The following is a 54953-nucleotide window of genomic DNA, read 5'->3' on the forward strand; positions in this document are numbered from 1 at the left end:
ACCAATCGCCTGTTGGTAAGGCCCAGCCCAAAGGTGTTCGCGGAAAGGCGGATTACACCGCTGAATATAACGGTGCGACCTGGGCGTTTTCGAGCGCTGCAAACCGTGACAAGTTTCTGGAAAACCCCGCCTACTATGCGCCTCAGTATGACGGCCACTGCGCCTATGGCGTTTCGCGCGGCGGTAAGGTTCCAGCGAACCCCAACCTGTGGCGCATCGTGGACGACAAGCTGTATCTGAACATCACAGACGTTGTTGTTGGCTTCTTCGAAGAAGACATCCCGGGCAACATCAATCTGGCCGAAGGCAACTGGCCGGGCATCGAGCCTGCAAAAGCATCGACCGCAGTGATCCCAAAGTTTACCTCGAAAGGTCCGATCACCAACTAATTCCGGACCTTTAAGACAAAACCCGGCTGTACTTAGCCGGGTTTTTTTATGCTAAGCCGTCAGCTGGCCAATTCGAAATCGTTCTGCAGCTCTTGATCGGCCTCGAAACGGATGCGGACACTTTTGGCACCGGGGAATTTCTTGGCCATGATGGCCTCTGGCACAATCACCTCACCCGCGCCGGCATTTTTTGACTGAAAGCTGAGAACTTCGGTTTCGGTTTTGCGTACGCCCGCCAAAATCGACGTTGGCAACGCGACCCGATTGGCCCCTTCGCATACCGGGGACGAAACGAAATAGGTCAGGTTGCGACCGAAACATCCAATAGCTGTCGGGATATGATCCGAATCCACCTCTGGGCTGGCAGAACTGTCTGACTGCGGCGTCTGTGCCAGATCAGGTGTATGTCCAAGGGCGCGGTCCAACAGGGCACGGCAGGCTTCAATATCAGTGTCTTTCAGCTTGATGACACGTTTGCGCAGCTTTGGGCGTTTGGGTTTGCCGGGCATGGCACCTTTGACGGTCAACCCTTCCTGACGCAGCAGGTCATATGCGTCCTTTGCGCGAACAAAGCTGTCGCAGTCATTGTCGGCGCGGTCGGGGTGGGCGTTGAAGGCAATCTCGCGCCAAGCATTTCTGATATCATCCGAATTTGCGCTTTGATCCAGACCAAGCGCGGTCAGAGCGTCCACGCGCGCCTTGATTTTATCAAGAGGTTCCATACCCAAATCACTCACTAAACAACAACTGATCCCAGTGTCTGAATGGGTGGAATTTTGTCAAATAAGGCAGTTTTTTGACCAAAAAAAGAAAACAATCGCCGATTTGGTCCGGCGATTGTCTTGTTGTTTGGGCTTTGCACGGGGGGGGCGGTAGTCAAACCGACCTTTTGATCAGGCGACGTTCTGCAACTCGGTTTTCGGTGTAATCCCAAGCGCAAAGCAAACGTCCCGTGTCAACTCGGGCCGATTCAGTGTGTAAAAGTGCAGCTTGTCCACACCGCCTTCGATCAAGTCAGAGCAGAGTTCGGTGCAAAGCGCAGTTGCCAACAGATCTTCGCGATCATCCCGCACCGCTTTTTCGAACGCCTGTTCAACCCAAGTTGGAATACGCGTGCCGCAGCGTTTGGCGAAGTTACGCGCACCCTTCCAGTTCTCGATCGGCAAGATACCGGGGACGATGGGCTTATCTATCCCGGCTTTCGCGCAGGCATCGCGGAAACGGAAGAACGTCTCGGCCTCGAAAAAGAACTGGGTCAAGGCTTCATCTGCACCGGCATCCAGTTTGGCCTTCAGCCAGTCGACATCCGTGCGTGCGCACTGTGCCTCGGGATGGATGTCCGGGTATGCGCCGACCCGAATGTTGAATTTCCCGGTCTCAGCCAGTGCGGAAATCAATTCAACTGAACTTGTGAAACCATCGGGATGAGGAACAAAACGGTCCTGACCCTTGGGTGGGTCACCGCGCAGGGCCACGATGTCACGAACGCCAGCCTTCGCGAACGTATCTGCGATTTCCAGTGTTTCAGCGCGTGTCGCATCAACGCATGTCAGATGGGCGGCGACCGGCAAACCGGATGACTTATGCAGCGTGGCCACTGCGTCGCGTGTCAGCTCTCGGGTCGTGCCACCGGCACCGTAGGTAACCGACACAAAACGGGGGTCCAGCGGAGCAAGCGTTTGGACCGTATCCCACAAGCGGAACGAGGCCTCTAGCGTTTGTGGGGGAAAGAACTCAAATGAAATCTCTGGCTTGGTCATAACGGCCTCAACTGTGCTTTACCTGACCCTTGTGCCAGTTTGCTGTATGTGAGACAAACTCATATTCCTCAAGAACAACATGAGCGACATTGGAATGCATATTGAATTCAGACATCTGCGCACCATCAAGGCAATCCATGAATGTGGCGGGTTGGCGCGGGCGGCGGACCAGTTGAACATCACTCAATCCGCGCTGAGTCATCAGATCAAGGGATTGGAAGATCAGGCCGGGGTCGAACTGTTCCTGCGACGCTCAAAACCGATGAAACTTTCGGCTGCCGGGTTGCGCCTTTTGCGACTGGCTGAACAGATCCTGCCGCAGGTAGAGGCGACGCAACACGAATTCACCTCGCTGCGCGAGGGCCGCACGGGCCGGATGCACATCGCAATCGAGTGCCACGCCTGTTTTGAATGGTTGTTCCCCGTACTTGAGGCGTTCCGCAAGTCGTGGGGCGATGTGGATGTCGATATCCGTCCCGGTCTGGCCTTCGACGCATTGCCTGCGCTGCAAAAGGAAGAGGTTGATCTGGTGGTTTCCTCTGACCCCGAAGACTTGCCCGGTGTCGAATTCATAGAGCTTTTCGATTACGACGCTGTGTTCGTTGCTGCATCAGCCCATCCTTTGGCCCAAAAGGAGTTCATTGAGGCAGAAGATTTCCGTGGTCAGACCCTGATAACCTACCCGGTCGAGCGCACCCGTCTGGACGTGTTCAGCCAGCTGCTGATCCCAGCAAGGGTTGAACCTGCAGCCATAAGGCAGGTGGAGCTGACGGCCGTGATCTTGTTGCTTGTCGCGTCGAACAGAGGAATATCCGTCCTTCCGGATTGGGTCGTACGTGAGGTCAAATACAACTCGGACTATGTAACCCGCCCGTTGACCAAGGACGGAATTACGCGTCGTCTTTACGCTGCAGTACGCACTGAGGACCTTGAAAAACCCTATGTGCAAGAGTTGATCCAACTGGCAGGGACCGAGGCGCGCAAGCTTCAGGCGCAATAGGCGCAAAACGCGGGTCTGCTATGCGCATCAAGCCTCTTGGCAAGGGCGCATTGCATCAGTATACGCGCGGTTTGACCGGACAGGAGCCTTTAGACAATGGTTGGCAGTGCAAACCTCAACATCATGATCAAAGCCGCGCGCAAGGCGGGGCGTTCTTTGGTCAAGGATTTTCGTGAAGTCGAGAACCTTCAGGTGTCGATGAAGGGCGCGGGCGACTTTGTCTCGAAGGCGGATATCGCGGCCGAGGCGATCCTGAAAGAAGAGCTGCTGGGTGCACGCCCGACCTACGGTTGGCTGGCCGAAGAGGGCGGCACAATCGCGGGCGAAGATCCGACGCGCCGTTGGATCGTTGACCCGTTGGACGGCACGACCAATTTCTTGCATGGCCTGCCGCATTGGGCGATTTCGATTGCGCTGGAACACAAGGGCAAGATCGTTGCCGGTGTGATCTATGATGCCGCCAAGGACGAGATGTTCTTTGCCGAAAAAGGTGAAGGCGCGTGGATGAACGACACTCGTATTCGTGTGTCTGGCCGTCACCGCATGATCGAGTCGATCTTTGCCACCGGTCTTCCATTCGGTGGCCGCTCTGACCTGCCTGCAACTCTGCAAGACCTTGCGCGGATTATGCCGGTTTGTGCGGGTGTGCGCCGCTGGGGCTCTGCCGCGCTGGATCTGGCCTATGTGGCAGCCGGACGCTACGAGGGGTATTGGGAGCGCCGGTTGAATGCATGGGACGTGGCCGCAGGCATCATTATCGTGAAAGAAGCGGGTGGTTTGGTTCAGGCGTTGAACCCCGAAGGCAGTATCCTGGAAGACGGTGAAGTCATCTGCTCGAACGAGCCGATTTTTGATCAGTTCTCCAAAGTGATCCGGGGCTGACTCAAGCTCGAATACACTGACCAAGCGCGCCCCAGATTGAGGCGCGCTTTTTCTTTTTAAAGAGACACGCGCTGCGCAAGCCCGGCTTTTTCCGCCAACCGTGCCGCGACCGAAGCAACGGCGAGGTCCTGCAGGCCCACTCCGGTTCCGTCGAACAATGTGATCTGATCTTCGGATGTGCGTCCCGGATGAGTTTTGTTTATGACCGCGCCGATAGGGTGGATGTCATCTTGTGACAAAGCACCTGAGCTTACGGCATGCTGCGCTTCACCGATTGTCACCGATTGTGCGACCTCATCGGTAAATACCGTGGCCGCAGCAACCAGTGCAGGATCCACTTCCTGTTTGCCCTTGGTGTCGGTGCCCATGCAAGCCAGATGCGTACCCGGTTTGATCCAATCCTTCTGCAGCAATGCCTCATGGGCTGAGGTGATCGTGACAATTACGTCCGATTGGGCGCACAGTTCTTTCGGACTGACGGCCTGGAATGGCAATCCGATCTCTTCAGCAACAGCGGCAAGGCGGGGCAGCTTGTCCGGGCTGGGGTTCCAAGCCACAACTTTTTCAAAGGCGCGTTGTTCTGCTGCGGCCCGCAGTTGAAACGTCGATTGATGCCCGGCTCCGACCAGACCCAGAACCTTGGCATCTTTGCGGGCCAGATGGGCAATCGACACAGCCGAAGAGGCTGCGGTGCGTACGGCAGTCAAGTAATTTCCGGCGACCAGGGCCTTCAGGCGCCCGGTGTCTGGGTCAAAAAGGAAAACGGTCGACTGGTGATTGGTCAGACCTAGTTTCACGTTCCCCGGCCAGTAGCCGCCGGACTTGACGCCCAGAACCTGACCATCGCGGTCAAAACCAGACTTGAAACCATAGAGCGCGTCTGCGTGCCCCAGCGCCTCGCGTACGACGGGGAAGTTTCGCGCACCTCCGGTGGCCATTGCCGCGAATACGGCTTGCACGGCGTCGAAAGCCTGCTTGCGGTCAACCAATTTTTCGCACAGATCTTCGTTCACGACCAGCAGGCTGTCGTCTGTCGTCATCGCATCCCCCATCGTTTAGAACGCCTTTCCACGGGCTGACACGGGCCATAGTGTTTCGACCTTGCCGCCGCGCACACCCACATACCAGTCGTGGACGTTGCAGGTGGGATCACAGTGCCCGGGCACCAAACGCAGTTTGTCGTTGATCTTCAATACGCCATTCGGGTCGTCAATCACGCCGTGCTCGTCCGTGCATTTCAGGTATTCGATATCCTGGCGCCCAAAGACAACAGGCAGACCGCTATCGACAGATTGTACCTTGAGCCCGGCGTCGCAGATGGCTTTGTCGGCCTTGGTATGACTCATGATACTGGCCAGGATAAAAAGCGCGTTTTCCCATTCGCCCTGATCGATGCGCTGACCATCTTTATCCAGAATGCGCCCATAGTCAGCATCCATGAAAGCGTAAGAGCCGCACTGTAACTCGTTATAGACGCGGGAATTACTTTCAAAGTAGTAGGACCCTGTGCCACCACCCGAAACCAGCTCGCACGTGATCCCCTCGGCCTTTAGTCCTGCGACAGCGTCCTTGACCATAGCGATTGCGTTATCCAGTTTGTCCTTACGCGCGGTATAAGTGTCGAGATGCTGCATAGCGCCTTGATACGCTTGAAGGCCCGTGAATTTAAGGTTCGTAGCGGCCTGAACAGCCTTGGCTATGTCGATGACAGCTTCGGTCGTTGAAACGCCGCATCGTCCGGCGCCGCAGTCGATTTCGACCAGAACCTCCAGTTCGGTTCCGTGTCGCACCGCGGCTTCTGAAAGGTCGGCGACGTTGCCCACATCATCCACGCAGACAATTGTTCGCGCGCCCAGTTTCGGCAGCCGGGCCAAACGGTCGATTTTCAAAGGATCGCGCACCTGATTAGACACGAGGATGTCTTTGATGCCACCGCGGGCAAATACCTCGGCCTCGGACACCTTTTGGCAACAGACGCCGACAGCGCCGCCCAGTCTTTCCTGCAATTTGGCGACATCTACAGATTTATGCATTTTGCCATGCACGCGGTGACGCATCCCATGCTCTTTTGCGTAAGCCCCCATCTTTTTTATGTTCCGCTCCAGCGCATCCAGATCAAGGATCAGGCATGGCGTCTGAATGTCTGCTTCGTTCATTCCGATCGAGGCTGGAATGTCAAAGCCGACCTCGAGACTATCGAGATTCACAGGTTTGTTCATGTCACTCTCCCTTATTCCGTTAGCCAAGGCAGGCGATTCAAATCGACATTGCCCCCTGTGATGATCACCCCAATACGTCTGCCTTGAAACACCTCAGGGTTCTTCAGAATGGTCGCCAGAGGCACCGCCGAAGAGGGCTCGATCACCATGCGCAGGTGCTTCCATGTCAGTTTCATAGCGGCGACGATTTCCTCCTCGGAAGCGGTAAAAATGTCCGTCACGTTTCTGGAAACAAAGTGCCATGTGTTTTCCTTCAAGGGTACCAGTAACCCGTCGGCGATCGTTTTTGGCGCATCGTCAGCAACAATATGACCCGCTTTGAAAGACCGGTACGCATCATCGGCTTGCGCGGGCTCGGCTGCATAAATCGCTGTCTCGGGGGCCAGGTTCGATACGGTCAGGCATGTGCCCGATATCATGCCGCCTCCACCGATTGGCGCGATGACCGCATCCACGCCTCCGGTTTGTTCCAGCAATTCAGCCGAGCAGGTGGCCTGTCCGGCAATGACACGTGGATCGTTATATGGATGGATGAATTCGCCGCCAGTTTGCGCTTGAACCTTAGCAAAGGTTGCTTCGCGTGATGAGGTCGAAGGATCACATTCGGTAATCGTGCCGCCATACCTGCGTACCGCATCCTTTTTGGCTTTGGGCGCTGAGTGCGGCATAACCACGTTGCAAGGAATACCCCGGCGACCTGCGGCATAAGACAGGGACAGCGCGTGGTTGCCACTGGAATGAGTGCACACACCCTTGGCCGCCTTTCTATCATCCAGCCCGAAAACGGCGTTACATGCACCGCGTACTTTGAACGCCCCGGCTTCCTGTAAATTTTCACACTTAAAGAACAGCTGTGCACCGCATAGGGCGTTGAGGTGGTCGGACGTCAATACAGGCGTGCGCCGAATATGAGGTTTGATCCGCGCATGAGCCGCGTGCAGTTCCTGAACCGACAAGTCTGCTGCGGGTATGTGATCAAGCATGGTCATACTCCTCAGGCGGCCGCCTGATCGCGACCGGGCGCGCCTGTGCGATAGAAGTTCTGGGCGGCGGCCACACCACGGCCCAGATCAATGGGATAGTTCAGATCGACCATCGCCATCTCGATAGCGCTGAGGCCGGACAAGACCATCACATCCGTAAGGCTACCAAGGTGACCGATCCGAAATGCCTTGCCGTTCAATTGGCCCAAGCCAGTGCCGAAAGATACGCCATAGGCATTGAAGGCGTGGTCGGTGAGGGTATTGCTGTCATATCCGTCGGGGACATAGATCGCACTGACTGTATCCGAATAAAGATCCGGACCATCCGCAACCAGCTTCAGCCCCCATGCATTGACCGCGCGCCGAACGCCTTCGGCCAGACGATGATGGCGGGCATAGACGTTCTCCAACCCTTCCTCGAACAGCATCTTCAGGCTTTCGCGCATGCCGTAGATCAGCTGTAGCGGCGGCGTGTAGGGGAAACCGCCCGACGCGTTGGCGGCCATCATGTCCTTGAAGTCAAAATAGGTGCGGGGCAATTTTGCCGACGCAGCAGCGTCCAACGCTTTTGAACTGACGCACAAGATGGCCATGCCCGTGGCCAGCATGAAGCCTTTTTGCGAACCCGATACCGCAACATCGACGCCCCATCGATCAAATTCAAAAGGAATGGATGCAAGGGAGCTGACGCAATCCACAAACAACATCGCCGGGTGGTTTGCCCCATCTATAGCATCCCTTACGGCACCGATATCCGATCGTACCCCGGTCGCCGTTTCGTTATGCGTCACCAGAACCGCTCGAATGTCATATCGTTTGTCTGCGGACAAAACGGCCTGAAACTGTTCAGCAGGTGCGCCGCTGCCCCATCGGCAATCGATCACCTGAACCTCAAGCCCATGCCTTTCGCAAAGGTCGATCCATCGGTGACTGAATACCCCGTATCGCGCGACCAGAACCTTATCGCCGGGGCTGAGCGTGTTGGTGATCGCAGCCTCCCACCCTCCGGTGCCGCTGGCGGGGAAGGTAATGACCTGGCCAGTTTTGCTGCCAAAAACCTTTTTGGTGTCTTCCAGAACAGGTGCAAATTTGTCGACGAAATCAGGCGCACGGTGGTCTTGGGTCTGGACCTGCATCGCCAACCGCAGACGGTCGGGGATGTTGGTGGGACCGGGAATGAAAACCGGGTTTTGGCTGGACATTGCTTGTTCCTCCGCTTTGGAGGTCAGCTTCAAGGATTGTAGGCTATTGTGCAATTTTCTTGAAAAATATTTTCATTTTGATGAGAAAATATGTAACCAATTAACTTCGAATGGTTTTTCGTTTTTCAGTTTTGAGCGTCGGAAAATCGACCGAAAAAAACATCAGGAGTTTGAAAGGTCGCGGAGATGGAAAAGCAAAAAAGGCCGCGGGGCAGGCCAAAGTCGCTGTTCAAGGAAAGCTCGGCCGGCACGATGCAGTCGCTGGACAGGGCGTTGGGCGTTTTGACCACTGTCGCGCAACTCGAGAGGGCGGCGCTTAGCGACCTCGCGCGCGAGGTCGGAGTGCCAACAGCAACGACGCATCGCATTCTGATGACATTACAGAAGCACGGGTTTGTCGGTTTTGATGACGACCGCCAGGAATGGATGATCGGGGTCGAGGCCTATCGGACGGGCGCATCGTTCCTGCGCCGAAACAGTGCGATAGAAATCGGGCGTCCAATCCTTAGACGGCTGATGCAGGACAGTGGCGAAACGGCAAATCTGGCGGTTCCGGATGGTGCGGAAGTGGTCTTTGTGGGTCAGGTGGAAACGGCCAACCCGATCAGGGCTTTCTTTCCGCCCGGGGCGCGGACACCGATGTATGCGTCTGGCACAGGCAAAGCCATACTCGCTGCCATGTCTGAGGGTGCTTTGGCCAAGGCTTTGGGGAATTCGGAACCGACCGTGTTTACAAAACACACCCAAGTGCCGGGCAAAGGGTTGGAGGACGATCTTGAGCAGACCCGCGCGCGGGGGTGGTCGCATGATTGCGAAGAACGATACGAGGGGATGTCCTGCATCGGCGCTGCAATCTTTGACGATCGCGCAGAGCCTTGCGCGGGAGTATCGGTTTCAGGCCCTACCGTTCGATTTGACGCGGCGCGCTTGGAGGCGTTGGGGGCTTTGGTGCAGGTCGCTGCAGAAGACGTAACGCGGCTGAGCGGAGGTGAATTACCGCCGGGGTATCCGCGGAATGCGGGATTGTGAAAACTTATAGTGATGTTCCGGGTGCGGGGGGTGGCCGTCTGTTCGGTTCCAGTATCGAATACCGCCGCGTCTAATCCATAAGGGGATAGACAGCACCAGACCGACCAAAAAGCCTCCGGTATGGGCCCAATATGCGACCCCACCCTCGTCGGGATTGCTGGACAAGCTGCCTAGGAACTGCATCCCCAACCAAACGCCTAGCATGATAAACGCCGGTATCGTGAAGATGCGAAAATAGACCACGATGATTAGTAGGATATCCACGCGCGCTTTGGGGAACATCAACAGATAACCGCCCATGACGCCCGCGATTGCACCAGACGCGCCGATTGTTGGCACAAGCGAGGCTGGTGCTGTTACGACGTGGATCAAGCCTGCGCCGAGCCCAGACAAGATGTAGAAAAGCAGGAACCCGACGTGGCCCATCTCATCTTCCATATTGTCGCCAAAAATCCATAGAAACAGCATATTCCCCACCAGATGCATCCACCCTCCGTGCAGGAACATCGATGTAAAAAGCGTATCGTATGAAAACCCTTCGGTAATGCGCGCGGGGATGACCGCGTAGTTGGAATACAACTGACTGATAATGCGTTCATTGCCCATGTCGCCGACATAGCTCAGAAAGATCACGATATTGGCTGCCATCAATAGATAGACGACAAAAGGTGTGCGCCCCGAAGGGTTATGATCTCGGATCGGAAACATGGGGGGACGCTGGTCTTTTCCAGCCGAAGGGTCAAGCCACGACCTTACTGAATTCTTTGAAAATGTTTGATCAATGGGTCTGTCGCCTCAATTCATCTGGCGAAATTCAAGCAAGGAAAGCCAGCCGCAGACCGTGTTTATCACGTGTTTTATGGGGCTGCTGCCCCAAGGCTTTGGATGCTTATTGACAGGTCGCCGAGGGCAAATCCGATCCGCTGGATGTCTAGGTGCTCAAGAAGAACTGACCTCGGGTGGGTTGACGAAGCACAGTCTGATGTCACCATTGGACGATGAAACAGATCGTCTTCTCTGCCATTCTTCTTGCCTTTTCCACAACCGTACAGGCCGAAGAATGCCCTGCCGCGCCAGATCACAGTGCCGACGTAAGCGGCGTGATCGAACGGATTCAGCAAGCGGCAAACGAACAGGCCGCGCGTGAGTTGTCCAACCAATTATGGGAACTCTGGACCGATGCACCCGATGACAGCGCGCAGGCCGTGTTGGATCGCGGGATGACGCGTCGTAGCCAGTGGGATCTTTTGGGCGCGATCGAAGATTTCAACAAGCTGATCGAGTACTGCCCGTCTTACGCCGAAGGGTATAACCAGCGCGCCTTTGCCTATTACCTGCAACAGGATTTTAAGGCGGCCTTGCCTGATCTGGAAAAGGCGATTGAGCTGTCGCCGAACCACGTTGCCGCAATCAGTGGGCGCGCGCTTACCTTGCTGGGGCTGAAACGTGTCCAAGAGGCGCGCGAGACGTTGCGCGAGGCATTGGAGCTGAACCCTTGGTTGTCGGAACGACACCTGTTGGCTCCGGGCGGGCCCTTGGCACCAGTGGGCGAGGATATCTGAATAGAAAAACGCCCCCGAAACAGCTGTTCCGAGGGCGTTTCATTTGTGTTGTTAGCCAACGAGGCCGTTATCAGCGCGCTTGATTGCAATCACGGCCGATCGCGGCGTGCCGCCATCCGGCCAGTTGCTGCCGGGATGCTGAATGCCGACAAACATGGTGCGCAGGTCTGTGGACCACGCCAAACCGGTAACCTCACAGCCATTCGGGCCAGTCATGAAACGAACGATCTCACCGGTGACGGGATCGCCAACCAGCATCTGGTTGTTACCGTTGCCGGCGAAGTCTTCTTCGTTTCCATCGTCACCATCGGTCTGGATCCAAACCAAGCCGGTTGAATCGATCACCATGCCGTCGGGCGAGTTGAACAGGTTGCCCTCGTTCACGTTTGCCGAGCCTGCGCGGGCGTCCGAATGAACAGTCGGGTTGCCCGCCATCACGTACAGGTCCCAATCGAAACCTTCGGCTGCGTGGTCGTCATTGGCAGGGCGCCAGCGCACGATCTGGCCATACTTATTGGCCTCACGCGGGTTGGGTGCGTTGACCGACGTATCGTCACCACCTGCATTGGGCTTAACACCGCGGTTCTTGTTGTTGGTCAGGCAGCAATACGCTTCGACAGCGACAGGGCTTGAGGCCACCCATTCCGGACGGTCCATCGTGGTGCCGCCAGCCTTTGATGCAGCCATACGCGTGAAAATACGGATTTCCGCATCTTCCATGCCCGTTGTTTCCGGCGTCAGCGGCAGCCACTCGCCGGTCGCGTCATCGTTGAACTTGGCCACAAACAATGTGCCGTCATTCAGCAGGCTCTCGGTCTCGCCACCCGGTTGGTAGGTTCCGTTCGAGACGAACTTGTACAGATACTCGCCCCGCTCATCATCGCCCATGTAAACGACGACACGACCGTCCGCTGCCAGTGTGACTTCGGCATTTTCGTGCTTGAAGCGACCCAGACCGGTGTGCTTGACAGGGGTGCTGTCAGGTTTGGTCGGGTCAATCTCAACGATCCAGCCCGCACGGTGCGGCTCGTTGGGGTTTTTCGATGTGTCGAAACGCGGATCGAACAGCTCATACCCGTTCCAGCTTTCGGCTTTGACGCCGTAGCGTGCGAACCCGTCTGCGACGGCCTGTTCGTAGGTTGCGTTTTCGTCAGACGATCCGAAATAGCCGTTGAAGTTTTCTTCGCAGGTCAGATACGTGCCCCAAGGCGTTTTACCAGCGCCACAGTTGTTCATGGTACCCAGCGAAGACGTACCGGTTGGGTCAGCGGCGGTTTTCAGCAGGTCATGGCCTGCAGCCGGACCCACGATTTTCATCGGTGTGTTGTGGTGGATGCGGCGGTTGAACGGGCTGTCCTTAACTACGGACCAGCCGTCGGGGCCTTCGGTGATTTCCATGACCGTGACACCTTGAATGTTTTGAAACTTCAAGACGTCACCGGCGCTGGCGGGAACACCTTCCTGCGACGCGGGCAGGTTGATCTTGCGGTTCGGATACTCATGGTTGATCGCGATCAGCTCGTGGCCCTGGAACGAGAATGTTTCCATGCCATCGGTGTTCTCACCAAAGATACGGTCGGATTTATCGACAGGACCACCGTCTGCGACGTCATAACCGTCGGCGTCCGAGAACAGCGGATCACCCCAGCGCATCATGACCTTCCACTCGTACCCTTCAGGCACATGTACGGTGCCATCGGTCTGAGCCGGGATCGGCTTGAAGGCAAAGCGCGACGCTTCAGCGGCTTGCGCCGAGGTCGAGTTCAGCAGGCCTGCGCCCATCACTGCAGCACCGGAACCAAAGGCGAGCACACCGCTCAGGAAGCCACGGCGGGAAAGAGCGCTTTCAACCACGCGGTCAAAGTCGTTTTCTTCGGGACGCGGGAAATGCAGCTCGTCCCAGTCGTCAGCGGAAAGTGTGGTGTTGTCGACGTCTTTCATGGATGGCTCCTGGCTATGAAAAGAAAGTTGATGAACGCGATGTAGGGAGTCTTTGTGACAGGTATTTAACAGCGCCATTAAAGTCGCTGATTGTTCTTTGGAGAATAGATTAATTTTTGATGCACCAAATTGCGCTTAACCCTGCTTATGCAGGGCAGTCGGGGTCTTTGTGCCCTGAAAGCGGTCTGATCACATCGTTGTGAAGACGTTAACGCAGCCGCTGCCCATCAGCGTTGAACCTATACGCCTTTTCGGGCGCAAACCCAAGGCGCAGGTCCTGTCCTTCGGCTATCGCATGTTGCCCAAACAGCCGCGCCGTCACCGAGTGATCCTGCACCGTTGCAATAACGTTGGTATCTCCGCCCAGCTTCTCGACATGGCTGACACGCGCGGCCAGCGGTCCGTCATCCGACAGAAACAGGTCTTCTGGTCGAATGCCAATTGTGTTCGCTCCCTGATCAAGAAGGCTTTCGGGCAAGAAGTTCATCGACGGCGCACCCAGAAACCCCGCAACAAACTGGTTGGTGGGGTTGTTATACAGCTCCATCGGGGTGCCGATCTGCTCCACCCGCCCGTCGCGCAGCACGACGATCTTGTCGGCCAGCGTCATCGCCTCGGTCTGGTCATGGGTTACATAGATCATCGAGGCATCGAGCGCCCTGTGCAGGTTTGCGATCTCAAGTCGCGTGTTCATCCGCAGTGCCGCATCAAGGTTCGAAAGCGGCTCGTCAAACAGGAAAAGCTTCGGCTCTCGCACGATGGCACGCCCGATGGCAACACGCTGGCGCTGACCGCCGGACAGCTCGGACGGGTAGCGGTCCAGATACTCCTCAAGGTTCAGCATCCGGCTGGCAGTGGCGACGCGCTCCTCGATCACCGTTTTGGATTGCTTTTCCTGTTTCAGCGCCAGCGTCATATTCCCGCGCACGTTCAGATGGGGGTAGAGCGCATAGCTTTGAAACACCATCGCGATGCCGCGTTTGGACGGCGGCACCAGATTGACCTGCTGACCGTCGATATTGATCTCGCCCGAGGACGCATCCTCTAACCCCGCGATCACGCGCAGCAGGGTGGACTTGCCACAGCCCGAGGGGCCGACGAAGACGACAAATTCGCCTTCCTCCACCTCAAGCGTGATGTCTTTCAGGACATGCACCTCGCCAAAGGACTTGTTCACATTGGTCAGGGTCAGAGCGGTCATGATGCGGGTTCCTGCAGGGAAACGGGCTGGCCGGTGCGGATGCTTTCATCGGCGGCCAGACAAATGGCAAGGGATTGGACGGCGTCATTCATGTGGCGCGTCAGGTCGATGTCCTCTGCGATGGCGCGCAGCATGTAGGCTTGCTCGGCGTCGCACAGTTCCTGATGGCCGGGCTCATCGGGCATCTCGACGGTACGGTCGCCGCCTGGCGTGTGGATCAGCAAACCGCCGACCTTGGTGTGGCCGTCAATATCCGCCGACGCGCCCTTGTTGCCATCGGTGATCGAGACCGAGCCATTGGGCGAGACTATGTCTTTCACAAAAAACGCGGTTTCGGACATCATCGGGCCCCATCCGGCCTCATACCAGCCGACCGAGCCGTCCTCGAAAATGACCTGAAACTGGCCGTAATTGTACATGTCCTTGGCGATTTCGTCGGACAGGCGCAGGCCCATGCCATGCACGCGGACGGGCTGCGCATCGGTGATCTGGCACATGACGTCCACATAGTGCACGCCGCAATCTACGATCGGAGACGTGGTCTGCATCAGCGCCTTATGCGTCTCCCACTCCGCGCCCGAGGATTGCTGGTTCAGGTTCAGGCGGAACACGTATGGCCCGCCCAGATCGCGTGCCTCGGCGATCAGGCGCATCCACGAGGGGTGGTGGCGCAAGATATAGCCCACGACCAGCTTGCGGTTCAGGCGGGTGGCGGTTTCAACGACACGTCGCGCGTCAGCCACGTTGGTGGCCAGCGGTTTTTCGACAAACACATGCGCGCCAGCCTCCATGGCCGCGCAGGCGAAATCGGCGTGGCTGTCGGAATAGGTGGCGACGACCACCAGATCGGGTTTGGTTTCAGCCAGTGCGATCTGGAAATCCGAATAGGCGGGATATTGGCCCAGCTCGGGGTGATCCACACGACCGGACCGGTTCACCAGCCCCACAATCTGCGCGTCGGGGTGGTGGTGATGGGCCAGCGCGTGGCTGAGGCCCATATTACCAAGGCCAGCGATCAGAACTTTTGTCATTTGACAGCTCCGGATGTAATGCCGCGGATCAGCTGGCGTGAGAAGATGACATACAGCACCAGCACCGGCAGGATTGCCATCGACAGCGCCGACAGAACCGCGTTCCAGTCGGTGACGAATTGCCCGATAAAGACCTGACTGCCCAGCGTGAGCGTCTTGGTTTCCTCAGCCGGGGCGAGGATCAGCGGGAACCACAGATCATTCCATATCGGGATCATGTTGAACACCGCCACGGTTGCCATAGCGGGCCGGACCAGAGGCAGCACCAGCCGGAAAAAGATCGTGTATTCCGACAGCCCGTCGATGCGGCCCGCGTTTTTCAGATCGTCACTGACCTGCCGCATGAACTCAGACAGGATGAACACCGCCAGCGGCAGCCCTTGCGCGGTGTAGACCAGTATCAGCGCCCAAAGCGTGTTCACCAGCCCGGTGGCCACCATCATCTCAAGGATCGCCACTGTGCCGATGCGGATCGGGATCATGATCCCCAGCGCCAGATACAGCCCCATCAGCAGGTTGCCCTTGAACTGATATTCCGACAGCGCATAGGCCGCCATGGCCCCGAACAGCAGGATAAAGAACAGCGACGCCACCGTGACGATCATCGAATTCTGGAAATAAAGGAAGAAATCCCCCTGCTTCATCACCGTCTCATATCCGATCATAGAAAAACTGTCGGCATTCGGCAGCGCCAGCGGTTCGCGAAAGATCGCGCGGCGGGATTTGAAGCTGTTGATCAGGATCACAAAAACCGGGAACAGGGCGATCAGCGTGTAAAGGATCAGCGCCCCGTGCATTGCGGCGGTATTCAGCGGGTTATGGCGTGCTTTGTTCATCGCTGGACTCTCACATCTGATACCGACGCATCCGGGTCTGGATGCCGAAGAGGTAAATACAAACGCCCACAAGGATGATCGCGAACATGGCCCCCGCGATGGCCGAACCCATATGCGGATCACCCAGTTGCAGCTGGAAGCCAAAGAAGGTGCGATACATGAACGTCCCCAGGATATCGGTCGAGAAATCCGGCCCTGCCAGCGCGCCTTGGGCGGCATAGATCAGGTCGAATGCGTTGAAGTTGCCCACGAAGGTCAGGATCGAGATGATTCCGATTGAGGGCAGGATCAGCGGCAGCTTGATCTTCCAAAAGGCCGAGGCGCCGGTGATGCCGTCAATCTCTCCGGCCTCAAGAATTTCCTCGGGGATGGTCAGCAAGGCGGCATAGATCAGCATCATCGGGATGCCGACGAATTGCCAGACCGAAATCAGCGCCAGCGTGGTGAGCGCGTATTCCTCTTTGCCCAGCCACGGCGCGAACAGGGATTTCAGACCCACGGCGTCCAGCATCGACGGCGCGATGCCCCAGATGGGTGACAGGATCAGCTTCCATGCAAAACCAACGATCACAAAGCTGAGGATCGTTGGGATGAATATCGCTGACCGATACAGGGCCGAGAACCGAAGGCGCGGGTGGCTAAGCAGCGCCGCCAACGCGATCCCGATGGGGTTCTGCACCAGCATGTGGATCAGGAAGAACCAGAAATTGTTGCCCAAAGCGTTCCAGAACTGCTCAGACCAGATGGGGTCGAAAAACAGGGTTTGAAAGTTCTGCAAGCCCACGAACACACGGCTTTGGTCCACCTCGGAATAGAGCGCCAGCCGCAGCGTGTTGAACAGCGGGAAGATCATCACTGCCGTATAGACCAGCACAGCGGGGGCCAGAAACACGACGATATGCCAGCGGAAGCGGGGGCGGTTCATGGGTCAGCTTTCAAAGGGGTGTCGGGTGTACCCGGGCGGGCGTTTCCGCCCGGGTAGGGATCAGCTTACTGATGTGGAGCGTACCAGGAGGCGAGGCCCTCTTGCAGTTCGGCGCCCAATTCTTCAGGCGATTTGGCACCCTTGATGGCCGCAACGGATGCGCCCCAGGTTTCATTCTCCAGGTTCGGGGTGCCGCGCGACAGGATTTGATAGGTCGAGCGGATGGTCGATTCACACTCATCACGCCAGCCTACGATTTCCTTGGCCAGCGGGTCCTGCAGTTCAACAGGCGTGCTGGACAGCGGGAAGAAGCCGGGCAGGGCGTTGCCGAAGATTTCCGCAAACTCGGGGCTTGCGACCCAGGCCAGGAACGTCTCAGCCGCTTCGGGGTTCTCGGTGGCGGCATTCATGCCGATGCCGATATCAGTGTGGTCCGAGATATAACAAGTGTCGCCCGCATTCTGGACTGGCGGCTTGAATGCACCCATCTCGAAGTCCGCCTGCGCGTTGAAGCCTGAGATTTCCCATGATCCGGCTGGATAAACGGCAGCGCGACCCAGCGTGAAGATGTTCTGGCTGTCGGGATAGGTTTGAGCCTCGTACCCGTCGCCCATATACTCGCCCCAACGGGCAAGCGTGGCGTAGGGCGCGGTCCATGCCTCATCGGTCAGCTTCTGCTCGCCTTTGATCAGGGCCTGACGACCTTCTTCACCTTTCCAGTAGTTCGGACCGATGTTGTTGTAGCCCATTGTGGCGGCTTCCCACTGGTCGTTAGTGCCCATGGCCAATGGGATATAGGTGCCGTCTTCTTTGATCTTGTCGAGTGCAGCAAAGAACTCGGCTTCGGTAGTGGGTACTTCGATGCCCAACTCGTTGAACGCATCTTTGTTATAGATGAATCCGTGGATGACCGAGGCCATAGGAACGCAGAAGCTGACCGCGCCATCGTCGGTTTGCCAAGCTGATTTTGCGACGTCCGAGAAATTGCTCATGGCTTCTACGCCGGACAAATCGGTCAGGTGTCCGGCCTCATACAGTGCCAGAGATGCGTCGAAAGGACGGCATGTGATCAGATCTCCGGCAGAGCCTGCATCCAGCTTCGAGTTCAGGACAGCGTTGTATTCAGCCGGGGCGGACGGGGTGAACTGAACTTTGATACCGGGGTTGGCGGCCTCGAAAGCTGGAATGATCTTGTCCTGCCACAGGGTCAGGTCATCGTTGCGCCAGCTTTCGATGGTCAATGTAACGTCCTCGGCATAGGCAGCTGATGCCATCAGGGTCGTGCCCAGTAATGCCAGTTTCAGACTCTTGTTTGTCATTCTTGTTTCTCCCAGTTGGTTAGCAGTTATTTTTCTTGCGCCAAGGCGGCGTCCAGTCGTCCATCGGTTGCCTGCAGGCGCGCGGTGGCATTGGTGAGCGAAAGGCCCTGCGTCGCTATCAGAACTGCGGGTTTTACTTCGCCATTCGCTTCGTTCAGTGCGTTTTGCGCTGTGTGTTCATCCACGTCGGCGATGCGCGCAACGATGCCGGCGGCCCGGGCGCGCAGCTTGTCATTATCGGCGCGCACATTGACCATCATTCCACCGTGCACGTGGCCCAACTCCAGCGCCATCAGTGTGGATAGCATGTTTAGCGCGATCTTTTGCGCCGTTCCTGCACCCATCCGGGTTGAACCCGAAATCAGCTCGGGCGGGGTAGGGAGCAGTATTGCAATGTCGGCCCCGCGCAACAACGGGCTGCCTTCGTTGTTGGCGATCGCGATCACAGTTGCACCGCGGGTCTTTGCGATCTCTAGCGCGGCCATCGTGTAAGGCGTTGAGCCGCTGGCTGAGACTGCGATCACGGTGTCTTTGCTCGTCAACGAACCCAGGCTGTCTTGTAATCCGGCATCCGCGTCCTCTGCGTCGCCCGGCATCTCAACGCCAGTTGGCATGCCCCCCGCCATGTGAATGCGGATCTGCTGTGGGGATATGGAAAACGTGCCGCCCAGCTCAAGTGCATCTGCGGCCGCCATCAGCCCCGAGGACCCGGCGGCGACATAATGCAATACGCCGTCCGCCTGTAGGGTCTGAGCCATGGCCATTGCGCCCTGCGCAATTTTGTCGAGGGCTGTGTTCACCGCTTGCGCGGCGGCAATCTGGCCTGCGGCAAGCGCCTGCGCCGAGCGAACCATATCGCTTCGTTTCAGATGGCAGGCATCTTCATGCAGTTGTTCAGTCGACGGCAGCGTCAAGAGAATCCCCCATTAGTTCCCCTTACAATACCTATGTAATACCACTTGTCTACGGTTTTCTTTGATATCAATATTTTTGAGAGTTTTTTCAACTTTATTAGCCAGATTGGGCGATATTGGTATGTTTTAGACTTCCCAGAAGTAAAAAGGTATTATAATGGTATTGTCATGACTGAGTCTCGAGACAGTGCCATTTTAGCCGTGGATGGTGGGGGAACGCGATGCCGGGTGGCCTGCGAGGTCGGCGGTATTTTGTATTCCGCAGAGACTGGCGCGGCCAATGTCTCAACCGACTTTGAGGGTGGTGTGCGTCACATAAGGGCCGGTATAGCCAAGGTGGCGGAAACGCTGAACAAGACTGTCGAAGAACTGGTTCAATATCCCGCCTTTGTCGGTTTGGCGGGTTTGACAGATGAGACCTTGGCATCGCGTCTGCGTTCAGCTTTGGGGCTTGCTAAGGCGCGGATTGAGGATGACCGGCCTGCCGCATTGCGCGGTGCCCTCGGTGATAGCGATGGCATTGTTGCGCATTGTGGCACGGGGTCCTTTCTGGCGATGCAGGTTAACGGTGTGATGCGCTTTGCCGGTGGATGGGGGCCCGTTTTGGGTGACGAGGCCTCAGCCCAGTGGGTTGGGCGTCTGGCGATGGCTGAAACTCTGAATGCTGCCGACAAAATTCATGCGCATACAGAACTGACGCGGGACATTCTGGAACGTTTCGGGGGGACAGCTGGCATTGTCGACTTTGCAGGCAAAGCAACGCCTAGTCAGTTTGGTGCCATCGCCCCCAACGTCACAGCGGCTGCAGATGCAGGGGATGTGGTTGCGATCAAAATTCTACGCGCGGGCGCGGATCACATTGCCGAAATGTCAAAGCTATTGGGTTGGCGGGTTGGTCAGTCCTTATGTCTGACGGGCGGGATTGCTCCTTGCTATGCCACGTACCTGCCAGCGGAAATGCAATCCTCCGTGCACCCCCCGCTGGGCGAACCAATGAGCGGAGCGTTGGCCTTGGCGAAGGAGGTTCGTGATGAGTATCGCTGATTTCCTGCGCGCAGACCTCTGGCTTTTGCCAGAAAACGGGCCTCGATACGTACAACTGCGTCGCAGGTTGCAAGAAGGTATTGATACAGGCGTGCTGGCGCCAAACTCCTCACTGCCATCCGAGCGTGAACTGGTTGAGATTACGGACCTGTCCCGTGTCACCGTGCGTAAAGCGATTCAGGAACTGGTGCAGGAAGGGGTCATTGAGCAACGACAGGGTTCCGGCTCTTTCATCCGCGAGCGGATACCGCGTGTTGAGCAATCTCTGACGCATCTGACCTCTTTTACCGAGGACATGTCGACCCGTGGAATGCAGACTACGTCAAAATGGCTGGAGCGGGGCGTCTTTGCCCCGACAGAGCAGGAGGTTTCCTCGCTGAACCTTGGCGAGGGAGAGCAGATCGCCCGAATCTATCGCTTGCGCGAGGCCAATGGTCGTCCGTTGGCCTTGGAAAAGGCGGCGTTGCCGCTTGATATTCTACCCAACCCGATCGAAGTGACGACCTCGTTATACGAGGTGTTGGATGCGTTGGGTCACCGCCCGGTAAGAGCGGTTCAAAAGATATCAGCCCTTAACCTAGCGGCACGTGAAGCGCAGCTTTTGGGGGTGCCCGAAGGTGCCGCAGGGCTGAATATCGAACGTATTTCATTTCTCAAAACCGGGCGGGTCGCTGAATTGACCCGCTCTCTCTATCGCGGTGACGCCTATGACTTTGTCGCCGAACTGCGCTTGTAATCGGAAGGATCCGAACCCGATGCCCGAACACTCATCCAAGATGCGTCAGGAAGTTATGGAAATACCTGACGCGGTCGAAAGGCTGCTGAGCGAAGGCACTGCCAATGTTCAGCATGCGGCAGGGCTGGTTCGGGATGCCGATCCGCGGTTCCTGATCTCGGTGGCGCGGGGATCTTCGGACCATGCGTGCACTTATCTGAAATACGCAAGTGAGCTTTTGTTAGGATTGCCGGTCGCATCTGTCGGGCCTTCGGTCAGCTCGATTTACGGTGCAGAATTGAACGCCAAGGGCGCTGTTTGTGTCTCAGTCTCTCAGTCCGGGCAAAGCCCGGATATTGTTGGATTGACACGGTCCCTGCGAGCCTCGGGCGCAATTACTTTGGCAATCACCAACAATGGCAACTCTCGGCTGGCCGATGTTGCCAATGCAGTGCTGCCTTTGCATGCGGGGCCGGAACTGAGCGTTGCAGCAACCAAAACCTTTGTGACTTCTTTGGTGGCAGGGCTTTGGTTATTGGCCGAGGTGAAAGGGGACACCGATTTGATCAACGCGATCCAAGCGCTACCGGGGCAATTGGAACAAGCCGCTTTGTGCGATTGGTCCTCTGCCGCATCTGCCATTACTGACCGGTCGCTTTTCACACTGGGGCGCGGGCCGTCCTTTGCGATATCGGGTGAGGCTGCTTTAAAAATCAAGGAAACCTGCCAAATTCACGCGGAAAGCTATTCCGCGGCCGAGGTTCTGCACGGGCCGGTTTCCATCGTCGACGAAGGCTTTCCAACGATTGTCTTTGCAGCAGCAGACGCGGCCGAGCAATCAACCGCGCAGTCGGCCGACGCCTTGGCGGATAAAGGCGCAGTGGTCTTCGCGACAACAGACAAAGTCGCACGCGCCGAGCCTCTGCCGGTGGTGCGGACAGGGCATTGGATCACCGACCCCATCACGACGATCACTTCGTTTTACAGTATGGTCGAGTCCGTTGCCGGCCTGCGGGGGATTGATCCCGACACGCCACGCCACCTCAAGAAAGTGACCGAGACGGTATGACAACGCTGAATCTGACCTTTCGGAACGGCCCCATCTTTGATGGCACACGGTTGATCCATGATCATGCACTGGTCTTTGTAGGCGGGCAGGTGGGGCAGATCTTGCCGGAATCAGAGGCTCCTTCGACGGGCGATATCGTTGATCTTAAAGGCGATATCCTTAGCCCTGCTTATGTGGACTTGCAGGTCAACGGCGGCGACGGGGTGATGTTCAATGATGATCCGTCCGTCGAAACCATTCGGCGAATAGTGGGGGCGCATCGCCGATTGGGCGTCGGGGCCTTGCTGCCGACACTTATTACGGACACTGCCGAAAAAACGACTGCCGCTATTGCAGCGGCCATTCAAGCGGTGCGTGAGGGTGTTCAGGGTGTCGCGGGGCTTCATCTTGAGGGGCCGCACCTGTCTGTTGCGCGTAAAGGGGCGCATGACGCAAACCTGATCCGCCCAATGACCGACGCGGACCTTTCGATATTGGTTAAAGCCGCCCAGCAACTGCCATGCCTGAAGGTTACGATCGCGCCGGAATCTGTGTCCGAGGCGCAGGTCAAGCAACTGTCCGACGCGGGCGTATTGATTTCGCTGGGTCATACAGACGCCGATTTTGCTACCTGCCAACGCTATGCAGCTGCTGGCGCACGGTGCGCGACGCATTTGTTCAACGCCATGAGCCAATTGGGCAATCGAGAACCTGGCCTGGTTGGTGCGGCCCTTGCAAACGGTGGGCTATCCGCCGGTTTGATCGCCGACGGTATCCACGTGCATCCTGCAGCTATGCGAGCCGCCTTTGCAGCCAAGTCAGGACCGTCGAAGATTTTTCTTGTTAGTGATGCAATGGCCGTGGCCGGTACAGACCTGACCGAATTCGAACTGGAGGGCCGACGGATTACGCGCACTGACGGCCGGTTGACGCTAGAAGATGGTACTCTGGCCGGTGCGGATCTTGACCTGACAACGGCTATGGGTGTTCTGACACAGCAGGTCGGTGTTTCACTGCAGGATGCTTTGACTGCCGCAACAACCTATCCTGCAAAACTTATCGGTTATCCAATGCCTGCGGCCTTAAAAATTGACAATATCATCCGCATTTCGGCAGCGTTTGAAGGCTGCACTTGGCTGACCAATTCCGCGCAATAGAGGCCACCTTTCTGGCGCATGAAAAACCAGAGAGAAAATTCGCGAGGAAATTGAAAGCCTGCACCGAACGACGCTTGACGGCGTCTGGTGCATCGCTTAAACCGACCTCCGCTGAGCGGGCGTCGTATACTGGCTATTACCTCAGCCTTCCAAGCTGATGAAGCGGGTTCGATTCCCGCCGCCCGCTCCAAGTCAGCCCAAAAATATGCGCCAAAAGGCCCGTCAGGGGCGTTTGATTTTGCAGTGTCGCTTGACCCTGCCTGTCACTAGCTGCAAGAAGCTGTGACTTAGGTATTCAGACGATGCAAAGGCCATCCATGGCAGACACCGCCCCAGCCCGTCCAACAGGAAAGCCCGCGCCCGGTGCCGCCGAAGAACGCGCAAGGTCGCGGAAGATTGGTGTTCTGTCGTCACTTTGGCCGTTCATGAAACCCTATCGGCTGCTGATGATCGGGGCGACGTTGGCCCTGATACTGACAGCCAGCATGACATTGACCTTGCCGCTGGCAGTGCGTCGCGTTGTTGATAATTTTCGGATCGAAGACGGAGAACTGCTGGATTGGTACTTTTTGGCAGCGCTGGGCATTGCTGCGGTTTTGGCTGTGGGTACGGGCATCCGATATGCGCTTGTGACTCGTTTGGGCGAACGGGTTGTCGCTGACATCCGCAAAGCCGTGTTCGACCGTGTTATCGGCATGAGCCCGGAATTCTATGAACGCATCATGACCGGTGAAGTCCTTAGCCGGATCACCACGGATACGACCCTGATCCAGTCGGTTCTGGGCTCGTCGGTTTCTATCGCGCTGCGAAATATGCTGATGTTCCTGGGCGGTCTGGTCCTGATGTTGCTAACCTCGGCCAAGTTGACGGCAATGGTCCTGTTGCTGATCCCGTTGGTCGTTGTCCCCATTCTGGTGCTTGGGCGGCGTCTGCGCGCAATCAGCCGCGAGAATCAGGATTGGATCGCTGCGTCCTCCGGTAACGCGGGTGAGGCGCTGGGCGCTGTGCAAACCGTTCAGGCGTTCACGCATGAACATGCCAGCCGTCACCAATTCGGCGAGATGACCGAAACATCTTACGTTGTCTCGTTGCGCCGGATTCAGACGCGGGCTGTTCTGACAGTCATCGTTATTTTTCTGGTGTTCTCGGGGATCGTTGGTGTTCTTTGGATGGGTGCCAATGACGTCCGAAACGGGGTAATGACCGAAGGCGTCCTGATCCAGTTTGTTATTTATTCGATCATCATGGCAGGTTCGGTCGCGGCCCTTTCTGAAATCTGGAGCGAACTTCAACGCGCAGCGGGCGCAACGGAACGCTTGGTCGAGCTTCTGAACGCGGAAGATACGGTCAACGATCCCACCGCGGCAAAGGCGCTGTCTGCGCCTGTGCGCGGTGAAATCCGGTTTGACGAGGTCACGTTTCATTATCCGTCGCGTCCGGATATTGTAGCTTTGGATCAGCTGTCCTTGACGGTCAGCCCGGGGGAAACGGTTGCTTTCGTAGGGCCGTCGGGGGCTGGGAAAACGACCGTCATTCAAATGATCCAGCGGTTCTATGATCCTGATGCGGGGCACGTCAGTCTGGACGGCATTGATCTGCGCGACCTTGATCGCGCCTCGTTCCGCCAGCACATGGCGCTGGTCCCGCAGGACCCGACAATTTTTGCAGCTTCTGCGCGGGAAAACATCCGTTTTGGCCGACTGGACGCGACAGACGCCGAAGTCGAAGCCGCCGCTCAGGCTGCCGCTGCGCATGATTTCATCTCGGCGCTGCCGGATCGGTATGACAGCTTTGTGGGGGAGCGTGGGGTCATGCTGTCGGGTGGCCAAAAGCAACGCATTGCCATTGCGCGGGCCATCTTGCGCGACGCTCCGGTTTTGTTGCTGGACGAGGCGACCTCGGCCCTGGATGCAGAAAGCGAGCGGGCAGTGCAGGGTGCCGTAGACCAGATGCGTGCTGGCCGCACGACCCTGATTGTTGCGCATCGACTAGCCACCGTGAAAAAGGCTGACCGGATCGTCGTCATGGATGCCGGACGTATTGTAGCGCAGGGCACCCATGACGATCTTGTATCGCAAGACGGGTTGTATGCCCGTCTGGCGCGTCTGCAGTTCACCGATGGTGTGGCCGCCGAATAGCTTGACGTATGGGCAAGCGATTTCGCGCCGCTGCGTAATCCTACAAAATTGCTGCATTCTTGGCTAAGCCGTCGCTTGCACATGCGCGGTTTTGCTTTCATCCTGCATTGGAGGGACAAAAATAACCCGTGCATGACACGGGAGCCGATCAGGGAGGAGCCACATGGCGTTTGTGGGATTGGAAGACAAGGCGAGAATGGAGCAGGAGATGTCGTGGGAAGACCGGGATGTCCCGGTCACGTTCCACCAGTTGCTGTCGCGTACAGCAGGCAAATTTCCAAACAGTAATGCGATCAGCTTTCAGATTTTTTCAGGTCCGACGGACAAAGCCGAAACGCTGACCTGGTCCCAGCTTTTGGGCAAGGTAAATCAGGCCGCGAACCTGTTTCGGTCCTTGGGTGTGGGGGAAAAGGATGTGGTCGCCTATATCCTGCCCAACTGCAATGAGACGCTGATCACAATGATGGGCGGCGCGGTGGCCGGTATCGTCAACCCGATCAACCCGCTGCTGGAGCCAGAGCAGATCTCGGCCATCCTGCGTGAAACCGGCGCAAAGGTTGTGGTGACGCTGAAATCCTTCCCGAAAACGGATGTCGCGCAAAAGGTCGAAGAAGCGGTTCGCCACGCACCCAAGGTCAACACGATCCTTGAAATTGACCTTAACAACTATCTCACACCGCCGAAGTCCTGGCTTGTACCTTTGCTGCGCCCCAAGATGGGCAACAAAGAGTATTTGGCGCATGCGGACTATAAGAACTTCAACGCAGAACTGGCAAAACAGCCCACTACGCTGACGTTCGAAGACTCAAAGGAAGACCGCGTTGCGTGCTATTTCCACACGGGTGGCACGACAGGGATGCCCAAGGTGGCACAGCACAAGTATTCGGGCCTGATATACAACGGCTGGCTGGGTGACACTCTGCTGTTCTCGGAAGAGGATGTCGTGATGTGCCCGTTGCCGATGTTCCATGTGTTCGCAGTGCATGTGATCATGATGGCTGCGGTGTCTTCGGGGGCGCATGTGGTGTTCCCCACACCGCAAGGCTATCGCGGTGACGGTGTGTTCGACAATTTCTGGAAGCTGATCGAACGGTGGAAAGTGACCTTTATCATCACCGTTCCCACGGCCATTGCCGCCAAAATGCAGCGCCCGGTGGATGCAGATATCTCAAGCGTGAAAACGGCCTTTTCAGGTTCGGCCCCGTTGCCGGTTGAATTGTTCCGCCGGTTTGAAGAGGCAACCGGCGTAACGATCGTTGAGGGGTACGGGCTGACCGAGGCCACCTGCCTTGTGTCTTGTAACCCCGTGGACGGCGAAAAGAAGATCGGCTCGATCGGAATTCCATTTCCGTATACGGATGTGAAAATCCTGCAGGCCGGGCCCGATGGCCCCACGGAATGCGCGACCGATGAGATTGGCGAGATTTGTATCTCGAACCCCGGCGTCTATGCAGGCAATACGTATACCGAGGCCGACAAGAACGTGGATCTCTATCACTATGACAAATACCTGCGCACGGGCGACTTAGGGCGGTTTGATGAGGACGGGTATCTGTGGATCACTGGTCGCGCCAAGGATCTGATTATCCGTGGCGGTCACAACATCGATCCGGCCGAAATCGAAGAGGCGTTGCTGGGCCATGATGCCGTCGCTTTCGCGGGGGCAATCGGGCAACCCGACGCTTATGCAGGCGAGGTACCTTGTGCCTTTGTTGAGCTGGTCGACGGCGCGTCAGTGACCGAGAAGGAGCTGATGGAATATTGCGACGTGCATGTGCACGAGCGCGCGGCGCAGCCCAAACACATGACGATTCTGGACGAACTGCCCAAGACTGCGGTCGGCAAGGTCTTTAAGCCGGAACTGCGCAAACAGGCAATTACGCGCGTTTACAATGGCGCTTTGGAAAAGGCTGGCGTGGATGCGCGCGTTGTCTCGGTCATGGATGACAAAAAGCGCGGTCTCGTCGCGCAGCTTGACGCGAACGGCGCATCCGAGGACGATGTTGCCAAAGTGCTGGGATCATTTACCCGGCCGTGGGAGTGGGCTGCCTGACCTGGAGGGAACATGGATTATGAGCGTCTGATTGATGAAGAAACCTGGGCGTTCATAAGACGTACGGCGGAAAGCTATCCCGATGATGCGGTCGAGATGTCGATCGAGGATCAGCGTCGTGTTTACGATGCGATGTGTGACGATTTTCGCCAACCGCGCCCCGAAGGTGTTGAAACCGAAGACAGGCAGGCCGACGGCGTGCCTGTCCGCATTTACAACGCCGGCGTGCCGACCCGAACCGTTGTCTATTTCCACGGAGGCGGCTTTGTCGTTGGTGGTCTCGAAAGCCACGATGACGTCTGTGCTGAGATCTGCGCGCAAACCGGGTATCGGGTTGTTGCTGTCGATTACCGTTTGTGCCCTGAACACGTCTTTCCGGTCCAGTTTCAAGACGCTTGGGCGGCAACCAACTGGATCGCGGCTGAGTTTGGAGATCCGCTCGTTCTGGCCGGAGACAGTGCAGGGGGCAACTTGGCGGCGGCCGTTTCGCATTATGCACGTGGTCGCCTGAAGCAGATTCTTGGGCAAGTGCTTGTTTACCCGGGCTTGGGCGGTGACCGGACCCAAGGTTCGTATGTCGAGCACGCCCATGCGCCGCTGCTGACGTTGGAAGACATCGTGTTCTATGAACAAGTTCGGTGCGGAGGTTCTGCACCTGAGCGTGATCCAACATATGCCCCGCTGGATGATACAGATTTCGCAGACCTGCCGCCCACCGTGGTTGTTACGGCGGATTGCGATCCTCTGCGGGATGACGGGCCGGTTTATTGCGCTCGGATCACCGAGGCGGGGGGCAAGGCGTATTGCATCAACGAACCGGGGTTGGTGCACGGCTACCTGCGGGCGCGAAGCTCGGTCAAACGCGCCGCAGACAGTTTTGAGCGCATCGTTGTGGCGATCGAAGCACTGGGCCAGCAAATCTGGCCGTACGACTAAGTCACGACAGGAACGGTTCGGCTTTCATCGTCTCCGCAAGCGGCGCCCCCATACGGTTCAGGATCGTTGGCGCCAGTTGTAGCTGGTCAATAACATCATCAGCTTCGGGGCCGGTTGCGTCACCAAAGTAATACAGCGCGGTTTCTTGCTGTAACGGGCTGCGTCCACCATGATGGCCGCGTTCATCCTGCCCGTGATCTGCCGTCACGATGACCTCGTAACCCAGTTGCCGCCAACGAGGGATGAAGGGGGCCAGCATCTCGTCAGCTACGAAACAAGCATGGTCCATTTCCTGACAATCGTGGAAAAAACGGTGACCCATACTGTCCAGCGTGCATGTGTGAAGGATGCCGTAATCCAGACCAAACCGCAGGCACAAATTGGTCAACGTTGCGTACAAATCTACGTCAGACGGCGTCATCTGGTTTGTCTTGTTGTAGCCGGTCATCGAGTGGAAGCGACCGTGATTGATCGTGGCGCTTTCTGGCTCGTCATATTCCACGTCGCGCACGTAGTCGAAGGGATGACGATTGAAAAACTGCGACCAATAGCTGTGGGTGACCGCCCCGGTGATGCCGCCGGCCTCGCGAACCTGACTGAACACGTCCTTGTGGCTCAGGCGAAATACGTTGCCGTTGCCGGTGCAGCAATGCTCCTGCGGGGAAACGCCGGTATGGATCGAGGCGTAGCAACTCGCAGAGGTCGATGGCAGGACCGATCGCAGCTTCCAGACCCGCGCTTCTCCGCTGTCGACCCAACCTTCGAGGTTTCCAAAAAGACGTCGGAAATTGCGCCACGGGACGCCGTCGAGGATTATCAAAAGCAGTTTGCGGTCCATGTCTTAACCTTTTGCGGGTATTTTGGGCGAGCTTATTGGGCGTCGTGCATTAAAGCCGCCTGTTCGCGCCCCCAATAGCAAAATCCCGACACGAATGTGCCGGGATTTCGAAACTTCATAGAACTGTCATCAAGGCGTCAGTTCCCCGCACTTTCCATCTTGCGGTTGGCGACAACCTCTTCCAGCCAGCCCAGATGCATTTCGGGTACAGAGCTGAGCAGCAGATCGGTATAGTCGTCGAACGGTGGCGTCAGAACATGGCTTTTCGAGCCATAACGCGCAACGCGCCCCTGATACATCACGGCGATACTGTCACTGATCGCACGTACCGTTGCCAGATCGTGGGTGATGAACAGGTAGGCCACATCCTCGATCTTCTGCAGGTCCAGCAACAGTTTCAGGATGCCGTCTGCCACAAGCGGATCCAACGCCGAGGTCACCTCGTCACAGATGATCATCTTGGGTTTTGCAGCCAGCGATCGGGCGATGCAGACGCGTTGCTTTTGACCACCCGACAATTCGGCCGGATAGCGATCAATGAACTGTTCGCCAAGTTCGATCTCATCCAGCAATTCGACGACCCGCTTACGCTTTTCCGCGCCGCGCATGTTGAAGTAAAACTCCAATGGTCGGCCAATGATCGTACCGACGGTCTGACGGGGATTCATCGCCACATCTGCCATCTGGTAAATCATCTGCAACTCGCGCAGATCTTCGCGTGACCGCCCCTTGAGGTCGGGGGACAGCTTGCGCCCGTTGAATGTGATCTCACCATCGCGCGGTGGCAGAAGGCCCGTGATGACCCGAGCCAGCGTCGACTTGCCCGAACCCGATTCACCCACGACGGCAAGTGTCTGACCGGGGTGAACCTCGACATTGACGTTGTGCAGGACGTCAAAGTTCAGGCCCTTATAGCGGGCTGTAATTCCATCAACGGTCAGAACGGGTTCCGAGGTCGGTTGCTTTTCCTCGTGCTCGATAGAGCGGACCGAAACCAACGCCTGCGTATACTCTTCCTGAGGGTTGTTGATGATCTGGTCGGTGGTGCCATACTCGACGGTGTCCCCCATCCGCAGCACCATGATGTCGTCGCTGACCTGCGCCACAACCGCAAGGTCATGGGTGATATACAAAGCAGCAACGCCAGTGTCGCGAATGGCTTCTTTAATAGCCATCAGAACGTCAATCTGGGTGGTTACATCCAGCGCAGTCGTTGGTTCGTCGAACACAACCAGATCGGGTTCAGGGCAGAGTGCCAGCGCCGTCATGCAACGCTGAAGCTGACCACCCGAAACCTGGTGGGGATACCTGTCACCGATATTGTCCGGATCGGGTAATCCTAGTTTGGCGAACAGTTCTCGCGCGCGCGACTCAGCCTCTTTGCGTGAGAACTTTTTGTGCTCGACCGCTGCTTCGACCACTTGATCCATGATCTTCTTGGCCGGGTTAAAAGACGCTGCCGCAGATTGAGAGACATATGCCACCTCACCCCCGCGCAGATTGCGAATGTCGCCGGGCGACGATTTCAGGATATCGCGCCCGTTGACCCAGACCTCACCACCGGTGAGTTCCACGCCACCCCGGCCATACGCCATCGAGGCGAGGCCGATTGTCGATTTACCCGCGCCGGATTCGCCGATCAGCCCCAGCACCTTGCCGCGTTCCAGGTCGAAATCGACCCCGTGTACGATTTCAATGTCATGGGGCTTTTCGCCCGGCGGATAGACGGTCGCGCCAATCTTTAGGCCACGGACCTTGAGAAGGGTATTGTCGCTCATCCCCGGCCTCCTTTCAGCGAAGTTGTACGGTTCAGAACCCAGTCAGCCACGAGGTTGACCGAGATGGCCAGCGTCGCGATAGCGACGGCGGGATATAGCGCCGCGCCGATGCCATAGACGATGCCGTCTTTGTTTTCCTTCACGATCCCACCCCAGTCGGCCAGCGGTGGCTGCACGCCAAGGCCCAGGAAGGACAAGGTCGAGATGAACAGAACCATGAAGATGAACCGCAGTCCGAACTCGGCCACCAAGGGCGACAAGGCGTTGGGCAGGATTTCCCGGAAGATGACCCAAGCGCGCCCTTCGCCGCGCAGTTTCGCGGCCTCGACATAGTCCATGACGTTGATGTCCACAGCAACCGACCGCGACAGGCGATACGGGCGTGTTGCGTCCAGCAAGCCCATGACCAGGATCAGGATCGGAACGGTGACAGGAACGATCGCAAGGATCACCAGCGCAAGGATCAATGTGGGGATGGACATGATCAGGTCCACGGTCCGGCTCAGCGCCTGATCAGCCCAACCGCCCAAAACAGCGGCGAGCAAGCCCAGCGACGTACCCGTCAGAAAGCTGAGGATCGTGGCGGCGGCGGCGATGAAGATCGTCGTGCGCCCGCCATAGATCATGCGTGTCAGCAGATCGCGACCGATATTGTCGGTGCCCAGAAGATGCTCAGCGCTGGAAGGCTCCCATACATCACCGACCACTTCGGCCATGCCGTAAGGGGCGATCAGCGGAGCGGCGAAGGCCACGAAGAAATACAGGCCCGTGAAAAACAGACCGATCATCGCCGAAATAGGGATATTCTTCATCATTTCGGATGCCTCAGTCTTGGGTTGGCAAGGATCGAGACGATGTCGGCCACCATGTTCAGTCCGATATAAACGGCGGCAAAGACAACGCCGCAGGCCAGAACAACCGGCACGTCACGTTTTGTCACCGAGTCGACCAGATACTGGCCCATGCCGGGATAGACGAACACCACCTCAACAACGACGACACCCACGACCAGATAGGCCAGGTTCAGCATCACGACGTTGACGATGGGCGAGATCGCGTTGGGGAAGGCATGACGCGCGATGACCTGAAAGTTCGACAGGCCCTTTAGCTCAGCCGTTTCAATGTAAGCCGATTGCATCAGGTTCAGGATCGCAGCGCGGGTCATGCGCATCATCTGCGCCAGAACCACCAGCGTCAGCACGAAGGCCGGCAGGGCGATTGCGTTCAGCTTTTCGCCAAATGACATCGAGTCGTTGATCATTGCCAGCGATGAGAACCATCCCAGTTTCACCGAAATGAAGTAGATCACCACATAGCCGATCAGGAATTCCGGTATCGAAACCGTGGTCAGGGTGATCGCAGAAATCAGTTTATCCGGCCAGCGATTGCGGTACCGGACGGCCAGAAGGCCCAGGAAGATAGCAAGCGGGACAGATACGATTGCAGCAGCACAAGCCAGGAACAAGGTGTTGCCCAGACGCTTGCCGATGCTTTCCGCGATATCCAATTTGTTGGTCAGCGATTGTCCCAGATCGCCTTGCAAAATGCCCCCAAGCCATTCGAAATAGCGGGTCAGGGCAGGGCGGTTAAGGCCCATTTCCTCGCGTAGGTTTGCCAGTGCCTCAGGGGTTGCGGACTGCCCCAGGACGGCTTGCGCGGCGTCTCCGGGAAGGGCTTCGGTCAGACCAAAAATCAGGGCCGAAGCGCCGAGCAGCAACAGGAGTCCCAGCGCAACGCGCTGGGAAACCAATTTGACAATAGGATGCATGATCCGTGGTCCCTATCAGGCGAACCACATCTTACGCGACATCTGGCCGTTCATCAGCTCTTGGGTCGGGTCGGTTTCCCAACCTTCCAGCTGATTGCTGACGCCTTCGACAAAGTCGTTGAACATCGGGCAGATCAGGCCGCCTTCGTTGCGGACCATCTGGCCCATCTGGCTGTAGATGTCTTTGCGCTTGTCAGTATCCAGTTCGGCACGGGCCTGGAACAGCATCTCGTCAAAGGCCGGAACCTTGAAGCGTGTGTCGTTCCAGTCGGCGCTGGACAGATACGCGGTTGAGTACATCTGATCCTGCACCGGACGGCCGCCCCAATAGGATGCGCAGAAGGGCTGAACGTTCCAGACCTCGGACCAGTAGCCGTCGTTGGGCTCACGCTTGATTTCCAGCGGGATGCCAGCCTGTGCAGCGGTTTGCTGGAACAGAGCTGCGGCATCCACGGCACCGGGGAAGGCACCGTCGGCCACGCGCAGGATGATGGGCGAGCCATCATGCCCGGACTTCTTGTAATGCTCGGCGGCTTTTTCGACGCTGAACTCACGCTGCGGGATTGAGCCGTCGAACAGAGGATAGGCCGCGTTGATCGGCATGTCGTTCCCGATCGAGCCATAGCCACGCAGAACCTTGTCGACCAGTTCCTGACGATTGATCGCGTATTTCAGCGCCGTGCGCAGTTCGTTGTTGTCGAACGGAGCGGTGTCGCAATGCATGATGAACACATAGTGCCCGCGACCAGCGGTCGAATGTACGGTCAGGTTGGGCGCACGGCCCAGCAGTGCAGCAACCTTGGGCTCAACGCGGTTGATCGCGTGGACCTGACCCGATTGCAGCGCGGCGGTACGCGCGGTTGCGTCGTTGATCACGACGACCTCAACACTGTCGAAATTACCGAAATCGCTGTTCCAGTGGTTGGCGAATTTCTTGAATACGTGGCGCACGCCTGGCTCATCTACCTCAAGCTGGTAGGGGCCAGTGCCGATACCGGCAGCCGGGTTGTCCATACCGCCATCAGGCTGAATGATCAGGTGATAGTCGGCCAGCAGATAGGGCAGGTCGGCATTTGCCTCGGACAGCGTGACCTGGAAATACTCGCCATCGGCCTTCATCGACTCGATGCCCTTCATGATGCCCAAGGCACCGGACTTGGAGTCTTCGTTCGAGTGGCGCTCCATGGTTTTCAGCACGTCTTCGCTGGTCATGGTCTTGCCGTTGTGGAATTCCACGCCCTGGCGCAGTTTGAAGGTCCAGACCTTAGCATCCGCGCTGCCTTCGACACTTTCCGCCACGCGCGGTTCGATCGAGCCATCAGGTGCTACTTCGATCAGTGTGTCCCCGAACTGCTTGCCGTTGGCAAATGGAACCGAGCTTGCATAGGTTGCCGGGTCCAGCGAGTTGGTGGATTCGCCGCCCTGCAGACCCAGCTTCAGGTCGCCGCCTTTTTTGGGTCCGGCCGCGCGTGCTGCATCGGCAAAGATGGTGCTGGCCGTTGCCGCTGCGACACCCAAGGCTGCCGCTTTCCCCATGAATTCGCGGCGGGTCAGCTTGCCAGCTGTAACCTGTTTGGCCATGTGAGTGAGTTGTTCGTTCATCCAAGGATCTCCCAGTTGATTGGATTTCAGCCCTTGTCGGGCTTTTTATTGACGCATTAGTCAAGTTAGGCGTATTTCGTCGCGCCGGGCAAGCGCAAATGTGGCATCCGAAGGGGTTCGGGCCTCACATGTGATTGCGCGGGATGGTATCCTCCTGTTGTTTCGAGAAGACCATTTCGCTGCCCTCATACGCCTTTATTTCAGCGCTAAGGTAAAAGTTTTCCGCGTCAGACCACATCTCGCAGCTTGTCTCTGTTCGCAGGTTGATGTTGTCGCGGCTCATCTCTTGCGTCCACGAACACTGCCCGCGTGCAGATAGCGGGTTGTCTGGATGGATGGACCAACGTTCGAACGCTGTGCTGCCATGCGTCAGGCCGTGGTGATTATCGGTCACCAGACCAAAATCGTCTTCGATGATCAGGTGTGTCTCACCGGAATTCATGTCCGTTTCCACCCGCCGCGTGTTCTTACTATCGCGCAGGACCGAGACGTCGCGGGGTGTCTCGGATTCGGGCGGTTGAAACACCCATTCATCCTCGGATGTCGGACGCGTTGGGATGTCAATCTCGCCACCGGTCAAGTGCAGCTCAGTCGTCTCTGGCGATGGCCAGATCAGGGGCCAATAGGCACTGGAAACCGCAACCCGAAAGCGATGCCCTTTGGGTACGCGATAGGCAATGTGATCCAGATCCAGCGTCACGTCATAGGGCGTTCCGGGCTCCATCGGAGAGGGGGTCGCATGGCTGTCGCGATGAGACAGGTTCAACACACCGTAAGTCACGCGCGTTGAGGCCCCATCTGGATGCACATGATTCAGACGAACGGCGATTTGGGCCTGCGGGCGGTTTGATGCCACGCGCAAGCGTAGGCGCGGTGCCCCGACAATATCCATATCTTGTTTCAGCGGTTCGGTGTCAAAGCATGCCGATAGGGCATCGTCTGTCCTTTGATCGCCGGGCATGTCCGGGCCCAGCCAGATTGCGCAATACTCGCCACCTTCCATACCGCATGTCTGTGGGGACGCGATGCGTTGATCCAGCGCGCCTGTCTCACCAAGGCCTGCGTTCGACATGGACAACGTTTGAACGGGCAGATGAGCCGTCGCCCCGGTGTCTTCGGCAAGCCAGCGGCCCGAGCGTTCGCTATACCAGCGATAGGGGCGCACCCCGTCCATCAGATAGGCGCGGTAGTCCGGATCTCTGTCCACTCCGGTGTCCACACCTTTTAACCAGTGATCCCACCAGCGCAAGGCTTCCTGCAAGAACCCGATCCTTGGTTCTGGAACCGCAAAATGCGGGTATTTATGAACCCATGGCCCCACGATGCCTTTGACCGGTGCGTCCAGCTGTTCGACCAACATGGGCACTGTGTTCTTGTAGGCATCTCCCCAACCGCCAATGGCAAGTGTCGCGGCGCGGATCGCGCTGAAATCTTCGCAAACCGAACCGTGCCGCCAATATGCATCACGGGTCTGGTGGCGTAGCCAAACCGATGGAAGGAAGGGCTCATTTTCCAGCCTTTCGAGCCACAGCTCGCGCCAATCGGGCCGCAGGGCAGGGTCCGGTGCGCGTGAAGAGTACGACCACATGGTCGCGCCCCAGCCCAGATTTTCATTCAGAAGACACCCACCTTTGTAATGGATGTCGTCCGCATAACGATCTGCTGTCGAGCATAGTGTGATGATGGCCTTTAACGCCTCGGGCTGCATTGCGGCGACTTGCAGAGAATTGAAGCCACCCCAGCTGATGCCCATCATCCCGACGTGACCAGTGCACCATGGTTGCCGGGCCAGCCAAGCGATGGTGGCCACTGCATCATCCAGTTCCTGTTGGGTGTATTCATCCTCCATCAGGCCTTCGCTGTCGCCATTGCCGCGCATGTCGACGCGAATACAGGCATAACCGCGTTTGGCGAACCACGGATGGGTCAGCGCATCTCGGGTCGCGGTGTTGTCGCGCTTGCGGTAGGGCAGGAACTCAAGAATAGCAGGAACAGGGTTCTCATCGGCGTCCACCGGTCGCCAGACCCGTGCCGACAAACGGCACCCGTCTGGCATGACAATACCCATGTCGGGCAGGTCTTCGATGTCAGACAATGCGTTGGGCTGGCGAGTCATAACCGTAGTCTCTGGAGCTTTTGATTTCAGGGTCAGGGGAAAATCGTCAAATCAGTCGCGAATTGCGACAAGCAGGTCCATCACGTTGGTCCCTGTGGGGCCCGTCACCAGCAAAGCACCTTTGCGGTCCAGATAGCTGCCGCTATCAGCGTTTTTCAGCGCCTCATCTGCCCCATCCCCCCAAGTGGACCCGTCTACGATACCACCGGCGGCTTGCGTCGGGCCATCGGTTCCATCGGTACCCCCGACGACGACTGTGATACCGTCCATCCCCGCAATCTCGCGCGCCAGAGCAAGTGCCAAAGCTTGATTGCGCCCGCCGCGTCCGGGGTTTTCCGGCAGGATCACCGTTGGTTCACCGCCAAAGACCATAACGCCCTTGGGCATGTCGCGCAGGCGCTGTCCCACAGCAGCCGCTACGTTTCTGTAGTCGTCGTGCAAACTTTCCTCATCCGCAAGCACGGTCTCGCCTTCGCTCGCGGCCTGGTCAGCCGCTGCCGCGCGTGCATGTGCATTGGATGCCACAATCTGCGCCGAAGCTTCAAAGTCATGGGCCAGTGGCAACGCACCTATACCTGACCCGACAACATTCAGATCGTCACCGGGTACGTCCGAGATCGCCAGTACGCTGGCCTTGCGCCCCCGGAAGTGGCCTAGCAAACCGCCGCCCTTGATACGTGAAATCTTACGACGTTCAGCGTTCATTGCAGTGATGTCCAACCCTTCGGCCAACAACCTTTTGTTAAGCGCTTCGAGGTCTGAGAGCGTTTTGTCCCCCATAAGATCTTCGGCCAGCGAAGACGCGCCGCCCGAGACCAGCAGCAGCAAATGCGATGTCGGCCCCATCGCTTCAACCGTTTCTCGCAGGGCTTGCCCACCCTTGAGGCTACGTTGATCCGGCACCGGGTGGGACGCTTCAATCAGTTGGACGTGATCTGGCAGGTCGCGCCCGTGGTCATCCTTGGTCACCACCAGTGTTGGTACGGGGCCAAATCGTTCCAGTGCCGCGCGCGCCATTGCGGCGGCAGGCTTTCCGACCGCCAGAATTTGGTCGGGTGCCTCAATGTCTTGCAGTGCGCCTTTTGTTGCCGCGTGCCCGCCGACTGCGTCGACTCCGGCTTGCCAGATACGAATTGCCTTTTGTTTTTGATCCATCAACTTTCCATCCAGATTGTGACCGGCCCGTCGTTGAGCAACTCTACGGCCATATCGGCCCCGAATTGACCCGTTTCGACGGGCACGCCCAAAGCGCTCAGGGTTTGGGCGAAGTGTTCGTATAAGTGTTTGCCAACCGCCGGAGGCGCGGCTTCGGAAAAGCCGGGTCTGTTCCCGCGTGAGGTGTCGGCCGCCAACGTGAACTGGCTGATCACCAGCGCGCTGCCTTGTATGTCCAGAACGGAACGGTTCATTTTGCCCGCGTCGTCCTTGAAAATCCTCAATTTGGCAATTTTAGCGGCAAGCTGTTCAGCAGCCGTTTCGTCATCTTCACCCATCGCACACACCAGAACCATCAATCCGGGGCCGGTGCGCCCGACAACCACGCCATCGACCGAGACCTGCGCGTGTGAGACTCTTTGGACAACTGCTCTCAAACTCTGCTCCGTCCGTTTTCAGCCGATCCAATCGACGAATGCATCTGGCGCATCGCGCTTGGTGCGAAACCCGTTCGCCGGGTGATCCGTATCAGCGTATCCGAACGAGATCGCACATAGGATCAGGCGGTCATCGGGAATGTCGAAATATCGATGCAGGAACGGGCTGTAACTTGCCAAGGCCGCTTGCGGGATCGTCGCAACTCCCAATGCTTGCGCCGCTAGGGTAAAAGCCGTCACGAACCCTCCGCAATCCAACGCGCCATAGGGACCAAGTTCAGCCGGGCTGGACACGATTGCGCAATGTGGCGCGCCAAACAGGGAAAAGTTCTCCATCATTTGTTTGGCAGAGGCGGCGCGGTCACCGCGTTCAACACCGACTGCTTCGTACAAGGCCCAGCCGCATTCACGACGGCGATCGCGGTAGACGCCCGAATAGGACGTTGGAAAAGGCAAGTCGGGTGCATGTGCACCAGTCATTGCCTCATGTTGCATCGCCTCGCGGAATGCATCGGTTTCGTCGCCGCTGGTAATCGTGACATTCCAAGGTTGTGCATTGCACCAACTGGGGACACGTGATGCACTTGTCAGCATTTGCTCGATCAGATCTCGCGGCACAGGATCAGCAAGAAACGCACGGCAGGAATGGCGACCAATCAGCAACTTGTTCAAATCGGATAATGCCACACTAGCCCCCCCATGGCGTCGACGTGGCGCAGGATGACGAGTGACGCAGGGATGTTCAAGCGCTAAAGCAGCGAAAATGTTTGCGGTATCATTATTGCCCGGTCGCCATCACATATCCAACCCCAGCGGCGACCAAAAGTCCCAGCAGCACCGCGATCGTTATTTTGATAGCCGACCAGGGACGTTCGCCCTGAACCTGACCCGTTCGGCCGTTCACAACGAACCTATAGGTCTGCCCACGATACTTGTAAGCCGCCATCCAGATCGGCAGAAGGATGTGTTTGAACGTCACATTTCGTACGTCTGTATCGACCGCGTGGATACGCTGACGATCGCCGCCGATGTCAAAGCGAACGTCCCGCTCAATGACGCGGGCCATGTGCCCTCGGGCCTCGGTATACCCTTCCTGTAGTTTGACGGTGTAGGCTTCGGCGCGAAAACCCGCCAGATATTCAGGTTGGTACGGCTCAAGTGCAGGCAGATCCCAAGGTTGTAATGCATCGGTGTATTTCTTCGGCAGAGACTGCGAGGCAAGCACGAGCACATCGTCAAAAAAGCGGGCCACGCGACCTGACTTTGGCGACCACCGGACTTTGGCCACCCGTTGCTGCACCCGTTTGCCATCCCGCATCACGGTTCGGGTTTCGTGATAAACAGTGCCCCGTTCCCCGCGATATGAGGATTTTGTATCAGCGTCAAAGGTCCAATAGGGCACGTAGATGCCCTGCATCTTGCGCCCTTTGCGCGCGTATTCCTTCAAGCCGTTTGGGGCGAACCACAGCCGGCCCAGCCAGTTTTCCATCGCTTTGTGCGCAGATCGTTCGTCCAGTGCAAAAGGCAATACGCCGCGTGGTTTGATGTGGCGATTTACACCTGTATCCGTCACCACCGGCGTCGCACAAAATGGGCATTCCGCTGCGTGGGTGTCGGGATCAAATTCCACCTGGGCGGCGCAGTTCGGGCAAGACAGAACGCGCGTTTCCTCAATCTCGCTATCAGGCAGGCGGTCGGCAACGGCCGCGTCAAAATCCAGTTCCTTGAGGCTTGCGCCGCCCCAAGGACCAGCGCCAATCGACTCTGAATGACCGCAGTGATCGCAGGTCAGGGCCCCATCCCCGGGGTTGAACCGATAATCGGCCCCGCATTGCTCACAGGGAAAGCGGTGTTCGGCCTGATCGGATTCGGAAAGCTGTGTCATCTATAGCTTGAGACCTGAGATGCAAAACTGAAAATGTGTCGCCCTGAAAGGGCAAGCGCGGTGGTCGGCCCGAGGCGCTGATCACGCCCCCGGCGGTGGTGGCGGCAATATCGTGAATAGCTGCGCCAGTTCCTGCACGTCGCCCGCTTTTTTCCAACCGTCCTGGCCCGCTGTCCAAACATGGGTGTCTCGCGTGATTTCACCCTCCGTGGCCATGCGGCCCATCTTGGCCTTCGAAAATGGACCGCTTGTCTGGCCATCCACAGCGATATGCCACACATGCTCAACGGGCGGAGGAGGCGGCGGTGCCGCATGCGCGGATGGTTGCGGGGCAGCGGGGGCGGAACCGCCCCACGGGCCGCTGGGTTGACCCGCTGCCATGTTCGACATTTGTTGTGCCATCGCCATTCCCATACCCATGCCAAGACCAGCGCCCATGCCACCGCCTTGGCCCGGATTGTTGGCAGCTGCCGTCATCGCCTCGGCGGCTGAATATTGGGTGAACTTGCCCAAATCCCCGGCCAGTCCCATCGAGGTGCGTTTGTCCAGTGCCGCTTCGACGGCGGGCGGCAGAGAAATGTTCTCGATATAGAACTCGGGCATTTCCAGCCCGTAGCCGTCCAACACCGGGGATACTTCTGCCGCGATCAGCTTGCCCAGATCAGCGGTGTTGGCGGCCATGTCCAGAACTGGAATACCGGATCCGGCGATGACCCGGCTGAATTCCTGCACAATGATGTTGCGGATCTGAAAGCTGATCTCGTCCATGGTGAATTCACCATCGGTGCCGACAATCTCGATCATGAACTTCGCGGGATCTTTAACTCGGATTGTATAGGTGCCGAATGCCCGAATGCGCGTGGGCCCAAACTCGGGGTCGCGCAACATGATCGGGTTCTTCGTCCCCCATTTCAGGTCATTGAACCGGGTCGTATTGACGAAATAAATCTCGGATTTGAACGGTGACTGAAAACCGTGATCCCAATGCTGCAATGTTGTCAGGATCGGCATGTTGTTGGTCTCAAGCATGTAAAGACCGGGCGTGAATACATCCGCCAGTTGCCCTTCATGCACGAACACGGCCGATTGACCTTCGCGGACGGTCAGCTTGGCTCCGTATTTGATCGCGTGACCTTCGCGCTCAAAGCGCCAGACCATCGTGTCACGGGTGTCGTCGACCCAGTGGATGACATCAATAAATTCTCCGGTCAGAAAATCAAAAATACCCATTGGGTTCTCCTTTCTGTGGGCTCAGAGCGACTGGCCCATCAATTCACGAGCAATAATACGTACAACAGGGCGGGCGTCTTCGACTGTTACTCCGGGTTGCAGGCGCGGGTCATACAGCATCGCCAGCAGTTTCTCGTCATGACTGGTCAGCAACGCAAATTCGTCGTCATCATTAAAGATCGACGGGCGGGCGGAACCACTGTCGTTCGAAAGGCCCAGACCTTGCGCCATCTCTTCATGAATGCAACTGCGCCGCAGCAATTCTGACAATTCCGCACGGATCAGAATTACGGCCCGAACAAACTGATTGGGCGATTTGTTTGTCGGGGACGCGATGACAAAACAGTCGATATTTGCGCGCGGGTTGGCAATGAGGTCAAGCGACGGTTGGCTGATCCCCGGAACAAGCGTTTTGATCCGCGATACGACATAAGAGCTATCGTCTTTCCCGGCAAAGACGACGTGGAAGTTGGCCTTTCGACTGACGACAGAAATCGGGTGATCGGTCAGTCTGGAGAGCCTTGCGGTAAACGCTTCAACCTCGGCCGCATCCTGTTCGCGCATCTGAGGCGAAACAGTTGGGGCAAACTCGGTCTGTACGCGAATGGGCGCGGCCCATCGGCTGAGCTGCCCTTCGGTTTCAAAAGACGTGGCTGTTACGGCGTGGTCAGGGTATTCGCTGTAAAACGCGATGGCCTCGAAATTCCGTTCCAGATCGCTGGCGTCATAGGGGGTATCGGGCCCGCCGCCATCGGTCCTCAGCAAGCCCCTCGTAACAAGGTCGCGTTCGACCCGTTCGTAGAAACGCGCCAGATCCTGACTGGCCGCCGATGGCTGAACATAAGCATTCGGCGCAGGCACCGGTTGCGCGGGCCGGGGTTCGGGTACGACAGAGGACGTCAAGGCGTCGTCGCAATTGGCCAAGGCCAAAAGCGCGACACCGAGAAACGCAAATTTTGAAAACCGCCAAGCCTGCACAGCGTCAGCCCGGAACTGCTGTCCCGGCGTTGTCGCCGATACCGTCCTTACGTGCCTTGGCTGCTGCCAGCGTGTCGCGAAGCTCAGCTTCCATTTTCTGCAATTCCACCTCGGCGGCTGCGCGCTTGGCTTTACCTTCATCTGCTATGGCTAGGCTTTCATTGATTGTGCCAATCAGATCGGCGTTCGCCTGTTTGACGGCTTCTATGTCGAATACGCCGCGTTCCATTTCTTCGCGGATCATCTTGTTCGACTCGCGCAGGTTCGCAGCGTTCGACGTCAGGAGCTCATTTGTCAGGTCATTGGCTTCGCGAACCGCTGACGCCGCCTCGGCGCTGCGTTGGATCGTGACGGCCTGCGCCAACTGGGTTTCCCACAAGGGAACCGTGTTGACGAGGGTCGAGTTGATCTTGGTCACCAAAGACTTGTCGTTTTCCTGAACCAGACGGATTGAGGGCAGGGATTGCATGGTCACCTGCCGCGTCAGTTTCAGGTCATGCACCCGGCGCTCCAGATCGTCGCGGGCTGCACGCAAATCGCGCAGCTCTTGGGCTTTCATGACTTGTTGATCTTCAGGGGCTGCCTGAACGTCGGCTTCTTTTTCCGGAATGTCATGGCTGTCCAATTCCGTAAGTTTCTCTTCGCCTGCCGCAATGTAAAGCGCCAGTTCGTCATAAAAGCCGAGTGTTTTATCATACAAGACATCAAGTGACTTGATGTCCTTCAAAAGCGTATGTTCATGCGCCAGCAAGTCGTCCGTTATGCGGTCAATCTGGCCCTGAACTTCTTCGTATTGCGCTGTGAATTTGGCGAAAGGGGCTGCTTTGCCAAGTAGTTTCTCCCACCAGCTGCGTTCGCGACGTACGTCCAGTTCACTGACTGAAAAACCACGGATTGTCGTCACGATATTTCTCAGGCTGTCACCGGCTGGGCCAACATCCTTGTTGCGCACGTCCGCCAGCATGGCCTGACTGATTTCCTGCAGCTCTGCCTGGGCAGAAGACCCAAATGACACGATTGAGTTGGTATTGCCCATGTCGATCTCGGCCATGCGCTTACGTATTTCGGCGCCAACCGGTTCATCGGCTTCCTCAAGCGAAACGACTTCGGCTGTGGGTTCCGGCAGCGTCACAGCCGTCACTTCCTGAACCAGTGTTTCGGCCTCAACCGCCTTGTTCTTGACTTCGTCGGACATGGGGAAATCCTTTCTAAAAAACCGGTCAGTCCAACCGGACGCCTTCGCGCTGCAATCGTTCGCGCAGCACATCAATTTCAACCGTCAGATCACTGCGGTCATCCAAAAGCATTTTGCGGGTGCGGGCTGCGAAATTCTGCTCCAGGTCATCCAGCAAAGCCGAATAGTCTGACAGCGCCTGCGCATCCCGTGTTCGTGCATAAACGTCTGCGAACTTGACCGTCGCATCCCGCGCGCCCTGCAAATAGACCGTCAGGTACTTGCGCGCACCCGCCAGATCGCGCGGATCTTCTTCGACCGTTCGAAACAGCTCGCGGGCGGTGTCTTGAAAACGTTCGACGCGGGCTTCGATCGTACGGTCGCCTGCGCGTTTGATCGCGTCTGTCATGTCCCTAAGATGCGCTTCGGCGTCGTCAACTACGCGGGCGACGCGGTCTTGCTGAAAGGTGTCGATACCTTCCATCCCTTTGTCCTTAAGCGGATCCAAACCGAAGGATACGGAATGCAGGACCGTTGCAACCGCACCGAACAAAATGGGCGCAATAAGACTGACTTCGGTGGCAGAGGCCGCCCCGACATATTCGGTTCGGTATGATGCCAGTGCCGCACCTAATCCGGTCAGAACGCTTGCGAGAATTTTTCTGGGAAATGCGGGGCGGCGGGCAGTGCGGCGCGCGTTATAAGCCGCCTCGGCCCGCAAGCCTTCGCGCAATAAAAAAGCAGCAGCGGTCAGCAACCCGGCCGCGACAAGGCCAATGGTCATTCCGATGGCACCGTCGTTCAGCGAGAGGAAAACCAATGGTATGGCGGGCACAAACAGAAGGTTTGCGCGTGCGCCCGCTGGTTCCACGCGCGCGCCGTCGAACTGCCCGCGCTTTGGGTGATCCGTTGGCTCGCCATTCCCCTGAGGGCTGTATTTCCCGCCAAAGCGTTTGGCCATGCGCCTACAGGCCCCCCAATAACCCGGTGCACACGCCAAAAAGCAGCACCAGAAGGGCCGCATAGGCCAGTTTTTGTACACCAGTCCCGGACATCACGCCTCCCAAAGACTTTCTTCACGGAAAATTTAGGGCATGAGGGCGTCCGGCGCTAGGGGGAAGGTTGCTTAACCCACGTCACTTGCGAGATTTCTTGCCGATCGGGGGCCGTTTTCTTTGGGGGCGAGCGCCCCGCTTGGGCGCAGCCTCTGGCGCGGCATCCAGACCCAGTTGGTCGCGCATGACACGACGGCGGATTTCTTCAACCTCACCCTGCTTTAGGTTTCCCAGCTGAAACGGTCCGTAAGATACGCGCAGCAAGCGGTTAACAGCATAACCGATATCTTCCATCGCCCGACGAATTTCGCGGTTTTTGCCTTCGCGCAACCCAATGGTCAGCCACGCGTTTGCGCCTTGCTGGCGGTCCAATGAGACATCCATAGGCAAGAAACGCTCGCCTTCGATCACCAAGCCTTTGCGCAGGGGTGCAAAATCCTCGTCCTTGGGGCGTCCGTTCACGCGCACGCGGTATTTGCGCAGCCATCCGGTAGAGGGCAGTTCCAGCTTGCGCTTGATGCCGCCGTCATTGGTGAGCAGCAGCAACCCTTCTGAATTCAGGTCCAGTCGCCCAACGCTCATGACGCGGGGCATGTCCTCAGGCAAATTGTCAAAGATCGTCGCGCGGCCTTTTTCGTCGCGGGTCGTTGTCACAAGCCCCGGCGGTTTGTGATAGAGCCACAAGCGCGAGGGTTCGGGTTCGGACACGGGTTTGCCGTCAACGGTGATCTTGTCTTTTGCGGTCACGTTCAACGCCGGGCTGTCGATGGGCTTGCCGTTGACGGTCACACGACCTGCTTCGATCATGCGTTCGGCCTCTCGGCGCGAGGCGATGCCTGCGCGCGCAAGCACTTTGGCGATCCGGTCGCCGGGAGGAGGGGTTTTGGTCATCCGCAGCCCATAGCGCATCCCGCCGCCTTGCGAAAGACAGGTTTCTGATGCAGTCAGAGGCATGGAGTTCAAGTCGTATATGAATATCGCGTTGGAGCAGGCGCGCGAAGCAGCGGATCGCGGCGAGGTGCCAGTCGGGGCCGTCATCGTGGCGGATGGTCGAGTCGTCGCAGCCGACGGTAACCGCACGCGCGAATTGAACGACCCCACCGCGCATGCCGAAATTCTGGCCCTGCGCGCAGCATGCGCCGAAGCGGGGTCAGAACGCCTGCCGAACCATGATCTGTACGTCACGCTCGAGCCGTGCGCGATGTGCGCGGCTGCCTTGTCGGCTGCGCGAATACGGCGCGTTTACTATGGTGCGGCTGACCCGAAATCCGGCGGTGTTGCCCATGGTGCGCGGGTGTTTTCGCACCCCCAGTCCCACCATAAACCTGAGGTGTTCGACGGCATAGCCGCCAAGGAATGTGAGGCCCTGCTGCGCGCGTTCTTTGCGGAAAAAAGGAACGGGACTTGAATGCGTTCGTGGATTAGGTCCCGACCCAATCCAAACGATAAACGGTCTGGTGCCCTCCAAACCCTTTCAGCGAGACGGATGATGGGGAACTGAAACGCAACCCTTCTTCAGCTCCCACAAGCAGGCGGGTAACGTCAGTGACGTGGATTTCATTCGGCCCACTGATATCTGTGACGCGGGCTGCTTTGTTGACGACCGACCCGAAAAAGTCCTCGTCCCGCTGAATGACGTCGCCGGTATGAATGCCAACCCTGAGTCCCAACGGAATCCCTGAACTGGTTTCGGCGTTTTTGCTTTGCAGTGCGATCGCGGCTCGCAGCGCATCTTGCGGCGCAGAAAAAATCGACATCGTGCCGTCGCCTAGAGATTTGACCAGCCGCCCGCGATGGTTGGTGATTAGATGTGTAGCCAAATCGAAATGTTGGGAAATGACCTCGATCCATTTGCGATCTCCTATTTGCCGGGTGATCGCCGAGGATTCCGCAATGTCGGTGAACATCACCGAAGCGGTGCCCTCTTCCTGATCTTGTTGGAATTCCTGTCGCGCAGCGTCGATCAGGGCGTTTAGCGCGGTATGCTCGACACCGATTTTTTCCATGTTCGAAGTCGGGTTGGATACGTGCATCTGCACGAATTTCCAAATCCCATCCTCAAGATTCAGAACAAAGGTAAACCGATGAAACGCTGAATTCCCGTTCGACGCAAAGCGCAAGGTGGCTGTGCAGTGGGCCCAGCCTACGTTGCCGCATTCGAACGCCTCCAGCGAGTGTTCGTCCCAATCATAGTCGGGAATTTCTTTGGTATGATCCGCAAAGCCTCGCCGGAAAACCTGCCCGGACCACTCTTCGTTTTCCGCCGATCCCTGATAGCGCAGATGCTCGGATGCGGACAGCATATTGACCAGAGCCGCACGGTCCTTGAAGCGCACGGCATCGTTCCACCGCCGAACAACGGCGACCAATTCGGGTGATGGAACGATCCCGTTGCTCATCCGCTTCCTATAGTTTGATCGCCTGCATCACCTGCGGTTCGATCACCTCCACCCCGGGCAGTGCGTCGATCAGAGCCTGGGCGGATTGTTCGAGGATCGGGAATGTCTTGTAGTGGCAGGGGATAACGGTTTTGAAATTGAAATACCGCTTGGCCGCGTATGCCGCGCCCTTCATATCCATTGTGAAATGGCCACCGGCCGACAGGATGCCGATGTCGGGTTTATAGTAATCCCCCATCCAGTCCATATCCGCCATAATGTCCGTGTCGCCTGAAACATACAGCATGTGCCCGTCGCCAGCGATCATGAACCCGACCTCGCTTCCGCCTGTGCGCAGGCCGTCGGGGGTGGAAAAGGTCGAACTGTGCGAGGCCGGCACCATCGACACTTTGACACCGTTCAGGTTCACCGTGCCGCCCTTGTTGAAACCGACAGTCTCCAATCCCTCAGATTCGCTCCAGTAACCCATCAGGTCATACTGGCCGACCACAGGGATTTTCAGATGTTTGGCAAGTGAAACAACGTCGGCCACATGGTCGAAATGTGTATGCGTAAGAAGGATATGGGTCGCACCGTCCAGCGCAGCGTCATGCTGATCTTCGGGCAGCACCGGGTTTCCCGTTAGCCAAGGGTCGATCAGCAGAACCTGACCTTCGGTTTCGACGCGAAAGCTGCCGTGGCCCAGCCATATGATTTTCATGAAAATTCCTCCTCACCGGTCTGTTGGCTTTACCCTAGCATCGCTTATGTAAAAGTTCATGGACTGGTTTCGGGAAATTGATGGCTATTGCGAGCGTTTATCGCCCGCCTATTGGGCCGAGCCGATAAACGCCGTGACAAACGTAGCGTTTCTGATTGCTGCGTTGATCATGTGGCGGCGTGTGCGCGGGCAGGGGATGCCATTGGCGCATGCCTTGGTGGCGATCCTTGCTGCTATTGGCATTGGTAGCTTCTTGTTCCACACCCATGCCCAAGTGTGGTCGGCGATGGCAGATGTTGTCCCGATACTGCTGTATATCCTGGTCTATATCTTTGCGATAAATCGTGATGTTTGGGGTATGAAGCCCATCATAGCCGGGGTCGGAACAGTATTGTTCATACCTTACGCGGCCGCCACGATACCGATTTTTCAGTTTGTGCCGGGGCTTGGAGGATCTGCTGCGTATGCGCCGGTGCCGCTACTGATCCTGATCTATGCGTTTTTGTTGCGACGCCGGGTGCCCGACACGGCCAGAGGACTGGCCATAGGTGCCGTGATTCTGATCGCCTCGATCACGTTTCGCGCTTTGGATGCCCCGACTTGCGGTCATTTTCCAATTGGAACGCACTTCATGTGGCACATCCTGAACGCAGTGATGCTGGGTTGGATGATCGAGGTTTACCGACGGCACATGGCGCTAAGGTCTCAGGCCTGAAACGCGCTTGCAAGGTCTTCCGGCAGGTCGAACTCTTTCAATACCCGCGCGCGACCCTCATCCGACATCTTGCGCGCGGTCTTTTCGACAATGCTCTGGATTTTCTCGGGCGAGTGCTTGGCGGCAAATGGTGCGAAATACCATTTGAGGAATACAAAGCAGATGACATCTTCCAGCGCCTGCACCTCATCATCGCGTTTGATACCTTGTTTGCGTAGCATCCGCCCGACGGCCTCGACGTCTTCGGCCCCATATTCCGCAAGTTCCATAAAGCCTGCGACAGTTTCGGCATGTTGCACACCCTGCGCTTTGCGCCAGGCAAGATAACCGGCGCGGCCTTCGGGGTATTCATCGCGCGCCAGCTTCCAGCGTTCCACATGCTGACCGCGCGCCGCAATTTGCAGCGGGTCTGATGCGTCGGGAAACAGCCGCTCAAGCTCGGCAGTCATGCGCTGACCGTAAAGCAGCGCGGCGGGTTGGCCATCTTCCAAGGTTGGATCTTCGGCATTGGCCGCATCTATCGCGTTTAAAACTGCTTGCTTGCGCGCGCTCATTCTCTGCTCCGTCTGGTAACTGGTGTGGCGGAATGTTTCCTGACTGCCATGGTAACGAGTCGGAATGCTAAGCGCAGCAGGCAATTGCATAATTTCCGGGTCGGGTGAGGGGGGACCCGACCCGGACGAAGTGGTTCGTTAATTGCCCAACTTCGCTTTGTCTTGAGAAACCGGCTCGGGGGCGGGTTCGGGGAAGGTCATGTCGGGGATCAGGTTGTCCATGGTTGGGCCAAAGGCTTGCGCCTGAGCTGCAAGAACTGTTGTGGCCAAAACAAAGGCTGTCATGAACGTTTTCATTGGTTTTCTCCGGTTTAAGGCTGTGCCGTGCACCATGAAATGAACTGTTCAGTTTAATTTTTCAATATCAAAAATGAACTAATCAGTTTACTTTTTTGCATATGCCCTATGCATTTTTGAATGGCGATGAAGCGGGGCGAACGGGCGGGGGCGTTCAACAACCGGTCGGCGCTCTTGCGACCCGGTGCCCAGACGGGTAAATGCCCCATAACGTATATGAGGTTTTCCGATGTCGATTGACCAAAGCACCGCCGCCAAGGTGGCCAAACTGGCCCGGATCAAGGTCGAGGATGACGCGCTGCCCGCGCTGGCGTCCGAGTTCAACACCATCCTTGGGTTCATCGAACAACTGAACGAAGTGGATGTCGAAGGGGTCGAGCCAATGGTCTCGGTCGAGCCAATGCGCCTGAAACGTCGTGAGGATGTGGTGACCGACGGAAACCAGCAGGACAAAGTTCTGGCCAACGCCCCCGACGCCCGCGAAGGCTTTTTCGCAGTCCCCAAAGTGGTGGAGTAAGACATGAGCGATCTGAACAAACTGGGTCTGGCCGAGGCCCGCGACGCGCTGCGCAAGGGTGATGTAACCTCGGTCGAGCTGACCGAATCCTGTCTCAAGGCCATTGATGAGGCCGACGCGCTGAACGCTTTTGTCCACAAAACGCCCGAGATCGCGCTTGAGCGTGCCAAGGCTGCAGACGCACGCATTAAAGAGGGCGACGCGCCGTCAATGTGCGGCCTGCCGATTGGCATCAAGGATCTGTTTTGCACCAAGGGCGTGCCCTCACAGGCGGCATCCAAGATTCTGGAAGGTTTCAAACCTGAATACGAATCCACCGTCTCACAGCAATTGGCTGATGCCGGTGCGGTGATGCTGGGCAAGCTGAACATGGACGAATTCGCTATGGGGTCGTCCAACGAAACCTCGACCTACGGCAACGCTGTCAGCCCTTGGCGGCGTGGCAATGACGATGCGCAACTGACTCCGGGTGGTTCGTCCGGCGGCTCCGCTTCGGCCGTTGCCGCGGACCTATGTCTGGCGGCAACCGGCACCGATACCGGCGGCTCGATCCGTCAACCCGCCGCCTTTGTTGGTATTACTGGTATTAAGCCGACTTACGGGCGCTGCTCGCGCTGGGGCATTGTGGCCTTTGCTTCCTCGCTGGATCAGGCGGGTCCAATGACCAAGAACGTACGCGACGCGGCGATCATGCTGGAAACCATGTGTGGTCATGACCCTAAGGACTCGACCAGCACGGAACTGGCGGTGCCGAATTTCGAGGCGATGCTGACCGGCGACATCAAGGGTAAAAAGATCGGTATCCCGAAGGAATACCGTATGGATGGCATGCCCGCCGAAATCGAAAAGCTTTGGGCCGATGGTGCGGATATGCTGAAAGACGCAGGTGCCGAAATCGTCGACATTTCCCTGCCGCACACCAAGTACGCGCTGCCGGCCTATTACGTGATTGCCCCGGCCGAGGCATCCTCGAACCTAGCCCGCTATGACGGTGTTCGTTATGGCCGCCGCGCGCAGCTGGCGCAGGGCGATGGCATCACCGAGATGTATGAGAAAACCCGCGCCGAAGGCTTCGGCCACGAAGTCCAGCGGCGTGTCATGATCGGCACCTATGTGTTGTCCGCCGGTTTCTACGACGCCTATTACAACCGCGCCCGTAAAGTCCGTACCCTGATCAAGAAGGACTTCGAGGATGTCTTTGCGGCAGGTGTAGACGCGATTCTGACCCCGGCGACGCCGTCCGCGTCCTTCGGTCTGGGTGAAATGACCGAGGCTGACCCGGTGCAAATGTACTTGAACGACGTCTTCACCGTGACGGTGAACCTCGCCGGTTTGCCGGGCATCTCGGTGCCGGCAGGGCTTGATGCGCAGGGCTTGCCATTGGGCCTGCAGTTGATTGGCCGCCCTTGGGAAGAGGGCGATCTGCTCAACACGGCCTACGCGTTGGAAAACGCCGCCGGATTTGTGGCCAAGCCGGGGAAATGGTGGTAAGCCTCACGGTAGGCAAGACAACAACTGACGGAGCAGCTGGATGCGCTTTACGCTTGTAATCCCCGCAATCGGGTTTATCGCCGCCTGCAACACGGTGGCGCCTATTCAGGGTACGGGTTTTAATACACCGTCCTATCAGGCGCAGCGCGAGGCGGAATTATCCGGTCAGGGACTTACAGGAAATCCGCTGCTTGGCCCAGTAGACGTGTCCGAACAGCAATTGGGTGCGCCGGGTGCGGCGCTTCCCCCAACGGGCGACAACGCCGATCTGGCCTCTGCAACCGCCGCCGCTTTGGCGGGTACGTCAAGCTCCAGCGTTCCGTTACAAGAGCCAATTGGCGCGCCCGCGGCGACCGCTGCGCCGATCCCCAGTAATAGCTCCATTTCGGATGAACAGGATTTCGCAGCCGTATCCGACCGACGCACCATCGAAACAGATGCGGCGCTGATCGAACAAAACCGTCAGACCTACGAAGTCGTTGCGCCAACGGCAGTCCCTCAGCGGGGTACAGATGGCCAGCCGAACATCGTTCAGTACGCGCTCAGCACGTCCAACCCGGTGGGAACGCAACTTTACAGCCGCGCGGGTTTCAACCTGCAGGCCAAAGCACAGCGCAACTGCGCGCGTTTCCCTTCGGCCGATCAGGCGCAGATCGAGTTCCTCTCTAACGGTGGTCCACAAAGGGATCGCAAGGGTCTGGATCCTGATGGGGACGGCTATGCCTGCAGCTGGGACCCAAGCCCGTTCCGCAGTGCCGTCAACAACTGATATACAGCCAATTTGGCATCCATCTCCAAACTTTGGTGAGCGTCGGGACGGATTAAAACCGTCTCTGATCGTTCTGCACTATACCGCGATGGACAGTGCGCGCGCTGCACTTGATCGGCTTTGCGATCCCGCCTTCGAGGTGTCGGCGCATTTCCTGATCGGGCGTGACGGAACGTTGTGGCAATTGGTGCGCGAAGATGATCGCGCCTGGCACGCCGGAGCAGGGGAGTGGTGCGGACAAAGCGACATAAATTCTCGTTCGATTGGGGTCGAGCTGGACAATGCCGGTACACACCCGTTTTCCGAACCCCAGATGGCCGCGTTGGAAAACTTACTTTCCGCGCTGATGCAGCGATGGGAGATTGAACCAAAGGGCGTCATCGGCCATTCCGACATGGCCCCGGGCCGCAAAATTGACCCAGGCCCCCGGTTTGACTGGCAGCGCCTCGAAGCCCAATACCTAGCTGCCAGCCGTGGAACTGATGCGGGATCGCAAACCGCGGATACGCAAACATTCCAAACACTTGCGCACGCTGCAGGGTTCACGGCGCAAACGGATGATCAAACGCTTCTGTCCACAGTGCGGCTCAGATATCGTCCATGGGCGACCGGCCCGCTGACGAGCGCCGACTTGGAGGTGCTTCAGCCAGCCACTGCGCGCGGCTGATCCGTACTTCATCTGGCCAAAAATATCCCGGGGTTGAATTGGCCGAAGGCCAAGAAGGGGCTGGCCCCTTTCAATCGCAATCCAGACTTGACGCCGCAGGACCCACAGCCTAACCACGCCACGCGCGGAGGGCCGGATGGCCGCTGGGGCTACGGCCCGAGAGGAAAGTCCGGACTCCACAAGACAACGGTGCCGGGTAACGCCCGGGCGGGGCAACCCGACGGAAAGCGCCACAGAAATCAGACCGCCTGAGATTTCGGTCAAAGGTAAGGGTGAAACGGTGGGGTAAGAGCCCACCGCGCTGCTGGCAACAGTGGCGGCACGGCAAGCCCCACCGGGAGCAATGCCAAATAGGGTCCCCGCGCGGGCAGGTCGGCGTCAGCCGATACCGCCGCTAAGCCTGTCTTGGCCCAGAGGGACCGGGTTGGCAGCTTGAGCCGCGCAGCAATGCACGGCCTAGAGGAATGGTCATCGAAGGGGGCAACCCCGGAACAAGATCCGGCTTACAGGCCCTCCGCGCGTGTATTCCATGTTATTTTCCGGGCGGCTTGTAGGTGCCGGTCAGCTTCGCGGCCTTTTTGGTGATGGCGACAAAGTCCTTCGCGGTCCACGCGCGCACAGTCTCGATCCGTGTGACTGCGCCCGAGGCCGCAACCGCCATGCCGACGGCCACAGCGTCAGTGCCATCCGGTACTTCACTGATGACGACGACGTCGTTTTCACCCGTGGTCAGGTAAAAGGCCAACAGCTTCCCTCCCACCTTTTTCAATAGGGCCTTTACCGGCGCTGTCCGGTCCGAAGGTTTCTTGAGCATACCTTTGACACCGTCCTGTGAATAAGACGCATAGGTTATGAAAATGGGCATGGGACCCTCCTTTGGTTGAAAGAAAATCTGAACCCTTTGTGGCCGCTGCTTGAGATCGAAGGATCGTATTAGCCAGCGACCATCCAAGGGGCTGCAATCAGCCAAACGCCAAAACCAATCAATGCGACGCCGGTCAGTGGTGCAATCCAGGCCGCGCGCGGCAATAGCTTTTCCAAGGCGACGTAAGCCGCAATACCGACAATCCAGTACAGGTTCATCACGCCGCCGACGAACAGCAACAGCATCAATGCCCAGCAGCACCCCAGGCAATACGCGCCATGCAACGCGCCAGTGCGGAACGCCCCATAACTGCCAGGCCTGTTGTGATCGGCCAAAAACTGGGCCGGGCTCCGGCAGTGGCGAAGGCACGCTGATTTCAAGCTGGATAATTGGTACAGACCAGCCATCAACAGAACCGAGCCGGCAAATGCCTTGGACCGGATCGTCATCATCGGCCCGTCCGACAAGCCAACCCACTCCAAACCCCACTGCGCCCCGGTGGCAAGCGCACTGAACGCCGCCCACGTCACAAGGTAACCGCACAAAAACAACAGGCTGAGCTGTGCGGCCACCGCCTTGTCGGGCCCAATGCGCTTTAGCGCGGAATACAAAAGAACCGTCGGTGCCGCGCTCGGCGTCATCATGGCGATCATCATCACCCACCACATCAGGAAAATCAGAACGACATAGGACGCGGTCCATTCGACACCGCCCGGCATCTGCATGGGTTCCCCGACCGGTCTGGCCATCCGGGTCATGTCGAGCGCGGACATATTCATGCCCACACCCGCGATTGTGTACCACGCAGCCCCGATCACAATCAGGAAGACGCAAAACAGAACAATACGTCCGTCACGCCGAAGCAGACGGTCAACGGCCCCCATTGGGGAAGGGTCTGTGCTAAAGCTCATGATTGCACCGGGCTATGCGCCCAAAACACCATGACCCGAGATGTTGAGATGTGCGAGATGCGCGTGGGTTGCGTCGAAACTCAGGCTGATTTCGCCGCCGGTCGTTCTGGTGGTACCGGATGCCGCTTCGGCGTGACGGTACTCAAACCCGTTCGGTAGCTGAATCGAAGCCCGGTGCGGTTGCCCGGATACGATGTGGGGGATGGGTTGAACCTCAAGGTCGAAAACGCCATTGATTTTTGCGAACCCTGTCCTGTCCTCACGCGACCAATTCAGGTCGATGGGCAGAAACAGCGTCTCATGCTTGGTCGGTGCCATCGCGCTGTAGACGAACCAGAAGGTCGCCATTTCATCGGTGTCTTCGCCCGTCATGATTGCCTGAAGGGCGGCCCTTTGATCGGCTGACGCGGCTTCATCTATGATCAACTGCATCTGGCCATTGCCCTCGTGAATCGGGCCGGGCCAATAGTACACGCCCGCCGCTTTCACACCGGCAAGGTCGGTATCTCCGTAATGTCCGCTTTGAATGTCATAAACAACGACGGCTTCGCAGTTGCCATGCGTTGGTAATACGCTGAACTGGCACGGGCACCCAAAGTTGCAGTTGCAGTTCGCCAGTTCCTCGGCCTGAATTTCCCATTCGGTCATGATAGCCCCCCCAAAACAAATGGTACGATAAAATCGCGCCGCTCACATGTTTTGCCTGCGAAATAAGCCTCGCATGTAGGGCCCGTTTGGGGCTTCTTTCTCTTGTCCAGTCCGAAGACC

Annotated in this window: 54 protein-coding genes, 1 tRNA gene and 1 other RNA gene (1 of these 56 cut by a window edge); 20 read left to right on the forward strand and 36 right to left on the reverse strand. The window is 57.6% G+C overall.

The window, feature by feature from the left end; all coding sequences use genetic code 11:
- Positions 1 to 389: the 3' portion of a YHS domain-containing (seleno)protein gene (locus ACR0BD_RS08900; protein WP_480696380.1), read on the forward strand. The gene continues 130 nt to the left of window position 1, outside the view; 389 of the gene's 519 nt are visible here — the last part of the coding sequence; its start codon lies beyond the left edge, outside the window; its stop codon occupies positions 387 to 389.
- Positions 390 to 448: 59 nt separating this feature from the next.
- Here the strand turns inward: ACR0BD_RS08900 and ACR0BD_RS08905 are convergent, their stop codons facing one another.
- Positions 449 to 1111 (reverse strand): J domain-containing protein, encoded by a 663-nt coding sequence (locus tag ACR0BD_RS08905; RefSeq protein WP_480830042.1) that lies wholly within the window; start codon positions 1109 to 1111, stop codon positions 449 to 451.
- 171 nt (positions 1112 to 1282) lie between these two features.
- Positions 1283 to 2149 (reverse strand): methylenetetrahydrofolate reductase [NAD(P)H], encoded by an 867-nt coding sequence (gene metF / locus ACR0BD_RS08910; protein WP_480696376.1) that lies wholly within the window; start codon positions 2147 to 2149, stop codon positions 1283 to 1285.
- Positions 2150 to 2243: 94 nt separating this feature from the next.
- On the opposite strand from metF, the gene ACR0BD_RS08915 reads away from it, so the two are divergent.
- Positions 2244 to 3149 (forward strand): LysR family transcriptional regulator, encoded by a 906-nt coding sequence (locus tag ACR0BD_RS08915; RefSeq protein ID WP_480696621.1) that lies wholly within the window; start codon positions 2244 to 2246, stop codon positions 3147 to 3149.
- A 96-nt stretch (positions 3150 to 3245) separates the two neighbouring features.
- Positions 3246 to 4031 (forward strand): inositol monophosphatase family protein, encoded by a 786-nt coding sequence (locus ACR0BD_RS08920; protein WP_480830043.1) that lies wholly within the window; start codon positions 3246 to 3248, stop codon positions 4029 to 4031.
- 56 nt (positions 4032 to 4087) lie between these two features.
- Here the strand turns inward: ACR0BD_RS08920 and bhcD are convergent, their stop codons facing one another.
- Genes bhcD through bhcA form a run of 4 tightly spaced genes read right to left on the reverse strand, consistent with a single transcriptional unit; the run spans position 4088 to position 8435 of the window.
- Positions 4088 to 5071 carry an iminosuccinate reductase BhcD gene (bhcD, locus tag ACR0BD_RS08925; protein ID WP_480830044.1) on the reverse strand — a complete coding sequence of 328 codons (984 nt, stop codon included), beginning with the start codon at positions 5069 to 5071 and terminating at the stop codon, positions 4088 to 4090.
- A gap of 15 nt (positions 5072 to 5086) precedes the next feature.
- A complete protein-coding gene (gene bhcC / locus ACR0BD_RS08930) occupies positions 5087 to 6250 on the reverse strand; it encodes a 3-hydroxy-D-aspartate aldolase BhcC (protein WP_480830045.1) in 1164 nt (387 codons plus the stop codon).
- Positions 6251 to 6261: 11 nt separating this feature from the next.
- Positions 6262 to 7233 (reverse strand): beta-hydroxyaspartate dehydratase BhcB, encoded by a 972-nt coding sequence (gene bhcB / locus ACR0BD_RS08935; RefSeq protein WP_480830046.1) that lies wholly within the window; start codon positions 7231 to 7233, stop codon positions 6262 to 6264.
- A gap of 11 nt (positions 7234 to 7244) precedes the next feature.
- A complete protein-coding gene (bhcA, locus tag ACR0BD_RS08940) occupies positions 7245 to 8435 on the reverse strand; it encodes an L-aspartate--glyoxylate aminotransferase BhcA (RefSeq protein ID WP_480830047.1) in 1191 nt (396 codons plus the stop codon).
- Positions 8436 to 8621: 186 nt separating this feature from the next.
- On the opposite strand from bhcA, the gene ACR0BD_RS08945 reads away from it, so the two are divergent.
- Complete coding sequence (locus ACR0BD_RS08945) at positions 8622 to 9464, forward strand: IclR family transcriptional regulator (protein WP_480830048.1); 843 nt, start codon at positions 8622 to 8624, stop codon at positions 9462 to 9464.
- Here the strand turns inward: ACR0BD_RS08945 and ACR0BD_RS08950 are convergent.
- A complete protein-coding gene (locus tag ACR0BD_RS08950; RefSeq protein ID WP_480830049.1) occupies positions 9429 to 10172 on the reverse strand; it encodes a rhomboid family intramembrane serine protease in 744 nt (247 codons plus the stop codon). The two genes, ACR0BD_RS08945 and ACR0BD_RS08950, sit on opposite strands and share 36 nt — an antisense overlap.
- A gap of 290 nt (positions 10173 to 10462) precedes the next feature.
- On the opposite strand from ACR0BD_RS08950, the gene ACR0BD_RS08955 reads away from it, so the two are divergent.
- Positions 10463 to 11026 (forward strand): tetratricopeptide repeat protein, encoded by a 564-nt coding sequence (locus ACR0BD_RS08955; RefSeq protein ID WP_480830050.1) that lies wholly within the window; start codon positions 10463 to 10465, stop codon positions 11024 to 11026.
- Positions 11027 to 11077: 51 nt separating this feature from the next.
- On the opposite strand, the gene ACR0BD_RS08960 is transcribed toward ACR0BD_RS08955, so the two are convergent.
- The 7 genes from ACR0BD_RS08960 to ACR0BD_RS08990 all read right to left on the reverse strand — a co-directional run bounded on the left by ACR0BD_RS08960 (position 11078) and on the right by ACR0BD_RS08990 (position 19193).
- The gene (locus tag ACR0BD_RS08960) at positions 11078 to 12967 is read right to left on the reverse strand and encodes a PhoX family protein (protein WP_480830051.1); all 1890 of its coding nucleotides are present in this window, start codon (positions 12965 to 12967) and stop codon (positions 11078 to 11080) included.
- Between the two features lie 208 nt (positions 12968 to 13175).
- On the reverse strand, positions 13176 to 14168 hold the full coding sequence (locus tag ACR0BD_RS08965; protein WP_480830052.1) for an ABC transporter ATP-binding protein: 993 nt from the start codon (positions 14166 to 14168) through the stop codon (positions 13176 to 13178).
- Positions 14165 to 15199: a Gfo/Idh/MocA family protein gene (locus tag ACR0BD_RS08970; protein ID WP_480830053.1), complete on the reverse strand. Its 1035-nt coding sequence runs from the start codon at positions 15197 to 15199 to the stop codon at positions 14165 to 14167. Before ACR0BD_RS08970 ends, ACR0BD_RS08965 begins: the two co-directional genes overlap by 4 nt.
- Positions 15196 to 16035, reverse strand: coding sequence for a carbohydrate ABC transporter permease (locus ACR0BD_RS08975; RefSeq protein WP_170753275.1), 840 nt, complete (start codon positions 16033 to 16035; stop codon positions 15196 to 15198). The genes ACR0BD_RS08970 and ACR0BD_RS08975 overlap by 4 nt, the downstream gene beginning before the upstream one ends.
- 10 nt (positions 16036 to 16045) lie before the next feature.
- Positions 16046 to 16960: a carbohydrate ABC transporter permease gene (locus ACR0BD_RS08980; RefSeq protein WP_480650183.1), complete on the reverse strand. Its 915-nt coding sequence runs from the start codon at positions 16958 to 16960 to the stop codon at positions 16046 to 16048.
- A 65-nt stretch (positions 16961 to 17025) separates the two neighbouring features.
- Positions 17026 to 18279: an ABC transporter substrate-binding protein gene (locus tag ACR0BD_RS08985; protein WP_480830054.1), complete on the reverse strand. Its 1254-nt coding sequence runs from the start codon at positions 18277 to 18279 to the stop codon at positions 17026 to 17028.
- Positions 18280 to 18305: 26 nt separating this feature from the next.
- Complete coding sequence (locus tag ACR0BD_RS08990; RefSeq protein WP_480830055.1) at positions 18306 to 19193, reverse strand: N-acetylmuramic acid 6-phosphate etherase; 888 nt, start codon at positions 19191 to 19193, stop codon at positions 18306 to 18308.
- A gap of 168 nt (positions 19194 to 19361) precedes the next feature.
- On the opposite strand from ACR0BD_RS08990, the gene ACR0BD_RS08995 reads away from it, so the two are divergent.
- The 8 genes from ACR0BD_RS08995 to ACR0BD_RS09030 all read left to right on the forward strand — a co-directional run bounded on the left by ACR0BD_RS08995 (position 19362) and on the right by ACR0BD_RS09030 (position 28284).
- On the forward strand, positions 19362 to 20237 hold the full coding sequence (locus tag ACR0BD_RS08995) for a glucosamine kinase nucleotide-binding domain-containing protein (RefSeq protein ID WP_480830056.1): 876 nt from the start codon (positions 19362 to 19364) through the stop codon (positions 20235 to 20237).
- Entirely contained in the window at positions 20224 to 20973 is a 750-nt protein-coding gene (locus tag ACR0BD_RS09000) for a GntR family transcriptional regulator (protein ID WP_480830057.1), read from the forward strand. Before ACR0BD_RS08995 ends, ACR0BD_RS09000 begins: the two co-directional genes overlap by 14 nt.
- A gap of 19 nt (positions 20974 to 20992) precedes the next feature.
- Complete coding sequence (locus ACR0BD_RS09005; protein ID WP_480830058.1) at positions 20993 to 22021, forward strand: SIS domain-containing protein; 1029 nt, start codon at positions 20993 to 20995, stop codon at positions 22019 to 22021.
- On the forward strand, positions 22018 to 23157 hold the full coding sequence (gene nagA, locus ACR0BD_RS09010) for an N-acetylglucosamine-6-phosphate deacetylase (RefSeq protein WP_480830059.1): 1140 nt from the start codon (positions 22018 to 22020) through the stop codon (positions 23155 to 23157). The genes ACR0BD_RS09005 and nagA overlap by 4 nt, the downstream gene beginning before the upstream one ends.
- 115 nt (positions 23158 to 23272) lie before the next feature.
- Positions 23273 to 23347, forward strand: a tRNA-Gly gene (locus ACR0BD_RS09015).
- A 127-nt stretch (positions 23348 to 23474) separates the two neighbouring features.
- Entirely contained in the window at positions 23475 to 25295 is a 1821-nt protein-coding gene (locus tag ACR0BD_RS09020; protein WP_480830060.1) for an ABC transporter transmembrane domain-containing protein, read from the forward strand.
- A 163-nt stretch (positions 25296 to 25458) separates the two neighbouring features.
- Entirely contained in the window at positions 25459 to 27348 is a 1890-nt protein-coding gene (locus ACR0BD_RS09025; protein WP_480830061.1) for an acyl-CoA synthetase, read from the forward strand.
- 12 nt (positions 27349 to 27360) lie between these two features.
- The gene (locus ACR0BD_RS09030; protein ID WP_480830062.1) at positions 27361 to 28284 is read left to right on the forward strand and encodes an alpha/beta hydrolase; all 924 of its coding nucleotides are present in this window, start codon (positions 27361 to 27363) and stop codon (positions 28282 to 28284) included.
- 1 nt (position 28285) lies between these two features.
- Here ACR0BD_RS09030 and ACR0BD_RS09035 read toward each other — a convergent pair whose 3' ends face one another.
- The 15 genes from ACR0BD_RS09035 to ACR0BD_RS09105 form a co-directional block, all read right to left on the reverse strand.
- Complete coding sequence (locus ACR0BD_RS09035; protein ID WP_480830063.1) at positions 28286 to 29122, reverse strand: alkaline phosphatase family protein; 837 nt, start codon at positions 29120 to 29122, stop codon at positions 28286 to 28288.
- A 137-nt stretch (positions 29123 to 29259) separates the two neighbouring features.
- Positions 29260 to 30900, reverse strand: coding sequence for an ABC transporter ATP-binding protein (locus ACR0BD_RS09040; protein WP_480830064.1), 1641 nt, complete (start codon positions 30898 to 30900; stop codon positions 29260 to 29262).
- Positions 30897 to 31712: an ABC transporter permease gene (locus ACR0BD_RS09045; RefSeq protein WP_480696619.1), complete on the reverse strand. Its 816-nt coding sequence runs from the start codon at positions 31710 to 31712 to the stop codon at positions 30897 to 30899. The genes ACR0BD_RS09040 and ACR0BD_RS09045 overlap by 4 nt, the downstream gene beginning before the upstream one ends.
- Positions 31712 to 32668, reverse strand: a complete 957-nt coding sequence (locus ACR0BD_RS09050) for an ABC transporter permease (protein WP_480830065.1) — start codon at positions 32666 to 32668, stop codon at positions 31712 to 31714. The genes ACR0BD_RS09045 and ACR0BD_RS09050 overlap by 1 nt, the downstream gene beginning before the upstream one ends.
- Positions 32669 to 32683: 15 nt before the next feature.
- The gene (locus ACR0BD_RS09055; protein WP_480696328.1) at positions 32684 to 34270 is read right to left on the reverse strand and encodes an ABC transporter substrate-binding protein; all 1587 of its coding nucleotides are present in this window, start codon (positions 34268 to 34270) and stop codon (positions 32684 to 32686) included.
- A gap of 124 nt (positions 34271 to 34394) precedes the next feature.
- Positions 34395 to 36386, reverse strand: a complete 1992-nt coding sequence (locus ACR0BD_RS09060; RefSeq protein WP_480830066.1) for a CocE/NonD family hydrolase — start codon at positions 36384 to 36386, stop codon at positions 34395 to 34397.
- Positions 36387 to 36437: 51 nt separating this feature from the next.
- Positions 36438 to 37541, reverse strand: coding sequence for a DUF4147 domain-containing protein (locus tag ACR0BD_RS09065; protein WP_480830067.1), 1104 nt, complete (start codon positions 37539 to 37541; stop codon positions 36438 to 36440).
- Complete coding sequence (dtd, locus tag ACR0BD_RS09070; protein ID WP_480830068.1) at positions 37541 to 37978, reverse strand: D-aminoacyl-tRNA deacylase; 438 nt, start codon at positions 37976 to 37978, stop codon at positions 37541 to 37543. The genes ACR0BD_RS09065 and dtd overlap by 1 nt, the downstream gene beginning before the upstream one ends.
- An 18-nt stretch (positions 37979 to 37996) precedes the next feature.
- Entirely contained in the window at positions 37997 to 38665 is a 669-nt protein-coding gene (locus ACR0BD_RS09075) for a nitroreductase (RefSeq protein ID WP_480830069.1), read from the reverse strand.
- Positions 38666 to 38756: 91 nt separating this feature from the next.
- The gene (locus tag ACR0BD_RS09080) at positions 38757 to 39863 is read right to left on the reverse strand and encodes a TFIIB-type zinc ribbon-containing protein (RefSeq protein ID WP_480830070.1); all 1107 of its coding nucleotides are present in this window, start codon (positions 39861 to 39863) and stop codon (positions 38757 to 38759) included.
- An 81-nt stretch (positions 39864 to 39944) separates the two neighbouring features.
- Positions 39945 to 41093 (reverse strand): SPFH domain-containing protein, encoded by a 1149-nt coding sequence (locus ACR0BD_RS09085; RefSeq protein ID WP_480830071.1) that lies wholly within the window; start codon positions 41091 to 41093, stop codon positions 39945 to 39947.
- 21 nt (positions 41094 to 41114) lie between these two features.
- Positions 41115 to 42017 (reverse strand): DUF2927 domain-containing protein, encoded by a 903-nt coding sequence (locus tag ACR0BD_RS09090; RefSeq protein WP_480830072.1) that lies wholly within the window; start codon positions 42015 to 42017, stop codon positions 41115 to 41117.
- A gap of 58 nt (positions 42018 to 42075) precedes the next feature.
- The gene (locus ACR0BD_RS09095) at positions 42076 to 43266 is read right to left on the reverse strand and encodes a toxic anion resistance protein (protein ID WP_480696312.1); all 1191 of its coding nucleotides are present in this window, start codon (positions 43264 to 43266) and stop codon (positions 42076 to 42078) included.
- 25 nt (positions 43267 to 43291) lie between these two features.
- The gene (locus tag ACR0BD_RS09100) at positions 43292 to 44206 is read right to left on the reverse strand and encodes a 5-bromo-4-chloroindolyl phosphate hydrolysis family protein (RefSeq protein WP_480830073.1); all 915 of its coding nucleotides are present in this window, start codon (positions 44204 to 44206) and stop codon (positions 43292 to 43294) included.
- 175 nt (positions 44207 to 44381) lie between these two features.
- Positions 44382 to 45254, reverse strand: coding sequence for a pseudouridine synthase (locus ACR0BD_RS09105; RefSeq protein WP_480830074.1), 873 nt, complete (start codon positions 45252 to 45254; stop codon positions 44382 to 44384).
- On the opposite strand from ACR0BD_RS09105, the gene ACR0BD_RS09110 reads away from it, so the two are divergent.
- Positions 45253 to 45708 (forward strand): nucleoside deaminase, encoded by a 456-nt coding sequence (locus tag ACR0BD_RS09110; protein WP_480696306.1) that lies wholly within the window; start codon positions 45253 to 45255, stop codon positions 45706 to 45708. The two genes, ACR0BD_RS09105 and ACR0BD_RS09110, sit on opposite strands and share 2 nt — an antisense overlap.
- A gap of 13 nt (positions 45709 to 45721) precedes the next feature.
- Here the strand turns inward: ACR0BD_RS09110 and ACR0BD_RS09115 are convergent, their stop codons facing one another.
- Complete coding sequence (locus tag ACR0BD_RS09115; RefSeq protein WP_480830075.1) at positions 45722 to 46699, reverse strand: adenylate/guanylate cyclase domain-containing protein; 978 nt, start codon at positions 46697 to 46699, stop codon at positions 45722 to 45724.
- Between the two features lie 7 nt (positions 46700 to 46706).
- On the reverse strand, positions 46707 to 47399 hold the full coding sequence (locus tag ACR0BD_RS09120; RefSeq protein ID WP_480696302.1) for a metal-dependent hydrolase: 693 nt from the start codon (positions 47397 to 47399) through the stop codon (positions 46707 to 46709).
- A gap of 58 nt (positions 47400 to 47457) precedes the next feature.
- Here ACR0BD_RS09120 and ACR0BD_RS09125 point away from each other — a divergent pair, with 58 nt between their 5' ends.
- The gene (locus tag ACR0BD_RS09125; RefSeq protein WP_480830076.1) at positions 47458 to 48114 is read left to right on the forward strand and encodes a ceramidase domain-containing protein; all 657 of its coding nucleotides are present in this window, start codon (positions 47458 to 47460) and stop codon (positions 48112 to 48114) included.
- Here the strand turns inward: ACR0BD_RS09125 and ACR0BD_RS09130 are convergent.
- Together ACR0BD_RS09130 and ACR0BD_RS09135 are read right to left on the reverse strand one after the other, a co-directional pair.
- Positions 48105 to 48668 carry a DUF4202 domain-containing protein gene (locus ACR0BD_RS09130; RefSeq protein ID WP_480830077.1) on the reverse strand — a complete coding sequence of 188 codons (564 nt, stop codon included), beginning with the start codon at positions 48666 to 48668 and terminating at the stop codon, positions 48105 to 48107. The genes ACR0BD_RS09125 and ACR0BD_RS09130 overlap by 10 nt on opposite strands.
- A gap of 138 nt (positions 48669 to 48806) precedes the next feature.
- Entirely contained in the window at positions 48807 to 48965 is a 159-nt protein-coding gene (locus ACR0BD_RS09135; RefSeq protein WP_480696296.1) for a hypothetical protein, read from the reverse strand.
- A 229-nt stretch (positions 48966 to 49194) separates the two neighbouring features.
- Here ACR0BD_RS09135 and gatC point away from each other — a divergent pair, with 229 nt between their 5' ends.
- From gatC to rnpB, 5 genes are all read left to right on the forward strand, one after another.
- Positions 49195 to 49482, forward strand: coding sequence for an Asp-tRNA(Asn)/Glu-tRNA(Gln) amidotransferase subunit GatC (gene gatC / locus ACR0BD_RS09140; RefSeq protein WP_170325838.1), 288 nt, complete (start codon positions 49195 to 49197; stop codon positions 49480 to 49482).
- A gap of 3 nt (positions 49483 to 49485) precedes the next feature.
- Positions 49486 to 50973 (forward strand): Asp-tRNA(Asn)/Glu-tRNA(Gln) amidotransferase subunit GatA, encoded by a 1488-nt coding sequence (gene gatA / locus ACR0BD_RS09145; RefSeq protein ID WP_480830078.1) that lies wholly within the window; start codon positions 49486 to 49488, stop codon positions 50971 to 50973.
- 40 nt (positions 50974 to 51013) lie between these two features.
- The gene (locus tag ACR0BD_RS09150) at positions 51014 to 51742 is read left to right on the forward strand and encodes a hypothetical protein (protein WP_480830079.1); all 729 of its coding nucleotides are present in this window, start codon (positions 51014 to 51016) and stop codon (positions 51740 to 51742) included.
- Complete coding sequence (locus ACR0BD_RS09155) at positions 51693 to 52409, forward strand: N-acetylmuramoyl-L-alanine amidase (protein WP_480830080.1); 717 nt, start codon at positions 51693 to 51695, stop codon at positions 52407 to 52409. Before ACR0BD_RS09150 ends, ACR0BD_RS09155 begins: the two co-directional genes overlap by 50 nt.
- Before the next feature lie 124 nt (positions 52410 to 52533).
- An RNA gene (rnpB, locus tag ACR0BD_RS09160) (RNase P RNA component class A) lies at positions 52534 to 52931 on the forward strand.
- Positions 52932 to 52941: 10 nt separating this feature from the next.
- Here rnpB and ACR0BD_RS09165 read toward each other — a convergent pair.
- The 3 genes from ACR0BD_RS09165 to ACR0BD_RS09175 all read right to left on the reverse strand — a co-directional run bounded on the left by ACR0BD_RS09165 (position 52942) and on the right by ACR0BD_RS09175 (position 54833).
- Positions 52942 to 53274: a GYD domain-containing protein gene (locus tag ACR0BD_RS09165; RefSeq protein WP_480830081.1), complete on the reverse strand. Its 333-nt coding sequence runs from the start codon at positions 53272 to 53274 to the stop codon at positions 52942 to 52944.
- 68 nt (positions 53275 to 53342) lie between these two features.
- Positions 53343 to 54185, reverse strand: coding sequence for a DUF2182 domain-containing protein (locus ACR0BD_RS09170; RefSeq protein ID WP_480830082.1), 843 nt, complete (start codon positions 54183 to 54185; stop codon positions 53343 to 53345).
- A 12-nt stretch (positions 54186 to 54197) separates the two neighbouring features.
- A complete protein-coding gene (locus ACR0BD_RS09175) occupies positions 54198 to 54833 on the reverse strand; it encodes a DUF1326 domain-containing protein (RefSeq protein ID WP_480830083.1) in 636 nt (211 codons plus the stop codon).
- Positions 54834 to 54953: the final 120 nt, after the last annotated feature.

The organism is Ruegeria sp. G5 (assembly GCF_056533365.1).

What these genes read in the sequence shown, in the direction of transcription:
- ACR0BD_RS09045 (WP_480696619.1), bottom strand. Translation starts at nt 31,712, where the DNA reads ATGAAGAATATCCCTATTTCGGCGATGATCGGTCTGTTTTTCACGGGC.
- bhcC (WP_480830045.1), bottom strand. Translation starts at nt 6,250, where the DNA reads ATGAACAAACCTGTGAATCTCGATAGTCTCGAGGTCGGCTTTGACATT.
- ACR0BD_RS09000 (WP_480830057.1), top strand. Translation starts at nt 20,224, where the DNA reads ATGAGTATCGCTGATTTCCTGCGCGCAGACCTCTGGCTTTTGCCAGAA.
- ACR0BD_RS09120 (WP_480696302.1), bottom strand. Translation starts at nt 47,399, where the DNA reads ATGAAAATCATATGGCTGGGCCACGGCAGCTTTCGCGTCGAAACCGAA.
- bhcB (WP_480830046.1), bottom strand. Translation starts at nt 7,233, where the DNA reads ATGCTTGATCACATACCCGCAGCAGACTTGTCGGTTCAGGAACTGCAC.
- ACR0BD_RS09100 (WP_480830073.1), bottom strand. Translation starts at nt 44,206, where the DNA reads ATGGCCAAACGCTTTGGCGGGAAATACAGCCCTCAGGGGAATGGCGAG.
- ACR0BD_RS09155 (WP_480830080.1), top strand. Translation starts at nt 51,693, where the DNA reads ATGCCTGCAGCTGGGACCCAAGCCCGTTCCGCAGTGCCGTCAACAACT.
- gatC (WP_170325838.1), top strand. Translation starts at nt 49,195, where the DNA reads ATGTCGATTGACCAAAGCACCGCCGCCAAGGTGGCCAAACTGGCCCGG.
- ACR0BD_RS08945 (WP_480830048.1), top strand. Translation starts at nt 8,622, where the DNA reads ATGGAAAAGCAAAAAAGGCCGCGGGGCAGGCCAAAGTCGCTGTTCAAG.
- ACR0BD_RS09130 (WP_480830077.1), bottom strand. Translation starts at nt 48,668, where the DNA reads ATGAGCGCGCGCAAGCAAGCAGTTTTAAACGCGATAGATGCGGCCAAT.
- ACR0BD_RS09065 (WP_480830067.1), bottom strand. Translation starts at nt 37,541, where the DNA reads ATGGATCAAAAACAAAAGGCAATTCGTATCTGGCAAGCCGGAGTCGAC.
- ACR0BD_RS09165 (WP_480830081.1), bottom strand. Translation starts at nt 53,274, where the DNA reads ATGCCCATTTTCATAACCTATGCGTCTTATTCACAGGACGGTGTCAAA.
- nagA (WP_480830059.1), top strand. Translation starts at nt 22,018, where the DNA reads ATGACAACGCTGAATCTGACCTTTCGGAACGGCCCCATCTTTGATGGC.
- ACR0BD_RS09085 (WP_480830071.1), bottom strand. Translation starts at nt 41,093, where the DNA reads ATGGGTATTTTTGATTTTCTGACCGGAGAATTTATTGATGTCATCCAC.
- ACR0BD_RS09115 (WP_480830075.1), bottom strand. Translation starts at nt 46,699, where the DNA reads ATGAGCAACGGGATCGTTCCATCACCCGAATTGGTCGCCGTTGTTCGG.
- ACR0BD_RS08920 (WP_480830043.1), top strand. Translation starts at nt 3,246, where the DNA reads ATGGTTGGCAGTGCAAACCTCAACATCATGATCAAAGCCGCGCGCAAG.
- ACR0BD_RS09020 (WP_480830060.1), top strand. Translation starts at nt 23,475, where the DNA reads ATGGCAGACACCGCCCCAGCCCGTCCAACAGGAAAGCCCGCGCCCGGT.
- ACR0BD_RS08975 (WP_170753275.1), bottom strand. Translation starts at nt 16,035, where the DNA reads ATGAACAAAGCACGCCATAACCCGCTGAATACCGCCGCAATGCACGGG.
- ACR0BD_RS09035 (WP_480830063.1), bottom strand. Translation starts at nt 29,122, where the DNA reads ATGGACCGCAAACTGCTTTTGATAATCCTCGACGGCGTCCCGTGGCGC.
- gatA (WP_480830078.1), top strand. Translation starts at nt 49,486, where the DNA reads ATGAGCGATCTGAACAAACTGGGTCTGGCCGAGGCCCGCGACGCGCTG.
- ACR0BD_RS08955 (WP_480830050.1), top strand. Translation starts at nt 10,463, where the DNA reads ATGAAACAGATCGTCTTCTCTGCCATTCTTCTTGCCTTTTCCACAACC.
- ACR0BD_RS09110 (WP_480696306.1), top strand. Translation starts at nt 45,253, where the DNA reads ATGGAGTTCAAGTCGTATATGAATATCGCGTTGGAGCAGGCGCGCGAA.
- ACR0BD_RS09105 (WP_480830074.1), bottom strand. Translation starts at nt 45,254, where the DNA reads ATGCCTCTGACTGCATCAGAAACCTGTCTTTCGCAAGGCGGCGGGATG.
- ACR0BD_RS08995 (WP_480830056.1), top strand. Translation starts at nt 19,362, where the DNA reads ATGACTGAGTCTCGAGACAGTGCCATTTTAGCCGTGGATGGTGGGGGA.
- ACR0BD_RS08980 (WP_480650183.1), bottom strand. Translation starts at nt 16,960, where the DNA reads ATGAACCGCCCCCGCTTCCGCTGGCATATCGTCGTGTTTCTGGCCCCC.
- ACR0BD_RS08905 (WP_480830042.1), bottom strand. Translation starts at nt 1,111, where the DNA reads ATGGAACCTCTTGATAAAATCAAGGCGCGCGTGGACGCTCTGACCGCG.
- ACR0BD_RS09030 (WP_480830062.1), top strand. Translation starts at nt 27,361, where the DNA reads ATGGATTATGAGCGTCTGATTGATGAAGAAACCTGGGCGTTCATAAGA.
- ACR0BD_RS08950 (WP_480830049.1), bottom strand. Translation starts at nt 10,172, where the DNA reads ATGTTTCCGATCCGAGATCATAACCCTTCGGGGCGCACACCTTTTGTC.
- ACR0BD_RS09170 (WP_480830082.1), bottom strand. Translation starts at nt 54,185, where the DNA reads ATGAGCTTTAGCACAGACCCTTCCCCAATGGGGGCCGTTGACCGTCTG.
- ACR0BD_RS09080 (WP_480830070.1), bottom strand. Translation starts at nt 39,863, where the DNA reads ATGACACAGCTTTCCGAATCCGATCAGGCCGAACACCGCTTTCCCTGT.
- bhcD (WP_480830044.1), bottom strand. Translation starts at nt 5,071, where the DNA reads ATGACGACAGACGACAGCCTGCTGGTCGTGAACGAAGATCTGTGCGAA.
- ACR0BD_RS08965 (WP_480830052.1), bottom strand. Translation starts at nt 14,168, where the DNA reads ATGACCGCTCTGACCCTGACCAATGTGAACAAGTCCTTTGGCGAGGTG.
- bhcA (WP_480830047.1), bottom strand. Translation starts at nt 8,435, where the DNA reads ATGTCCAGCCAAAACCCGGTTTTCATTCCCGGTCCCACCAACATCCCC.
- ACR0BD_RS09060 (WP_480830066.1), bottom strand. Translation starts at nt 36,386, where the DNA reads ATGACTCGCCAGCCCAACGCATTGTCTGACATCGAAGACCTGCCCGAC.
- ACR0BD_RS09125 (WP_480830076.1), top strand. Translation starts at nt 47,458, where the DNA reads ATGGACTGGTTTCGGGAAATTGATGGCTATTGCGAGCGTTTATCGCCC.
- ACR0BD_RS08915 (WP_480696621.1), top strand. Translation starts at nt 2,244, where the DNA reads ATGCATATTGAATTCAGACATCTGCGCACCATCAAGGCAATCCATGAA.
- ACR0BD_RS09005 (WP_480830058.1), top strand. Translation starts at nt 20,993, where the DNA reads ATGCCCGAACACTCATCCAAGATGCGTCAGGAAGTTATGGAAATACCT.
- ACR0BD_RS09055 (WP_480696328.1), bottom strand. Translation starts at nt 34,270, where the DNA reads ATGAACGAACAACTCACTCACATGGCCAAACAGGTTACAGCTGGCAAG.
- ACR0BD_RS09150 (WP_480830079.1), top strand. Translation starts at nt 51,014, where the DNA reads ATGCGCTTTACGCTTGTAATCCCCGCAATCGGGTTTATCGCCGCCTGC.
- ACR0BD_RS08985 (WP_480830054.1), bottom strand. Translation starts at nt 18,279, where the DNA reads ATGACAAACAAGAGTCTGAAACTGGCATTACTGGGCACGACCCTGATG.
- ACR0BD_RS09040 (WP_480830064.1), bottom strand. Translation starts at nt 30,900, where the DNA reads ATGAGCGACAATACCCTTCTCAAGGTCCGTGGCCTAAAGATTGGCGCG.
- ACR0BD_RS09175 (WP_480830083.1), bottom strand. Translation starts at nt 54,833, where the DNA reads ATGACCGAATGGGAAATTCAGGCCGAGGAACTGGCGAACTGCAACTGC.
- metF (WP_480696376.1), bottom strand. Translation starts at nt 2,149, where the DNA reads ATGACCAAGCCAGAGATTTCATTTGAGTTCTTTCCCCCACAAACGCTA.
- ACR0BD_RS08970 (WP_480830053.1), bottom strand. Translation starts at nt 15,199, where the DNA reads ATGACAAAAGTTCTGATCGCTGGCCTTGGTAATATGGGCCTCAGCCAC.
- ACR0BD_RS08960 (WP_480830051.1), bottom strand. Translation starts at nt 12,967, where the DNA reads ATGAAAGACGTCGACAACACCACACTTTCCGCTGACGACTGGGACGAG.
- ACR0BD_RS09095 (WP_480696312.1), bottom strand. Translation starts at nt 43,266, where the DNA reads ATGTCCGACGAAGTCAAGAACAAGGCGGTTGAGGCCGAAACACTGGTT.
- ACR0BD_RS09050 (WP_480830065.1), bottom strand. Translation starts at nt 32,668, where the DNA reads ATGCATCCTATTGTCAAATTGGTTTCCCAGCGCGTTGCGCTGGGACTC.
- ACR0BD_RS09135 (WP_480696296.1), bottom strand. Translation starts at nt 48,965, where the DNA reads ATGAAAACGTTCATGACAGCCTTTGTTTTGGCCACAACAGTTCTTGCA.
- ACR0BD_RS09025 (WP_480830061.1), top strand. Translation starts at nt 25,459, where the DNA reads ATGGCGTTTGTGGGATTGGAAGACAAGGCGAGAATGGAGCAGGAGATG.